This window comes from Chthonomonas sp. (genome assembly GCA_016788425.1).
In the GTDB taxonomy this organism is placed as follows: domain Bacteria; phylum Armatimonadota; class Fimbriimonadia; order Fimbriimonadales; family Fimbriimonadaceae; genus JAEURQ01.
Genome location: JAEURQ010000004.1, coordinates 340649 through 398319, shown reverse-complemented (window position 1 = coordinate 398319; position 57671 = coordinate 340649). Strand labels below are relative to the sequence as shown.

At 60.7% G+C, this 57671-nt stretch carries 51 protein-coding genes (2 of these 51 running past the window's edge); 20 read left to right on the top strand and 31 right to left on the bottom strand.

Features of this window, described 5'->3' with window-relative positions:
* Positions 1 to 2838, bottom strand: the 5' portion of a protein-coding gene (locus tag JNJ45_11745; GenBank protein MBL8049342.1) for an efflux RND transporter permease subunit. It extends 372 nt beyond the left edge of the window; only the first 2838 of its 3210 coding nucleotides appear in the window; the start codon lies at positions 2836 to 2838; its stop codon lies off the left edge, out of view.
* Complete coding sequence (locus JNJ45_11740) at positions 2825 to 4471, bottom strand: efflux RND transporter periplasmic adaptor subunit (GenBank protein MBL8049341.1); 1647 nt, start codon at positions 4469 to 4471, stop codon at positions 2825 to 2827. Before JNJ45_11740 ends, JNJ45_11745 begins: the two co-directional genes overlap by 14 nt.
* A gap of 218 nt (positions 4472 to 4689) precedes the next feature.
* Here JNJ45_11740 and JNJ45_11735 point away from each other — a divergent pair, with 218 nt between their 5' ends.
* Positions 4690 to 5277 carry a hypothetical protein gene (locus JNJ45_11735; protein MBL8049340.1) on the top strand — a complete coding sequence of 196 codons (588 nt, stop codon included), beginning with the start codon at positions 4690 to 4692 and terminating at the stop codon, positions 5275 to 5277.
* Here JNJ45_11735 and JNJ45_11730 read toward each other — a convergent pair.
* The 6 genes from JNJ45_11730 to JNJ45_11705 are packed head-to-tail and all read right to left on the bottom strand — an operon-like array spanning position 5256 to position 11322.
* On the bottom strand, positions 5256 to 6230 hold the full coding sequence (locus tag JNJ45_11730; GenBank protein ID MBL8049339.1) for a tRNA-dihydrouridine synthase family protein: 975 nt from the start codon (positions 6228 to 6230) through the stop codon (positions 5256 to 5258). The two genes, JNJ45_11735 and JNJ45_11730, sit on opposite strands and share 22 nt — an antisense overlap.
* Before the next feature lie 18 nt (positions 6231 to 6248).
* Complete coding sequence (crtI, locus tag JNJ45_11725; GenBank protein ID MBL8049338.1) at positions 6249 to 7685, bottom strand: phytoene desaturase; 1437 nt, start codon at positions 7683 to 7685, stop codon at positions 6249 to 6251.
* Positions 7675 to 8538, bottom strand: a complete 864-nt coding sequence (locus JNJ45_11720; GenBank protein MBL8049337.1) for a phytoene/squalene synthase family protein — start codon at positions 8536 to 8538, stop codon at positions 7675 to 7677. The genes crtI (JNJ45_11725) and JNJ45_11720 overlap by 11 nt, the downstream gene beginning before the upstream one ends.
* Entirely contained in the window at positions 8535 to 9170 is a 636-nt protein-coding gene (locus tag JNJ45_11715; GenBank protein ID MBL8049336.1) for a 1-acyl-sn-glycerol-3-phosphate acyltransferase, read from the bottom strand. Before JNJ45_11715 ends, JNJ45_11720 begins: the two co-directional genes overlap by 4 nt.
* The gene (gene crtI, locus JNJ45_11710) at positions 9170 to 10609 is read right to left on the bottom strand and encodes a phytoene desaturase (protein MBL8049335.1); all 1440 of its coding nucleotides are present in this window, start codon (positions 10607 to 10609) and stop codon (positions 9170 to 9172) included. The genes JNJ45_11715 and crtI (JNJ45_11710) overlap by 1 nt, the downstream gene beginning before the upstream one ends.
* Positions 10606 to 11322 (bottom strand): carotenoid biosynthesis protein, encoded by a 717-nt coding sequence (locus JNJ45_11705; protein ID MBL8049334.1) that lies wholly within the window; start codon positions 11320 to 11322, stop codon positions 10606 to 10608. The genes crtI (JNJ45_11710) and JNJ45_11705 overlap by 4 nt, the downstream gene beginning before the upstream one ends.
* Before the next feature lie 19 nt (positions 11323 to 11341).
* Here JNJ45_11705 and JNJ45_11700 point away from each other — a divergent pair, with 19 nt between their 5' ends.
* Entirely contained in the window at positions 11342 to 12367 is a 1026-nt protein-coding gene (locus tag JNJ45_11700) for a glycosyltransferase (protein MBL8049333.1), read from the top strand.
* On the opposite strand, the gene JNJ45_11695 is transcribed toward JNJ45_11700, so the two are convergent.
* The 5 genes from JNJ45_11695 to JNJ45_11675 form a co-directional block, all read right to left on the bottom strand.
* A complete protein-coding gene (locus JNJ45_11695) occupies positions 12297 to 13685 on the bottom strand; it encodes a deoxyribodipyrimidine photo-lyase (protein MBL8049332.1) in 1389 nt (462 codons plus the stop codon). The two genes, JNJ45_11700 and JNJ45_11695, sit on opposite strands and share 71 nt — an antisense overlap.
* Before the next feature lie 42 nt (positions 13686 to 13727).
* Positions 13728 to 15953 (bottom strand): VWA domain-containing protein, encoded by a 2226-nt coding sequence (locus JNJ45_11690; protein ID MBL8049331.1) that lies wholly within the window; start codon positions 15951 to 15953, stop codon positions 13728 to 13730.
* 196 nt (positions 15954 to 16149) lie between these two features.
* Positions 16150 to 16329 carry a hypothetical protein gene (locus JNJ45_11685; protein MBL8049330.1) on the bottom strand — a complete coding sequence of 60 codons (180 nt, stop codon included), beginning with the start codon at positions 16327 to 16329 and terminating at the stop codon, positions 16150 to 16152.
* Entirely contained in the window at positions 16326 to 17279 is a 954-nt protein-coding gene (locus tag JNJ45_11680) for a prepilin-type N-terminal cleavage/methylation domain-containing protein (GenBank protein MBL8049329.1), read from the bottom strand. Before JNJ45_11680 ends, JNJ45_11685 begins: the two co-directional genes overlap by 4 nt.
* 57 nt (positions 17280 to 17336) lie before the next feature.
* Entirely contained in the window at positions 17337 to 18605 is a 1269-nt protein-coding gene (locus JNJ45_11675) for a glycosyltransferase (protein MBL8049328.1), read from the bottom strand.
* A 61-nt stretch (positions 18606 to 18666) separates the two neighbouring features.
* On the opposite strand from JNJ45_11675, the gene JNJ45_11670 reads away from it, so the two are divergent.
* Both JNJ45_11670 and trpB read left to right on the top strand, forming a co-directional pair.
* The gene (locus tag JNJ45_11670) at positions 18667 to 19662 is read left to right on the top strand and encodes a PEP-CTERM sorting domain-containing protein (GenBank protein MBL8049327.1); all 996 of its coding nucleotides are present in this window, start codon (positions 18667 to 18669) and stop codon (positions 19660 to 19662) included.
* 22 nt (positions 19663 to 19684) lie between these two features.
* The gene (trpB, locus tag JNJ45_11665; GenBank protein MBL8049326.1) at positions 19685 to 20869 is read left to right on the top strand and encodes a tryptophan synthase subunit beta; all 1185 of its coding nucleotides are present in this window, start codon (positions 19685 to 19687) and stop codon (positions 20867 to 20869) included.
* Here the strand turns inward: trpB and JNJ45_11660 are convergent.
* Complete coding sequence (locus JNJ45_11660) at positions 20866 to 21723, bottom strand: helix-turn-helix transcriptional regulator (GenBank protein MBL8049325.1); 858 nt, start codon at positions 21721 to 21723, stop codon at positions 20866 to 20868. The genes trpB and JNJ45_11660 overlap by 4 nt on opposite strands.
* Positions 21724 to 21762: 39 nt before the next feature.
* Here JNJ45_11660 and JNJ45_11655 point away from each other — a divergent pair, with 39 nt between their 5' ends.
* Both JNJ45_11655 and JNJ45_11650 read left to right on the top strand, forming a co-directional pair.
* Complete coding sequence (locus JNJ45_11655) at positions 21763 to 22794, top strand: aspartate-semialdehyde dehydrogenase (GenBank protein ID MBL8049324.1); 1032 nt, start codon at positions 21763 to 21765, stop codon at positions 22792 to 22794.
* A gap of 120 nt (positions 22795 to 22914) precedes the next feature.
* A complete protein-coding gene (locus tag JNJ45_11650; protein MBL8049323.1) occupies positions 22915 to 23454 on the top strand; it encodes a PilZ domain-containing protein in 540 nt (179 codons plus the stop codon).
* Here JNJ45_11650 and JNJ45_11645 read toward each other — a convergent pair.
* A complete protein-coding gene (locus JNJ45_11645) occupies positions 23451 to 24515 on the bottom strand; it encodes a DUF935 family protein (GenBank protein ID MBL8049322.1) in 1065 nt (354 codons plus the stop codon). The two genes, JNJ45_11650 and JNJ45_11645, sit on opposite strands and share 4 nt — an antisense overlap.
* A 34-nt stretch (positions 24516 to 24549) precedes the next feature.
* Positions 24550 to 25836 carry a hypothetical protein gene (locus JNJ45_11640; GenBank protein MBL8049321.1) on the bottom strand — a complete coding sequence of 429 codons (1287 nt, stop codon included), beginning with the start codon at positions 25834 to 25836 and terminating at the stop codon, positions 24550 to 24552.
* 50 nt (positions 25837 to 25886) lie between these two features.
* Between JNJ45_11640 and JNJ45_11635 the strand changes: the two genes are divergently transcribed.
* On the top strand, positions 25887 to 27272 hold the full coding sequence (locus JNJ45_11635; GenBank protein MBL8049320.1) for an MBL fold metallo-hydrolase: 1386 nt from the start codon (positions 25887 to 25889) through the stop codon (positions 27270 to 27272).
* Positions 27273 to 27317: 45 nt separating this feature from the next.
* Here the strand turns inward: JNJ45_11635 and JNJ45_11630 are convergent, their stop codons facing one another.
* The 5 genes from JNJ45_11630 to JNJ45_11610 form a co-directional block, all read right to left on the bottom strand.
* Complete coding sequence (locus JNJ45_11630; GenBank protein MBL8049319.1) at positions 27318 to 27530, bottom strand: hypothetical protein; 213 nt, start codon at positions 27528 to 27530, stop codon at positions 27318 to 27320.
* A complete protein-coding gene (locus tag JNJ45_11625; protein ID MBL8049318.1) occupies positions 27527 to 28402 on the bottom strand; it encodes a prepilin-type N-terminal cleavage/methylation domain-containing protein in 876 nt (291 codons plus the stop codon). Before JNJ45_11625 ends, JNJ45_11630 begins: the two co-directional genes overlap by 4 nt.
* A 58-nt stretch (positions 28403 to 28460) precedes the next feature.
* Positions 28461 to 29477, bottom strand: a complete 1017-nt coding sequence (locus JNJ45_11620; protein ID MBL8049317.1) for a C39 family peptidase — start codon at positions 29475 to 29477, stop codon at positions 28461 to 28463.
* A gap of 3 nt (positions 29478 to 29480) precedes the next feature.
* A complete protein-coding gene (locus JNJ45_11615) occupies positions 29481 to 30698 on the bottom strand; it encodes a 2-oxo acid dehydrogenase subunit E2 (protein ID MBL8049316.1) in 1218 nt (405 codons plus the stop codon).
* A 74-nt stretch (positions 30699 to 30772) separates the two neighbouring features.
* Positions 30773 to 31696 (bottom strand): RluA family pseudouridine synthase, encoded by a 924-nt coding sequence (locus JNJ45_11610; GenBank protein ID MBL8049315.1) that lies wholly within the window; start codon positions 31694 to 31696, stop codon positions 30773 to 30775.
* A gap of 58 nt (positions 31697 to 31754) precedes the next feature.
* Between JNJ45_11610 and rnhA the strand changes: the two genes are divergently transcribed.
* The gene (rnhA, locus tag JNJ45_11605) at positions 31755 to 32210 is read left to right on the top strand and encodes a ribonuclease HI (GenBank protein ID MBL8049314.1); all 456 of its coding nucleotides are present in this window, start codon (positions 31755 to 31757) and stop codon (positions 32208 to 32210) included.
* 32 nt (positions 32211 to 32242) lie between these two features.
* Positions 32243 to 33496: a hypothetical protein gene (locus JNJ45_11600; protein ID MBL8049313.1), complete on the top strand. Its 1254-nt coding sequence runs from the start codon at positions 32243 to 32245 to the stop codon at positions 33494 to 33496.
* On the opposite strand, the gene JNJ45_11595 is transcribed toward JNJ45_11600, so the two are convergent.
* From JNJ45_11595 to JNJ45_11585, 3 genes are all read right to left on the bottom strand, one after another.
* Positions 33480 to 34481, bottom strand: coding sequence for a deoxyguanosinetriphosphate triphosphohydrolase (locus JNJ45_11595; protein MBL8049312.1), 1002 nt, complete (start codon positions 34479 to 34481; stop codon positions 33480 to 33482). The genes JNJ45_11600 and JNJ45_11595 overlap by 17 nt on opposite strands.
* Positions 34482 to 34577: 96 nt before the next feature.
* Positions 34578 to 35852 carry a hypothetical protein gene (locus tag JNJ45_11590; protein ID MBL8049311.1) on the bottom strand — a complete coding sequence of 425 codons (1275 nt, stop codon included), beginning with the start codon at positions 35850 to 35852 and terminating at the stop codon, positions 34578 to 34580.
* 158 nt (positions 35853 to 36010) lie between these two features.
* A complete protein-coding gene (locus JNJ45_11585) occupies positions 36011 to 37150 on the bottom strand; it encodes a hypothetical protein (protein MBL8049310.1) in 1140 nt (379 codons plus the stop codon).
* Positions 37151 to 37460: 310 nt separating this feature from the next.
* On the opposite strand from JNJ45_11585, the gene JNJ45_11580 reads away from it, so the two are divergent.
* Positions 37461 to 39503 carry an elongation factor G gene (locus JNJ45_11580; protein MBL8049309.1) on the top strand — a complete coding sequence of 681 codons (2043 nt, stop codon included), beginning with the start codon at positions 37461 to 37463 and terminating at the stop codon, positions 39501 to 39503.
* A 55-nt stretch (positions 39504 to 39558) separates the two neighbouring features.
* Here the strand turns inward: JNJ45_11580 and JNJ45_11575 are convergent, their stop codons facing one another.
* Together JNJ45_11575 and JNJ45_11570 are read right to left on the bottom strand one after the other, a co-directional pair.
* Positions 39559 to 40515: a hypothetical protein gene (locus tag JNJ45_11575; GenBank protein ID MBL8049308.1), complete on the bottom strand. Its 957-nt coding sequence runs from the start codon at positions 40513 to 40515 to the stop codon at positions 39559 to 39561.
* Between the two features lie 50 nt (positions 40516 to 40565).
* Positions 40566 to 41000 carry a copper resistance protein NlpE N-terminal domain-containing protein gene (locus JNJ45_11570; GenBank protein ID MBL8049307.1) on the bottom strand — a complete coding sequence of 145 codons (435 nt, stop codon included), beginning with the start codon at positions 40998 to 41000 and terminating at the stop codon, positions 40566 to 40568.
* 41 nt (positions 41001 to 41041) lie between these two features.
* Between JNJ45_11570 and gcvT the strand changes: the two genes are divergently transcribed.
* The 3 genes from gcvT (at position 41042) to JNJ45_11555 (ending at position 44913) form a co-directional block, all read left to right on the top strand.
* Positions 41042 to 42127 (top strand): glycine cleavage system aminomethyltransferase GcvT, encoded by a 1086-nt coding sequence (gene gcvT, locus JNJ45_11565; GenBank protein ID MBL8049306.1) that lies wholly within the window; start codon positions 41042 to 41044, stop codon positions 42125 to 42127.
* A 48-nt stretch (positions 42128 to 42175) separates the two neighbouring features.
* Positions 42176 to 42484, top strand: coding sequence for a hypothetical protein (locus JNJ45_11560; GenBank protein MBL8049305.1), 309 nt, complete (start codon positions 42176 to 42178; stop codon positions 42482 to 42484).
* A 62-nt stretch (positions 42485 to 42546) separates the two neighbouring features.
* A complete protein-coding gene (locus JNJ45_11555; GenBank protein MBL8049304.1) occupies positions 42547 to 44913 on the top strand; it encodes a methyl-accepting chemotaxis protein in 2367 nt (788 codons plus the stop codon).
* Positions 44914 to 44952: 39 nt separating this feature from the next.
* Here the strand turns inward: JNJ45_11555 and JNJ45_11550 are convergent, their stop codons facing one another.
* From JNJ45_11550 to JNJ45_11540, 3 genes are read right to left on the bottom strand one after another with little or no spacing between them, the layout of a single operon-like run.
* Positions 44953 to 46182: an ABC transporter permease gene (locus JNJ45_11550; GenBank protein MBL8049303.1), complete on the bottom strand. Its 1230-nt coding sequence runs from the start codon at positions 46180 to 46182 to the stop codon at positions 44953 to 44955.
* 3 nt (positions 46183 to 46185) lie between these two features.
* The gene (locus JNJ45_11545) at positions 46186 to 47805 is read right to left on the bottom strand and encodes an efflux RND transporter periplasmic adaptor subunit (protein MBL8049302.1); all 1620 of its coding nucleotides are present in this window, start codon (positions 47803 to 47805) and stop codon (positions 46186 to 46188) included.
* Between the two features lie 46 nt (positions 47806 to 47851).
* The gene (locus JNJ45_11540; protein MBL8049301.1) at positions 47852 to 48694 is read right to left on the bottom strand and encodes an NAD(P)-dependent oxidoreductase; all 843 of its coding nucleotides are present in this window, start codon (positions 48692 to 48694) and stop codon (positions 47852 to 47854) included.
* 115 nt (positions 48695 to 48809) lie between these two features.
* Between JNJ45_11540 and JNJ45_11535 the strand changes: the two genes are divergently transcribed.
* Positions 48810 to 49760, top strand: coding sequence for a prepilin-type N-terminal cleavage/methylation domain-containing protein (locus JNJ45_11535; protein MBL8049300.1), 951 nt, complete (start codon positions 48810 to 48812; stop codon positions 49758 to 49760).
* Positions 49761 to 49934, top strand: coding sequence for a hypothetical protein (locus JNJ45_11530; protein MBL8049299.1), 174 nt, complete (start codon positions 49761 to 49763; stop codon positions 49932 to 49934).
* 34 nt (positions 49935 to 49968) lie between these two features.
* On the opposite strand, the gene JNJ45_11525 is transcribed toward JNJ45_11530, so the two are convergent.
* Complete coding sequence (locus JNJ45_11525) at positions 49969 to 51480, bottom strand: glutamate--tRNA ligase (GenBank protein ID MBL8049298.1); 1512 nt, start codon at positions 51478 to 51480, stop codon at positions 49969 to 49971.
* 127 nt (positions 51481 to 51607) lie between these two features.
* Between JNJ45_11525 and JNJ45_11520 the strand changes: the two genes are divergently transcribed.
* The gene (locus JNJ45_11520) at positions 51608 to 53407 is read left to right on the top strand and encodes a GGDEF domain-containing protein (GenBank protein ID MBL8049297.1); all 1800 of its coding nucleotides are present in this window, start codon (positions 51608 to 51610) and stop codon (positions 53405 to 53407) included.
* 64 nt (positions 53408 to 53471) lie between these two features.
* Entirely contained in the window at positions 53472 to 53876 is a 405-nt protein-coding gene (locus JNJ45_11515) for a DUF4332 domain-containing protein (protein ID MBL8049296.1), read from the top strand.
* Between the two features lie 71 nt (positions 53877 to 53947).
* Here JNJ45_11515 and tig read toward each other — a convergent pair whose 3' ends face one another.
* Positions 53948 to 55393, bottom strand: a complete 1446-nt coding sequence (gene tig / locus JNJ45_11510; protein ID MBL8049295.1) for a trigger factor — start codon at positions 55391 to 55393, stop codon at positions 53948 to 53950.
* 263 nt (positions 55394 to 55656) lie between these two features.
* Here tig and JNJ45_11505 point away from each other — a divergent pair, with 263 nt between their 5' ends.
* The 3 genes from JNJ45_11505 to JNJ45_11495 all read left to right on the top strand — a co-directional run.
* Positions 55657 to 56571, top strand: a complete 915-nt coding sequence (locus JNJ45_11505) for a prepilin-type N-terminal cleavage/methylation domain-containing protein (GenBank protein ID MBL8049294.1) — start codon at positions 55657 to 55659, stop codon at positions 56569 to 56571.
* Positions 56571 to 56741 (top strand): hypothetical protein, encoded by a 171-nt coding sequence (locus JNJ45_11500; GenBank protein ID MBL8049293.1) that lies wholly within the window; start codon positions 56571 to 56573, stop codon positions 56739 to 56741. Before JNJ45_11505 ends, JNJ45_11500 begins: the two co-directional genes overlap by 1 nt.
* A 73-nt stretch (positions 56742 to 56814) precedes the next feature.
* Positions 56815 to 57671, top strand: the 5' portion of a protein-coding gene (locus JNJ45_11495; GenBank protein ID MBL8049292.1) for a glycine--tRNA ligase subunit alpha. It continues 121 nt past the right edge of the window; 857 of the gene's 978 nt are visible here — the first part of the coding sequence; the start codon lies at positions 56815 to 56817; its stop codon lies beyond the right edge, outside the window.

Here is a 57671-nt window from a genome sequence, read left to right as displayed (position 1 = left end):
GAGCAGGATGCCGTTTTTCACGACGATGCCCACCAACATGAGCAGGCCGATAAACGCAGTGAGGCCAAACGCGCGGTCGCTGAGGAACAGCGCGAGGATTACCCCGACCACGCAAAGCGGCACCGTTGTCAGCACGACCAGCGGCATAATGAAGCTCTCAAATTGCGACGCCAGCAGCATGTAGATGAGGGTGATGGCGAGCAGAACCGCCAGCCCCAACCCGCTGAATTCCTCGGCTTTGCGGCGTTGGCGTTCGCCAAACTGCCAATAGTTGCCGGACGGCAATTCGACCTTGGCGAGCGCCTTCTCAATGTCGGCTTGCACATCGCTTTCGGACCTCTCAGCAAGGCGTCCGCCCACCGTGACATAGCGCTGACGGTTGAGGCGATTGATGGCGTTGGGTCCGCCGGTGATGACGGGTTCGGCAACCTGCCCCAGCAGAATCGTGGTTCCGCGCTCGGTCTTCTTCACCGGGATCTGCACGAGATCATCCACCGCGCGGCGCTTGTTTACCGGGAGCTGCACATAGATCGGATACTGGAATCCATCTTGCTGGAAGTAGGTGCTGAGCGTGCCGTTGGTGCTCGCCCCGATGGCCGAGGCAATATCTTGGTAGCTGATGCCGAGCGCCTGCGCCTTCTGACGATCCACGCGCCACTGCAATTCGGGCGTCGCGTCCTCCACGCTCACATCCACCCCTTGCAGACCCGGCACGTCGGCAATCGCCTCCTTCACCTGTTCGGCGGCGAGGCTAAGCTGGGTGATATCAGTGCCGAACACGTCAATCTGCATGCCCTGGTTGTTCCCGCCAATGATGTTGGCGACGAGGTCAAACGGGTTCGCGGTGGCGCGAATGCCACTGATCTTCTGCAGCTGTTTCTCCAGTCGCTTCACGACTTCTTCGGTGGTCGAGGTTCGATTTTCCTTAAGGTGAATGTTGGCCGCCCCGGAGTTGCCACTCGCTCCCCCGACGCTCCCCCGGAACGAGATTCCCGCCCCCACCGACATGAAGAACACGTCAATATCCTTCTCGGCGAGCAGGACTTTTTCGACCTCGTCCATCTTGGCTTGGGTCGTGGTGAGCGCGGTTCCGACCGGAAGACGGACGCGCAGGTTGATGTCGCCGGAGTCGGTCTGCGGCAACGATTCCGAACCGACCAAGGGCCACAGCGGCAACACGGCGAGGGTCACTGCGCCTGCGGCGAGCAACACCATCCAGGGCCGACGCAGCGACTTTTGCAGCGTGGCGCGGTACCCCTTTTCGAAGTTGAGAAACTTGGTGCCGACCCAACCAGCCATGCGCTTGCCGAGGCTGCGGCTGCCAAGTTGCTCCTCGGGATGCTCCAGGTCCACCACTTCTTTTTCTTTGATGACCCGCGACGCGAGCATGGGCACAACGGTTGCCGCGTCGAGCAGAGAAACCGCCAGCGAGAAGATGACGACCAGCGCGAGTTGGGTGAAAATCTGGCCAGATTGCCCCTGGATGAGGAAGAGCGGCACGAACACGACCATGACCGTGAGCGTCGAGGCGACCACCGCCTGCATGATCTCCGTCGTTCCGCTGATGCTGGCGTCCACCGCCGACCGCTTGTCGCGCTCAATGTGCCGGAAAATATTCTCCAGCACGACGATCGCGTCATCCACAATCAAACCGGTCGCGAGCGCCAACGCGCTGAGCGAAATGGTGTTGAGCGTGAACCCGCAGAAGTACATCAGCGCGAACGTGCTGGTGATGGAAATGGGGATCGAAAGCGCCACGACCAGCGTCGAGCGCAGATTGCGCAGGAAGAACAAAATCGCCAGGATGGCGAGCGTTCCGCCGATGATGGCGTGTTCTTGCAGCAGCGTGATGGACTCTTTAACGAACCCGGACTGATCGTAAACCGTGGAGAATTTGAGCTGCGGATAGCGCTGCTCGACCTCGCGCAGTTTGGCTTGCACGTTGGTCACCGTGTTGATCGTGTTGGCGTCGCCCTGCTTGGTGATGGTCATGCCGACCGCAGGCTGACCCTGCACGCGAGTCCACACGCGTTGCTCGCGGGCATCGTCGCGCACGTCGGCCACGTCGCGAAGCAGTACTTGCCGTCCGCCGTCGCTCCGAATCGGCGTATTCTTGGCATCCTCGATCGTGCTGAAATAGCCCGTCGAGCGGATGACATATTCCTTTTCGCCAACCTGCGCGAGGCCCGCCGGAACGCTGATGTTTTCGGCCCGGATGCGCGCGACAACCTCGGTGAGGCTGACGTTGAACGCCTGCAGCTTATCGGGATCGACGTCGACGATGATGGCGCGCTCGCGACCGCCGCTGATGCTGACTTGGGCAACGCCGCCGGCCGCCTCGATGAACGGCGCGACCTCGTTTTGCAGCAACGTGCGGAGCTTGATCGGGTCGTTTTCGCCGGCCACCGCGATGATTTGAATCGGGAACGTGTTCGGGTCGAGCTTGAACACGACCGGCGGTGTGAGCTCGGGATTCGTCGGGAACGAGCGGTACGCCCGTTGCACATATTGCAGCACGTCCACCGCCGCCTGGTTGATGTCCACCCCGTAGTTCAGGGTGACCCGCACCGAGCTTTGCCCGAGTTCGCTGGTGCTCGAGACGCTATACAGGCCGGGCACGGTGGAAACCGCTTGCTCAATGGGCCGCGTAATCTGCGTTTCCATCTCCTGCGGCGGCGTGTTCGGCCAGTTGGTGTTGATCGAAATGATGGGCAGATCAACCCGCGGAAGCAGGTCGACGGGCAGTCGCAGGAAGCACACCGCGCCGAGCAGCACGAGCGCCGCGATGCGCATGGTGACCGCGACCGGACGAGTAACAGAGAACTTAGCGACCGACACCGGGGCGACCTCCGGGAGCCTTTTTGGGCGCCTCAATCGGGCGGCGCGTGCCATCGCTCAGGCGCTCGGCGGTGATGTTGACCTTGCCGCCATCGCGAACCTGGCTGAAGCTAAGCACCACCACCTTTTCGCCGACATTGAGGCCGCTGAGAATCTCAACGTCGTTGCGGTTGGTGCGTCCGACTTTGACTTCGCGTTGAGTTGCCTTGCCCTCCGCGTCCACCACCATGACCTTGCCGTTCGTCACCGCGTCGTTAGGCACCACGACCTTCGCCTCGATTCGATCCACCTCGATGTTGACTCGCGCGAACATGCCGGGCCGAATGACGCGATCCGGGTTTTCGATCCGGATTTTCACTAAAAATTGTCGGTCGGTGGCGTCGGCGCTGGGGACCACCTGGTCCACCTGCCCGCTGAAAATTTGGTCCTTCAGCCCGTCGAGCGTGATTTCAACCGGCAAGCCCTTTACGATCTTGCCGGATTCGCTGAGCGGCAGGGTGGCGTTGATGAACAGCCAATTGAGAAACTCGACCTTGAGCACCGGCGTGGAGGGCGAGGCGAGGCTGCCGGGGTCGCCGCTACGGGCGGTGACCGATCCCGCGATCGGGGAGCGTAGTTCGGTATCGTTTTGCCCGACCCGGGCGACCTTGAGCTGGGCCTCGGCGGCATCCACGCCCGACCTAAGGGCATTGATGTTCTCTTGGTAGGCCGGGGTTTGGGCGCGATTCGCCTCGGCTTGGGTAAGCGACGCCCGCGCTTGGTCGATGCGAGCTTGGGCAACTTTTAGCTCGGCGCGGCCCGACGCGGTGATCGTGTTGACCCGGGTGTTCTCGGCGTTGAGTTCGGCCTGACTGCGGGAAACTGCCGCGCGTGCGGACTCGACCGAACCGAGCCGCACTTCGACGTCGGCCCGGGCCGAAGCCACGGCGGTTTTGGCGTCATCCACCTCTTGAGCGGCGACGTAGCCGAGTTCGAGCAGGCTTTGCAACCGCTTGAGATTAGTTTGCTGATTCGTTAGTTGCGCCCGCGCCGCGACAAGTTGGGCGTCGGCGTTTTTGAGCAGAGCGTTGCTGGCCGTGAGGTCGGCACGGGCCGCCGCGACCGTCGCCCGCGCATCGGAAAGCGCTCCCTCGTTGGCGGTTTTGGTCTGCGTGTAGGCGGCTTGGGCGCTGGCTAGCTCGGCGCGCGCCTGGCGAATGTTCTGCTCAATTTGAATCTGATTGGACTGCACGGTGGCCTGGGCTTGGGCCAGGCGGCTGCGCGCTTCGCTGACGCTCGCCTGATTTTCGTAGACCTTCGCGTTGGCTTCGCTGGGATCGATGCGAGCTAGCACCTGCCCCGCCTTCACGGGGTCACCTTCGCGCACCTCCAAAAATGTGATGCGCCCCGCGACGCGCGGACTCAGCCCCACCGAATATGGCGAGACCACCGAGCCCACTGCCTGAACGGAATTGATGAGGGGGCGGGCTTGGGCGATGGCGATTTCGACCGCGGCGGCGCCGCCTCGGCGCCCGGCTTGCTCTTTTTTCTCGGTGGCTTCGTCGGCCTTTTTCGCCTGCACGCGCTGGTAGACCAACCCTCCCAAAACCGCAGTCGGGATCAAAACATAGGCCCATCGGCGCAACGCACTCACGTAAAGAGGATACGCCTTTCGCGTCACTTTGTTCTCCGCTGCTGGACAGAGTTAGGCGAGATTTCCTGACCACTTGGCTAATATTCTTCGTTCTACGGTCATTTCTATAAAGAATATTTGAAGTATATTCGCCAAAAGTATTGACTTTTTGATCATTGTTCTGGTATAGTTCCGATCGTAATGTCACTCCTGACATGCGTGTCCCGAACTCTCAAACTATGCAGAATCCTGAATCGCGCTCTTCTTACTCAACTCTTGTCCAGAAACTGATGCTGGCTGATCCCCAGAGTTCATTTTCCAAGTCCCATAACAACCCGGCGCTGCTTGACTTGCTCTCCCTTATTGGCAAGCATGCTCCTACTTTCCTCCCACGCAGAACCCAAATCCCTGGTGAGTTACTTTGGCAGAAGCGAAACTCTCCATGGATGGTCAAGGTCAACACTTTCTCCGACTCGATAAGAGTGATTGTGAACGTTACTGGCCCGCGGCTTGATGTCTCCACGCTGCTCATGGGCGATGGCCTACCAAACGTAGTTTGGATCATTCCCTTTGTAATTACTGCGCTATCAAACCAACAGAACTTGCGGCTGATACCACTGTTGGTAAGGCCCGAAGACTTCGAAAAAGTCCTTGCGGAAGCAGCCCGACAAGTGAACATGCTTGAAACGATCATCGAAGGGAACAATCTAGCAAATGATGATAGTTGGGCTCACCTTCAGCGTTACATCACACCTCACAAGCATCTGATCTCCACCGTGTCCTCAGCAGCTGAGGATGTTGGTGTTCATTTGCGGCCAACATCGTGACGGTCAAGTGCGGCCAAGAGCTCCTCTTGGGAGTTGGCGGTTTTGATCGCATCGAAGCACGGAAACTCGCCGAACTTGTGCGCGATGTTCGCCCACTGCTTTAACCTCAGCAGGGCTTTGCGCGGATTGCTCATAGGAACTTGCGCCTCGCACGCGAGGAACGCACAGAACTCCTCGTGCCAGTTAATCTCGCCCGGTTTATCCTTGCGGAGGCCGAGTTCATGGGCAATGACTCCGGCCAAGTTGGGGCGGGCCAGAGCGCCGCGACCGATCATGAAGTGCTCGCAACCGGTCTCGTCGCGACAACGGCGAAAGTCGTCCAGGGTCCAAATGTCGCCGTTTGCGATGACCGGGACGCTCACCGCGCGCAGGACGTCGCCGACCTTCGGCCAAAAGACGGGCGGTTGGTAGCCCTGCATGCGGGTCCGCGCGTGCAGGGTCAGCCAGTTCGCGCCGCCCGCCACCGCCCGCGCCGCGTTTTCGTGCACGTCGTCAATATCCTCCCAGCCAAGACGCAGCTTTGCGCTGACCGGAATGCTTAGCGGAACCGCCTGGCGCACCGCGCGGACAATTTGTTCGATTCGATCCGGGCAACGAAGCAGCGATGCGCCACCATCGTTGCGGTTGACGGTTGGCGCAGGGCATCCGAAATTGAGGTCGATGCTTTGCGCTCCCGCCCGTACGGCGGCCATCGCGCTGAGCGCCATTCGTTCGGGATCGCCGCCTAAAAGTTGTACTTGCACGGGTAACCCTTGCCGCGTTTTCGCTCCATTCGCGAGTTCGGGCACCTCGCGCGTGAATACTTTTGCGGGCAGCGGCACCTGGCTGACGCGCAGAAACTCGGTGACCGAGTAGGAGAATGCCCGCCAGGAGCCGACGTGCTCGCGCATGGCCGCGTCGGTGACCCCATCCATGGGGGCGAACACCAACGCGGGGCGGCCGAACTCAATCACGCTTTCGGTGTACCAGAATCAGCGGAGTGATTCCGCCGCGAACTTTCCGCTGAGCGTTACCATGGGCATGCCCGCGCCGGGCTGCACCGATCCTCCGCAGTGTCTCAGGTTAGAATATTCTGGGTCAATATTTGTCTCGGGGAACATTTTCCATAAGCGATAACGCTCGGCCAAACCATAGAGTGATCCCATGTAGCTGCCATCCCTTTGCGCAAACGTGGTCGGGGTTTGGATGCGGCAGAAATCGAGTTCGTCATCCGTCCACTGTAATCCTCTCTTCGCCAACACATTGCGAACTCGCTGCGCATACTCATCAGAGCGATGTTGATAGTCCAGGGCCGCGACGTCGGCCGGAACCGTGACAACCATGAACAAGTTTTCGCAGCCAGGAGGAGCCGCATCTGGGTCCATTTTTCGGGTCGCGTTCACATAAACGATCGGCTCGGCGGGAAACTCGTTGCGCTCATAGAGATCGGCGAATCCTTGCTCAAATGACTGCGGAACAAACAGGTTGTGATGTTCAAGCCAATCCACTTGACGGCGCAGACCCACGTGCATGGTGAAGTAGCTAAAGTTGGGCTCGGCGGGCACGGTTCGCCCCAGCATCTGAGCCAGCGAGAATCGGTCCATGTTCGAGATCACCGCTTCGCAAGCGACCTCTTCGGAACCCAATTCCACTCCCGTCACGCGAGATCCAGTTGTCTGCAGCCCAGTGACGCGCGTGCCCAGTCGGAAGTCCACACCCAGCTTTTCGGCCAAGCCACGGAACGCGAGCGGAATCGCGCGAACCCCGCCTCGTACCGCATAAACGCCGCGGCAAAGCATGTAGTACGGAATGAAAAACGCGCCGGGCGCGATGCTGTCGTACGACTGTCCGCCGTAGCTGGGAAATCCATAAAAGAAGCTGCGCACAAGCGGATGCTCAAACATCTCATCCACCATTTGTCGATACGGCTTAACGGCATTGAACTTCATCCCGAACTTGAGCAAGTTCGGATTCATCAAATGCCATGGTTTGGTGAAGGGTTTGGCGTAGATCGTTGAATGCAGTAGCGGCTCCACTTGCTCAACACGGGTCAGCAATCGATCCAGAGATTCGGCATCGTTACTGGATAAGCCTCGCAGCACTTCCAATGCTCCCGCACGATTCGCGGGAATGTCCAGCGTCACATCCTCGCCGAAGAACACCCGCGACACGGTTTCGAGCGGCATAAACTCTAACCAATTCGCCATATCCTCACCCGCCGCCCGAAACACCGCCTCATAAATCTCGGGCATGATGATGATGCTCGGACCAGGATCGAGCGCGTAACCCGCCTGCTCAATGCCCTGCGCCTTGCCGCCGACCACCGCCTGCTGCTCAATCACCAGCACCTCGAACCTGCGAAGCCGGGCATGAATTGCCGCGCTGAGGCCGCCCAACCCGGCCCCGATGACCACAACCTTATCGGCCAAGAAGCACTCCGGCGAGCGTGCGGACCCGCTGCCATTGGGTCAGGCGCGCGCGCCCGGTGAACACGTTGTAGTCGCGCCGCTCGATCTCGCCGAGGATGCCCGAATACAGCCGCCGAGCTAGCAACACCGGCCTTCGCGCGGCTCGCGGCAAGCCCATTATCTGCTCGTCCGCCTCCTCATAAAGCAGCCGCGTTCGCGCGATTTCGAACCGCATGAGGGCGGCAAACTCGGGGCTCATCGCGCCCACGCCAAGCGTGTTCGGCGACACGCCGAAACGCTCCAGGTCCTCGAGCGGCAGGTACACCCGCCCGCGCTCCCAATCTTCGGCGACGTCGCGCAGAAAGTTGGTCAGCTGCATCGCGTTTCCGAGCGCGCAGGCGCCGGCCACGCGGCTCGGCGTGAGCTCGACATCCATCGCGGCGCACATCATGAGGCCCACCGCGCTCGCGCTACCGCGCATGTAGCCCTCCAAATCGGCGAAGGTGGCGTAGCGCGTCACGCTCAAATCTTGCTCCATCGCGTCGAGAAACAGGTTGACTTCAGCCGGGCTTATGGCCGCCTCGTTCACCGTATCAATAAATGCCCGCATCACCGGATGGTCGGGACGCTGGCCGGCTTGGGCGCGCAGCCATTCCGCTCGCCACTCGGCAAGTTCGCTGGCGATGGCGAACGCGGGCTTCGATCCGGGGTTGTCCACAATCTCATCGGCCACCCGCACGAAGCCATAAATGGCGTGGGTGCGACGCCGAATGCGGGCGGGAAAACTTCGCGTCGCAAAATAGTAGCTTGTGCCGTGCAACCTGTGCAAAGCCTCGCATTCGGCGTAATCGGATTCGCTGGCGAAGCGGGTCATTTTCGGCTCCCAAACCGCTCGTTTACATCCTTCGTGCCCTCAATGAGCACCTGAAACTGACGTTCTTGCCGAGTCAGGTCAGCAAGAGCTTGCTGCGCGTGATCGAGGTCGCACCAAGGTTCCGGCTCGCCCACCGTTAGCCACGCTTCGGGCCGTTCGTGGATCGACATTTCGTACCGAATCGCGACCGGCACCAGCTGCACGTCCGGCACCTTTCGCGCGACCAAACTGAGCGCCTCGCCAAAGGTTCGCAGCGGCCCGGGCCGCTGCAATTCCATTTCGGGAAAGATGACCAGGCTCTTGCCGCCCGCCTGCATCAGGCGGATGGTTCGCTTGATCGTCGCGGCCCGCGCCGCCGTATCGCCCAGGGGATATCGCATGCCACCGATCTTCGCAAACAGCGGAAAGCTATCGAATTCCTGGATCCAATCCACGCATTCCAGGTTCAATTTCTGGATCAAATAGAACATCAGGTAGCCGTCCATCCAGCCGTGATGGTTGGCGTAGAGAATCGCGGGATGGCGCGGCGCGGTCGTAGGTGGCGACCAATAAACCGTGTGAAAACGGGCGCGAACCGACCGCCGGACCATGCCGCCGACGAGACGCCCGACCAGCCCTTGCTCCTGCGCCATCAGTCAATCACCCCGTTTTGCCGCATCGCCGCCTCGGCTAGTTCCGCCGAAATCAGCACCATCGGGAGGCCGTTGCCGGGCACGGTACTCGCGCCAACAAAGTAGTGATCGGGGTTCTGAGGCGACCAATTTTGGGGCCGCATAAAGGCGCTCTGACGCAGATCGTGGCTGATGCCGAACGCCGCGCCGCGCTCCAGGTTGAGCTCCGATTGCCACATGGCGGGCGTCTTTCGCTCAATGCCGCGAATTCGCGATCGGTCCAAGTTTAGCCGCTCAAAAGCATAGTTTTCTATTCGCTCGGTGGCCGCGGCGTCGAGCGGGTAGTCCAGGTTCGGACAAGGAATCAGCACCATAAGGTTGCTCATGCCAACGGGAGCGGCGGAAGCATCGGTTTTGCTGGAGACGCACGCGTAAAAAGCGGGTTCGCGAGGCTCGTCGAGCCTCGTGAAAATGCTCTCTAAGTTGCCGCGATAGTCCGGGCCGAAGAACACATTGTGGTGCTCGAGGCCGGGCAGATCGCCCTCAACGGCGCAGTACATCATGTGCGCCGAGCACGAGTAGCGCAGCTTGCGGCGAGGCGGCTGACCCTGCAATTGCCGCTGTGCGTAAGGCATATCGGCGTTAAAGACAACCGTATCAAACTTATATGTTTCTCCGCCCTTGAGGGCGACTTCCCGCCCGGCAACACCCGCGACCTCGGCCCCTAAACGCAGGTCCATTCCCCGCTGACACGCAAGGTCCGCGATGGTTTCGGCGAGCCGCGCCATGCCCCCTTCGGGATAGAAAATGCCCTCGCCGTACTCCATGTAAGCGAGCGTGGAATACACCCACGGCGCTTGAAAAGGCGACAGCCCCAGGTACATGGTCTGGAACGAAAACAGCATGCGGATTCGCGGATCGGTGAACAGGCGATCCACCCGACGCGCGAGGTTGCCGAGCATCCCATGTCGCACCACGGTTTGAAGCTGAGCCGGGCGCGAAAAGTCGCCGAGCCCACGATAGTTTTTGCGGACAAACTGGGGAATCGCAACGTCGTACAGCGCCTTCAGGTCGCGCAGAAACCCCGGGTAGGCGACGGCATCTTTTTCCCCCGCCAGGGCACGGATCCGCTCGGTCATCAGCGGCAGATTCGTCGTGCCGTCAATCGTGGTTCCATCGGCATAAAACACGCGGTAACTCGGGTCGCAAAGTTTGTGCGGAACCCGCGTCGCGAAGTCCTCGCCGACATCCGCAAAGAGCTTGCGGAAGGGGTCGAGCATCATCAGCAGGGTCGGGCCCGAATCGAAGCGACAACCGGCTACGGTCTGGGGGCGATTTCGGCCGCCGATCTCGGCGTTCTTCTCGAAAACGGTCACGCGGTGGCCGGCATGCGTAAGGCGCAGGGCAAGCGCCAAGCCGCCCATTCCCGCGCCCACAATTGCAATCTGCCGACCGCTCATTCCAACTCGGTTCTACGCAAGCGCGCCGCCCATGATGCAAGAAAAACGGTGTAAACGGCTAACACCAACCAAGCCCAATCGGGTTGTGCGAGAATCCCGGCGAGTGCCATGAGCAGGCAAAAGCCGCCTAAAACCCATGCCGGCGTGGGTTTGGGTTCGGCTCCCTTTGTCGCGAGCAGGGCCAGCCAGCCCACCGCCCACCAGCCGAAAAAATTAAGGACCGGAGCGCCGAAGAGCGGGCCGGGCGGCGTCCACTTCCAATAGCCAAACACCTCGGTCATGGCGTGTTCCATCGGCAGGTCAATCAGAGCGGCGATGAGCCCGCCGAGCCACGCTCGTCCGCCCGCGAGCGACCCGGCCGCACCGACGATCATGGCCCAAGCAAACGGCAGAATCAGAGGAAACCGGTGGCTCTCGCCGAGCGGAATCGTCGGCCACCATTGATCGGTATAAGTATAAGTTCCGAACGGATATCCGGTATACAAACCCACCAACTCGCTAAGTCCACCGATGACCAAAATCGGCCAGAGATAGCGCGCACGTCCGTACGCGCGGCCCACCGCCAGCACGCCAAACACGATGACCAGGAGGCTGCTGAGGGGCGCGATCGGGCCGGGGTCGAGTCCGGTGACGCGGCTCAAGATGAGCCCGCCGATGGAGAACGCGATGAGCCCCAGGTACCATTTTAGGGTTCGGTTCGACCGGTCAACCACGCCTCCCAATTTACCTTTCATGGTCGCCTCGCTCCTCATTCTCTACGGCTTTTTGCTGGTCGTGCGCGTGGGGAATGCGCTCCTGATGCCGCGACTGAACAGAGGTGGAGCGGGCGCGAAGTTGGTGTTTTGCGTGCCTTGCCGCAACGAGGCGCACAACCTTCCGGAATGCCTTGCGCACCTCGGTCCGCACGTTTTGGTGTTCGACGACGAAAGCACCGACGGCACTGCCGACGTTGCCCGGGCATTGGGTGTCCAAGTGATTTCGCCCCACGAGGCACTTCCCCAGGGTTGGACCGGCAAGAACCGTGCATGCCACGAGCTTGCTCTGGCCGCGCTAGAAACCGATGCCGAGTGGGTGGTGTTTTTGGACGCCGACACGGTGGCCGGCCCCGACTTCGCCGAACGCTTGTCGGCCACCCTTGGAGCAGCGAAGGAAACCGTCGCGACCGGGTTCTTACGCATGCGTCCGGGGGCGGGGTGGGAGCCGGTGTACCTGGCGTGGGTGTTTTGGATCGTGCTGGCCAGCAACCCATTCTTTCTCGTCCACCTCACCCGGCGCGGCCACAACGGATTCCTCAATGGCCAATTTGTGGCGTGGCGACGCGAGATGCTGACCGAACACCGACCCTACGAGCAGGTGCGCGGCGAGATTCTGGAGGACGTGATTCTCGGGCGGTGGCTCGCCCGGCAGCGCATCCCGGTGCTGTGCCTCAATGTCGCATCAAGTTTATCGGTGCAAATGTATACAAATCTCAGCGATGCCGTTCCGGGCATGCTCAAGAACAGTCACGCCATCGCGGGGCGCGGGAGCCTGTTGCTTGCCCTGTTCATGCTGTTTGTCGCGTGGGCGTGGGTCGTCGATTGGCGTGTCGCGCTGGTCGCGTTCGCCGCATTAATCGGCTGGCCGAGCCGCGATCAAGGCCCCGTCGCGGCGCGCTTGCTCATGCCGCTCAGCCTCACCGCGGGGGCCATTACGATCCTACTTTCGCGCCGCCTAAAGCGACAGGGACGTTTAACTTGGAAGGGTCGAACTTACTCTTAGCCGCCTCAAACTTGGCCAAAGTGATCGCCTTTTCGTGGGCGTGGTCCAACATGGGCGCGGGGTAGCCAAAGAGCATCTGCGAGCGCTCGGGGTTGTGAATGTCGGCGGTCGCTACGTGCTCCAATTCGGGAATCCAGCGCCGAATGTAGACGGCGTCGGGATCGAACTTCACCTGCTGGAGCCACGGGTTGAAAATGCGGAAGTAGGGTTGCGCGTCGCAGCCGGTGGAGGCCGCCCACTGCCAGCTGCCGTTGTTCACACACGGGTCGTAATCCGTGAGCAGGGTCGCGAAATGCCGCTCGCCTTCGCGCCAATGGATATGGCAATCTTTCGTTAGAAAACTTGCAACAATCATGCGCGTGCGATTGTGCATAAAGCCGGTGGCGGCCAGTTCGCGCATGCCCGCGTCCACAATGGGAAATCCGGTGCGACCCTCGCGCCAAAACTCGAACCACTCGGGATTATCGTCCCATTCCACGCCATCGAACATCGGGTTGAAGTTCCCCTCGAACACGTGCGGAAAGTGGAACCCGATGCAGGTCATAAAGTCGCGCCAGTAGAACTCGGTGATTAGGCGATTGCTCGGCGGCAGTTGTTCGCGCGCCGCCCAATAGCTCTCGCGAATCGAGACCGTCCCAAACTTGTGATGCGGACTCAGGCGGCTGGTGCCCTCAATCGCGGGCACGTCGCGGGTTTCGTTGTATTCGGTGAGCCGACCCAAGCCAGCCAAAATTTCAAGGCCGGCGCGTCGCCCCGGCTTGTCGAGCGGCGTCACGCCCGGCGTGGCCATGAGTTCCACCACCTTCTCAATCCCAAAGGCGCCTTCGACCGAGAAGAGGTTTTGGTTCACCAGCGGATGCGGCCGAGGCGGCTCCGAGAGCGAATTCTTCTTGTAGAACGGGGTGAACACGGTGTACGGCAAGCCATCCGGCTTCACCGAAGTCTCCGGCACGGTCAGCAGCGCGTCGTCCACCACGTCAAATTCGGCGTCGCGAGCCCGCGCAAACGGCGTGTAATCACGGTTCACCACCACCCGCTCTGCCCCCACCAACTGGGCAAGCCGCGGAATCTCCGCTTCGCCGACCCCGACTAAAACGTGCAACTTAGAGCCAACTTTCTTTAACGATTCATCCAGCTCAACCAGTGATTCCCGCAGGAACGCAAGCCCGAAGACGCTTCGGTAAGCGTGCGGCTCTACCTGTCGCGGATCGATGCAGAACACGGGGATCACCCGGTCATGCTCGGTCAGGGCGTGGTTCAGCCCCGTATTGTCCTCCAAGCGGAGGTCGCGCCGAAACACAAAAAGGGCCGTGGACATACACCCCTACTACGAGGGACGACCCGTCCACGGCCCAACTTTTTAGCGCTTACGAATCTTCGTAATTTCGATCATCAGGTCGAGTTTGGCCAGCAGGCTTGCATCGGCTTCGCACTCAATCGCCTTGTCGGCGGCGATCACCTTCAGGTTCTTCACGCCGAGATCGCGCAGTCGCTTTTGGAAGCCTTCGCTCAGGTCAGTCACCGTCAATCGTAGCTTCACTAGGCCGGTCGCTTTCTCCAGCTTGTCATCCATTTTTCGCTCGGGAGCGGCCTCGGCGGCCACGGTTCCTGGCGTCCCCACGGCCTTGGTCGCCGGCATCGCGCCGCCGAGGCCACCTCCTCCATATCCACCTACAGCGGATCCGCGCGGGAGACCAGCCTTCTGGAGTAACGGGCCCGAGCTCTGGTCCTTAAGCATATCCATGCCCGCCGGTGCGTTCACCGGCACGGGCACCGTAATCATGCGCCCATCGGCTTGGCAAACCTTATCCACGGCCACAAAGCTGGTGTACTCGGTCATGATGCGGTAGCTCAAACCCAGGTTCGTGATTGATTCTTCAATCGCTTTGGTGTTGATTTCCTTGCTCATCACCTGCGCCATATACTGCTTGCGCGTGAGGTCATCCACCGCGCTGCGCGCCCACAGGGTCGGCACGGCGGCATCGCCATTCCCTTGCGAAAGCTCGAACATGTAGTCCTGCGCCCACGGTTTGCCGGCAACATCGCCGGTCACGCGAACCTGCACCGGACCCGCCTTTTTGTACTTGCCAAAAATGATGATCGGACGCTGGCCAAAGAGGTCGGGCAGCAGCGCGGGTGAGGTCGAATTGATCTCCACATCGCCCGAGAACGAGGCACCCACGTTCACCAGCGTCGGAGTTTCCGTGCGGCTGACAAAGCGCGCCACCGCCTGGTCCACGTTGCTTTGCGAGTTGACATACTCCACGTCGCCACGACCTTCCACGGTCATCGCTTCCAGCAGCGCGCGATTCACGGAGTTGCCGATGCCGAAGTTGAACATCCGCGCGGTCTTGCGGTTTTCGACAATCGCGGCGAGCACGTCTTGCTCATTACCCACCAATCCATCGGTATTGAACAAAACCACTTTCAGACGGTTGCCAATCGGCGCGTCGTGCAGCGCGGCGACCACGCCTTCGCGGACAAAGGTACCGCCGTTGGCGTTCATGTTTCGGACAAAGGCGCGCGCCGCGGCCAAATTCTCCTCGGTGGGCGGCACTGATATCGGGAACAACCGCTTGATTTCGGTATTGAATCCGAACACGTTGAAGGTGTCCCCCGGGCGGAGGCGATCCAGCATCTTGAGGGTGAGCTCCTTCGATTTTTCGATGGCAAAGCCCGATTGACTGCCGCTCTGATCCATCACAAACATCATGTCGCGCGGGCTAATTTGGTTCGCCTTTGGTGCCTTCGGCGGCAAGAGCATAAAGCAGAAGTGGCCGCCGCGCTGGGCATCCCAGCTGGTCACCATGGCCGGCTTAATCGCCTCGCCAGCGACCGTGTAGCGCACGACCAAGTCGCGATTCGGAATCTCCTTGGGATTCTTCAGTTGGAAGTAGCCGGACTCGCCGCGCACGTTGGTCGAGAGCTGGTGCGTCTCGCTGCTCAGCTTGCTGATCGGCGTGCCGGCGTTGATATTGAACGCGATATCGAGGCTGGTGTCGAGCGGAATTAGGCTGTAGCTCGGGTTTTGCACCGGCGCATGGTCGGCCCGATTGAAGCGCGGAGCGACCACCAGCGGGAAGTTGATTTCGAACTGACCATCCTCAAAGCGCAGCATGTTCACATAGCTGATTTCGACTTTCACGGTCGCGCCCGCCGGAATGTTGGCGACGCTTTGAACAAACAGATTCGGGCGATTTTGGTCGAGCAGGGCCGCGGCTTGATTATTGGCCCTGGCGTTTTCGTAAATCTTGCGGGCGTCCTCGCGGCGCTTGATCTCGCCCTCGATCACGCGGTCGCCGATGCGAAAGACCATGCGATCCACGGCGGCGTTTTCGGGCAACGGGAACGTGTAAATCGCCTCCATTTTGCTGGCGGTCGTGTTGACAAAGGTTTGTTCCAGGGCGACTCGGGCAGCCGGGCCGTACACTGTGCCCCGCACTTTCGTGGCCTTGAGCGGGCAAAGCACACCGGGTTTGCCGGCGACTTCGAGCGAGCCCCCGATTTGCGCCTGCGGCATGGCCGCGGCTTGAGAGGCAATGACAAGACTTGTTAACGAAGCAAGCATGTCTTGGGGACGCGCCACGCCGCCAAGGGTTACAGTTAAGGATTTCTCATCTGAACCTACTTGAACCTAGAAAAAAGTTAGTTGCTGATAGCGACTTGCTTACTCGCGATCATCTCTTCGCGAATAATGTTCGAGCCAAAGGGGTTCCACAAAGAGCAACGCAAAAAAGCCTCCCGATTGCTCGGGAGGCTCGCAGTGCCGCGATTGAGGCGAACTACTTTCCGCCGTCGCCGGAGTCGCCACCGGGACGCATATCGCCCGGCGCGCTTTGAATCTCCGTGGATTGCACGGTTCCCTTGAGGTCCTTCTCTTTTTCTTCCCCGCCGCCGCCGGAACAGCCGGTGAGGAGCGAGAAGGCGAGAGCAAGAACAGCGAGCGAGAGAAGTTTCTTCATGGGGTGCAAACGTTCGGGGTCGTGTCGGCGGATCCGGCCAAGTATGTGGCGTTTTCTGCGGTGTTGAAGTCGTAGTCCGGTCGGAACATGTACGGATAGCATCCGTTGGCATCGAACCAGCGGCTACACGGAATGAGGTTCACGCCGTAGTTGGGGAACGGATCGCGACGCGGATCGGCGCGCTGCGCCGTGTTCACCCGACCGTTACCCGAGACCTTGCGGAACTTCGCGCTCGTGTCGGCCATCGCCATCAGGACGCCTTGGCCGAACGAGTTCATGCCCTTGCGCGATGTGTTGGTGGTGTAAGCACCCGAACCCGCCGTGCAGCCCGTGCTCGTGCCCGCGTAAACGCAAGGCTGAGTCGTGTCGTTGCAGGCCAGCCAGGGCGAAGCATAACCGTAGCCGTAAAGCGAGCGCTTGCCGTGACCATGCCAGTACACGGGCAGATCGCTGGGCGCGGCCACCGAAGTGCCGTTATAGCCGTTGAGCAAGCCATTGTAGGTGTAGGTGATGCTGGGCAATCCGGTGGGTTGAGCCGTGGCCGGACCAAACGATGCCGTCGTCGCGAGGCTTGAACCATCAGGACATTGGAGCATCGAAATGTTCTTCATGTAGCCCTGGATGCTGTTGAACACAAAAATTTCGGCAGCGGCCTTCTTCCAGGCCGGTTCAGCCGCGCTCAGTTGGGAAGCGGGCACCGGGATGAAGCGGTTCCAGTTGTACCCACCAGCGGGGTCGTAGCTGTAGAAAGCCAGCGGGTAGCTGTCATCGTTGTCATTCACATAAATTTGGGTCGCGGTGCCAATTTGCTTGATATTGCTCAGCGACTGGGTCTTTTTGGCCGCGACCTTTGCCTGGGTGAATACCGGGAAAAGGATGGCGGCGAGAATGGCGATGATGGCAATAACGACCAGCAACTCGATGAGAGTAAATGCGCGGCGAATATTCATGTTCCTTGCCTCAAATGAACCGAGGTTAAACCCCGGTTAAAAAACTATACATGAAAACTACCGATTTGGGTGGTGCGTGGCGGCCAACTTTTCCAAATGGTCAACAATGGCGGGGTAGATCGTGCTCGCCCGAAAGCTCTGATTAAACGTCTCGCCCGAGCTCACTTTCATCTGAGCGAGGGCACCCGGGTTCTGAAGCATGCGATCGATGGCGGCGGCCAACGCGTCCGGGTCGGAGGCGGGATAGACGACTCCTGAGCCGGTTCGCGTGAGAATCTCGCCGATTTCGCCATCCACTCCGCTGAGCACGGCGAGGCGTCCGGCCAAATACTCGGGGATCTTGTTGGGGATGTTATGCAGGAAGTTTTCGGTCGGCCGATACGGCGCAATCCCCAAGTGACAGCGCTCCATGAGGACGGCGATTTCAGCCGCGTTGCGCCATCCGGCAAAGACGATGCGCGGGTCCCCTGCCGCGAGAGCCTGTAGCTCGGGCCGCGATTCGCCTTCGCCGCACACCACGAGTTTGCCGCTGAGCTTGGACTGCTGGACGCCGCGGATCATGGCCGTGAGATCGAAGGGGCGGTTGCTAACGGTGCCCACGAAGCAGGCGTTCATCCGTCCGGGCAGCACGTCGAGTTTGTCCCAGTAGGCGTTCGCTTCAAGGCGAGTAGACAGCGAAATCTCGGGCTGTGGATAGCCGAAATAGAACGGGCGATCCCACTGATTGCGGGCTCGGTTCGCGTAGCCGAGGCCCCACTTGACAAAGCCTTCGGAGTTGCCGCTCACCGCTGTAGCTCCGGCAAACGCCTCGCGGGTGTCGCGCCATTGCTTGGCCAGCAACAGCCTCACCGCCGGAGAAAACGCCGGCGGCAGCACCGTGAGAAAATGGTCCGGCCACCGGTCCATCGCATCGAGCACAATCGGCACGCCCCACTCCCGAGCCAGTTGGACGGCGGGAAGCGCAAGCTCGACGATGGGCACGGCGCACCAAATCACGTCGGGACGGGCGCGCTGCGGGGCGAACTGTCGGAACTTCTGCCCCAAAATCTTGTGATCGCGATACCGCCGCAGGCTCACGTTTTTGGCGTAGCCGCATCCGCGGAGGCACTCGATTTCGTAGCCGGGGCGAAACTCGATCACCTCGTCCGTGGCGTAGCGAAAGCATTTGCGGTAGTGGTCGAATCCGGAGGTCCACCAGCGCACGTTGTGGCCGCGCTCGTTGGCGTGTTGAGCGAGGAGTCCGCATCGAAAGAGTCGCACGTCCACGTCGTCCATGGGCAGCGGCTCCCCGATTTGGAGGATCCAGATGTTTAGAGGGCTATTCAATACTCGATCCACCACGCCGAGAAATGAGACGCTTCTGGCAATTACGGGTTATAACATACTTATGCGATGCTTCATTGCTGGCGTATTGATCGCTAGTCTGCCAACCCTTCTGTACGCACAAACCATTCAAGAATTCTCCCTACCAACTGGTCAATATGCGTTTGGCAGCTCCGCGGATCACAGCCGCTGGCTAATCAAGGGTCGTTCGCCGGGCGGTGCTATCATCGACTCCTCCGGTTATCACGAGCTCAATATGCCCGACGGCGCCGGTGCGTTTGAACCCTTTGCCTTGGCGGCCAGCGGTGACTTTATCGTCGGCTCAGGCGCCTTCGATGTGGATTCTTACCAAGTTGATCGTCCGATTCGGTGGACTTCATCCGGCGTCGCGCAAACTTTGTCAACGGACTTTGCGCTGGCGCGGGCAATCGGCGTCAGCGACGACGGCCAAACCGTGTTGATCGGCTCGCCCGATAACTCAGGTAGCACGCTCGTTCGGAACGGCGTCGCAGTCGGGTTGCTTGGGAACGGTATCAGCCTCAGCCGCGATGGATTGACCTATTCGTCTCGCCGCGACACCGGTACAGTCGAAGAATTCGGCCTGACCACAGGCTCGGTGTATGAGCAGTTTGCCCATTTGCGGCCCCTTGGCGGAGCCGTCTCAGGCGACGGTCTTTCGGCCTTTGCTCAGCGTGCCGACGGCACGACCGTGCGCTTGCGCCGAACTTCGGGCTCCACAACATGGGTCGAAACTCCGCTCGGCGTTCCGCTCGGAGAGGCCGCCGCAAGTCCGGCAATGGTGAATCTCGATGGCGGCTTGATCGCGAGCCAGAACGGAATCTGGCGTGACTCGACTGGCTGGCAATCCGTCGCCTCGCTGGTTGGCTCGCCGTACACTGGTGCCCAAATCACCAGCGTACATGGCGACGGCGGCGGGTTCTTCTTTGAAGCCAATGGAGAGCGCGACTACGAATATCGGTTCGCCGCGGTGCCTGAGCCTAGTTCGCTGGCCGCGGTGGGACTGCTGTTCGCGCTCAGTCGGCTGCGCCGACGTCGGTAGTGCGGCGGGTATCTTGAATCTGATGCCCCCCGCAACTTCGACGCCCGGATGGTTTGGAAATTACGGCGGCCAATACGTGCCCGAGACGCTCGTACCCGCGCTCGATGAACTCGCGGAACTCTTTCATCGAAGCTGGGCGGAACCGGCATTTCGCGCCGAGTTTCACGAGATCCTCCGCTCGTTTGTCGGGCGACCGACACCGATTACCAAACTCAGCCGACTTGGCGAAGTAATCGGCGCGGAAGTCTGGGCGAAGCGCGAGGACCTGAATCACACTGGCGCGCACAAGATTAACAACGCCATCGGCCAGGTGTTGCTGGCTCGCCGCATGGGCAAGACGCGCATCATCGCCGAGACCGGGGCCGGCCAACACGGGGTCGCCACCGCGACGGTTTGCGCGCTCTACGGCATGCCGTGCGTGGTTTATATGGGTCGCGAGGACACCGAGCGCCAGGCACTGAATGTCTTTAGAATGCGGCTTCTCGGGGCGGAGGTGCGGCCCGTGGACAGCGGCACCAAGACGCTCAAGGACGCGCTGAACGAGGCCATGCGCGACTGGGTCACCAACATCGCCGACACGCATTACATCATCGGCACTGCCGCCGGGCCCTACCCGTATCCCGAAATGGTGCGCGAGTTTCAGCGCGTCATCGGCGACGAAGCCCGCGAGCAGATGCTGGCAGAAGCCGGTGCCTTGCCTGACCGCATCGTTGCCTGCGTCGGCGGCGGATCAAACGCGATCGGCTTTTTCCATGCGTTTTTAGACGACCCGGTGGAGATTGTGGGTGTGGAAGCCGGTGGCCTCGGCCTCAGCGGAACCCAACACGCCGCACCGCTTACTTGCGGGTCGCCGGGCGTGCTGCATGGCAGCCGCAGCTACATGATGCAAGATGCCGATGGGCAAGTGATGCCCACGCATTCGGTGTCGGCGGGGCTGGACTACCCCGGCGTGGGCGCCGAGCACGCGATGCTGAAAGACACCGGTCGGGTGCGATATCTGGCCGCCACTGATGACGAAGCGTTGCACGCCTTCCGCGAGCTTTCGCGGTTGGAGGGGCTGATTCCGGCCTTCGAAAGCGCACACGCCTTCGCGCCGCTCTTCGACAAGAGTTTTGTGCGGCCCGGCGAGCGCCTGCTGATTAACCTCAGCGGACGCGGCGACAAGGATATGGCGCGCGCGGTGGAACTCTTCCCCGAACTCGGCTAGCCGACTCGCACTTCGCTCGGCAAAAAGCCAATGTAGTCGCGGAACGAGTCGCGCATGGCCTGCGTGGAGCCAAATCCGGACGACAGCGCGACCTGGTCGATCTGCTCGTCTTGGTCGGCGAGAATCTTTTTCAGCGCCATTTCGGTGCGACACCGATCCACGAAGTCCGGGAAGCCGTAACCCGCCAATTGCCGGAACGTACGGCTGAGGTGGAACGGCGAATAGCTCACAAGCTTCGAGGCTTCCTTGAGGCTCCAGGCTTGGTTAGGCTCGGCCCGAACCGAATCGGTGAGGCGTTGGAGCGGGGCCGGCAGGGGCACCCGAATACGCGACAGTGCGATGCTGGCCACTCGCTGCGGCGAGTTCACCAGCGCCAGCGCCCAGCCAAACGACCGATACGGCGAGATCGCCGGCTCCAGGAGTTCGGCGAGAATGACTTCGTCGAGCATGTTGGTCGGGTCGAAGTAAATGGACGCCGACTTGATTTCGTGGCGCGAGCAGTTGAGTTGGCTCGTCAGTTCGGGATCAAGCGCCAGCAACGAGAGCTGAATCGGGCCGCGCGAGAACGTCACGCGAAACTGGGTATCTCCCGCCACCTTAATCACGGAACCCGGCGCGAGCAATAGTCGCTTGTGCGGAATCAGCACGTGGCCCTGATGAACCACGGCAAAGTGGCACCGATCCTCGGCCGTATGGAACGTCACGTCGAGCGGTTTTTTCCGCTCGCCTTCATAACGGAAGGTGCCGATCGGACCCTCGGCCGGACCCGCCATCAGAGCAAGTTCGCCGTCGCCATTGTGCCGCTCGGAATGCAGGGTCAACCCGGTTCCAATGCGGAGCTCCACGGATTTCATGACCTGTCTCCGGTGTAAGGAACGCACAATCCCAGCGGAATGGGGTACCTAAGGGTGGTGGATAGAAGCTTCAATGTAGCCATAGTCGGTGCAACAGGCGCCGTCGGTCGAGAGCTGGTTCGACTATTAGAGGACCGGAACTTCCCGGTCGCCAATCTGACGTTACTTGCGAGTGCACGCTCTGTGGGCGAGCCGATTCCTTTCCGCGGAGAAGACCTCCGCGTACAACTTACCGAAGCTTCCGCATTCCGCAACCAAGATTTTGTGTTCTTTAGTGCAGGTGCGAGCCGAAGCCGTGAGTTCATTCCCCACGCCATCCAAGAGCAAGCATATGTAATCGACAATTCCAGTGCGTTTCGCATGCAGTCTGACGTCCCCCTAGTCGTGCCTGAAGTGAATGGTCACCTCCTCACAACGTCCACGCATTTGATCGCGAACCCTAACTGTACCGCCGCCCTTCTGCTCATGACCCTTGCGCCATTGCGCAAACTGGGGCAACTTTCCCGGGTTATTGTGAGCACTTACCAAAGCGCCAGCGGCGCCGGTGCGCAAGCAATGGAAGAACTTCGCTCGCAAACCCGCTGTTTCTTAGACGGCGAGCCCGTTGTGCCGAATATTCTTCCGCATCCTTACGCCTTTAACTTATTTAGCCACAATACGCCGATCGGCGATGACGGCGCGAACGAAGAAGAAGCGAAGGTTGTGGAAGAAACGCGCAAAATCTTGGACGATTCTAGGCTGCCCATGAACGTCACCTGCGTGCGGGTGCCGGTGCTCCGCGCGCACAGCGAATCCGTGACGGTAGAGTTCGCCGGCGAGCGGCCTTCACTAGAAGCCGTCCGCGAGGCGTGGGCGGCGATGCCCGGCGTGCAGATTGTGGATGACCGCGCGGCCAACCTCTTCCCGATGCCGATTTCGGCGAGCGGCGGCGATGACGTCTTGGTCGGGCGGTTACGCAACGACCCGAGCCACGAGAATGCGATCAGCTACTTCCTGGCCGGCGACCAGCTCCTCAAGGGCGCGGCGCTCAACGCCGTGCAGATTGCGGAATCGCTCGCGGCATTGCGATAAAGGTCGCAACTTTTGCCCGGTGAAGCCTCAAGAATCTCCGCCTAGCTGACAATAATTTGCCTGGGGATTCCTTTGGCAACATCCGTTAGTTACGCAAAATTTCGAGGGCTACGCGCGCGAGTGACCGTGGTCGAGACTCTGGTTAACTACACCGGCTGGGTGACGGACCTGACGTCGGCGAATATTTTGCTGGCCCTTGACATTCTGCCCGAGCCACCAGTGGGCACCAAGGTGCTCATCGAGATCGCCGCGAGCGGCTCGCACCTGCTCATCCAAGGGTCGGTCGCCGGCACCTTGCCGGGCGCTCTGGTGTGCGACGTCGTGACCTTGCGCTCCATGGATTCCGACGAAGCGCCGCGCCTTAAGGTGGATCACATGACCTATGAGCTTGTCGATGGCGACACGATTCTGCACGGGATGGTCAACGATATCTCGGAATCTGGCCTCGGCATCATCGCTTCCAGCAAGTTGGAGCGAGACAAATCCTACGAAATCCGGGTGGCGACGCCGCTCGGCGAAACCGTCGGCCAGTTCACCGTGCGGCATTTGGGCAGCAGCGTGAGCCACTACGAATCGCGCATCGGCGGTCGATTCGTCGTGGAAGACCGCGTGGACCAAGCGCGCTGGCGCACGCTCATCCAGCAAAAGCTTGCCGCCTAACCCAGATTTCCGCTGGCAAACGCCTCCAGGCGGATATTGTCGAATTGAAACCGTGGGATTTCGCCGGGGCCGAAGTTCATTTCGATCAGCGGGCGAATCACCTGCTCCGTCATCACCTCGTCGGCCAGCGTCTCGCGCACGGCATTGACCTGCAACAGCAGCACCTGAAGGTGAACCTTGCCCAAGGCGAGCGAGCCCACTCGCCGACCCTCGTCGGTGGTGAGCGTCTGCCCCAAAATGGCGCGCGCCATCTCGCGGTTGTGAAAGTCAATCGCCTCCATAAAGCCGCGACTCGCCTCCGGTGCGGCGGCCACCGATTCCACCTCGACCTCGCGCGGAAATACGATCGCGGTGGCATCGGCAAGCTGGTTCAGCGCGCCCAGCAGCTTGCTTTGCTCCTCCGGCGGAAGACCGCGCTCGAACTTGCCGAGCATCGTCGGCGAAGCGTACCGCTCAAGGTGGATTCGCCACGCTTGCAACAGCGTGTTCTTCGCCTGGAAGTGGCGGTAAGCCGCGTCCAGGTCGCTGCGCCCTTTCAAGCGCGACGTTCCCGCGTGGTGGCGATAGACGATGAACTTGCGCGGGTCGAGGTGGTGCTCCGGTTCGCCCGGGCGCTGCATGGTCAACGCCTCCACCCGGCCAAACTCGTCGGGTCTCAGGCCAAGGTTAGCGACATCCTTGGCTCGGGTGGCGGCGAGCCAAACCTGGCCGCCTTCGGCCCGATACACCTGCTCCTGCACCGACCAACCGCGCCCAAAGGCGTCCATGGCTTGGGTGAGGATGGTGCGCGGCGAGCCCTCCATCTGCGCAAACACGCGCTCGATAAACGCCACGCGCCGCGCGTCTTGGCCGGTGATCCGCCAATCCGAGGCGAGTACGGCCAGGCGCTTGATGGCCAGCGCGGAGTGCACCATGCCGTCGCTCATCATGGCGGTGTACGTGTGGTCGGGCAAGCTCCCGGCGACCGGGCCGGGGACCTGCCATTGCCGCTGCTCGGCGGCAGTGAGGCTCGGCGCGACCTCGCGAGTCGGGCGCGAACGACGATTAAACAACTTGAACATAGGCAAGATCAATCGCCCGCTTGCGCGACCAGCGTCAACTGGCCCGCGAAAAATGCTGCCGGATTCGACGCGAGAATCGTCGTACATCGCCGACCAAAACCTGCAATCCGCTGGCCTTGGGCGCGACGTGCAGGGTCAAAGCGAGCGCCATCACGAGGTCATCGTGAAAGCCGTCCGTGCCCTCCATACGGCCCTGTCGCCACGAGAAATGTTGCAGTTCGCGCAGCAAATCCTGACTCGGGAGCAGCTTGAGAGTCTGCCGTTCGAACGCTACCCGCAGGTCGTTGATCAGAGCGAGCTTGCTAGCGGCGGTAAATACCACCGGGCGGACCATCACCTCGGGGAGCGCCTCGCGAAGTTGCTCGGTCACCGCGTCGCCGACGCCGGTCGAGTCGCAGCCGACAAGCCGCGCATCGGTGCGGCGCGCGAGGTCGGCGACTTTCGCCACTTGCACTGCCCACGGCTCGCGGAACAGCCGCTCCTCGTGCACAATTTCGAGGCAGCCGCCCACCGACTGGCCGACGACAATCGCGGTGTAGTCGCGGTACCGAGCCCAATCCACGCCGAGCACCACCTGCCCGCGCCCCCACGCGAGGTCGCCTTGCACGCACGGCTCAACGATGTCGCTCGGGAACACGGCTCCCGCGCAGTCCAAGAACTCCGCTTCAAACTCCACTCGGTAGGCGGCCTCGGGCATGAGCAATCGTTGCGCGGCGAGAAAGCTGGCCGAGACCAACGGGTTCTCGGCGCTCGGCGCCCGCCGCGACCAGGTTCCGCCTTCGCCGCGTTGGCCCCGCTCGAACTCCCGCCAAAAGTGATTTTGCCCGTTCGGGCTGGAAATCAAAGCCAGTTCGCCGTCGGTGGTCGCGAGCATCGGCGTGAGGATTTCGGGCACCAGATTCGAGGGCACAAACGCCGCCTCGTCCACGACAATGCGGGTGGCTTCGCGGCCCCGCAAGCGATGGATGTGGTGGCAACTGCGGGCCGCCAGCTCATGCCCGTTGAACGTCAACTGCGGATATGGCGTGCGCTTGACTACAAGCTTCCCTTCCACCCGTCCGGACTCCAGCAAGCGATCCAGCAGAGTCTCCACGCGATCAAAGACCAAGCGCGCCTGATCGAGCGTCGGCGCGACGGTGAGTAGCTTTTGCGGGCGGCCCGGCTGCACGAGTCCGGCCAGTAGCCACACCGCGGCGGCATCGGTTTTGCCCCAACGCCGGCCGCAAGCCAGCACATGGCGCGGACTGGCCGCCGCCAAAAACTCGCGCTGACCAGGATGCGGCGACCAGGTGCCCTCCAACAAATCCAGAACAAATTGCATGCAGAATCGGGGCCCGCATCCGCCGCCCGGTAAACCGACATAATGGCCTTATGAGCAATCGCATTTCGTTCCATGGCGCGGCCCGCACGGTGACCGGCTCCAAGCATCTGATCGAATCGAATGGGCGCAAAGTGCTGGTGGATTGCGGGCTTTTCCAGGGCTCGCGCGAACTCTCCGATCGCAACTGGGACCCGTGGCCGTTCAATCCGCATGAGATTGACGCGCTGGTGCTCACGCACGCGCACGGCGACCACCTCGCGATGATTCCGCGCCTGGTGCGCGACGGCTTCACCGGTCCGATCTACGCCACCGCCGCCACCATCGGCATCGCCAAGTTCTCGCTGCCCGACTCGGCGCGAATTCAGGAAGAAGACGCGCGCTACCACGCGAAGCACGGCACCTCGCGCCACGCCGACCCGCGCCCGCTCTACACCGAGGAAGATGCCAAAGCCGCCTTGCGTTTGTTCCGCCCGATTCCTTACGGTGAAACCACGAGCCTGCCCGGCAAGATGAGTTTTGAGTTCCGTGTGGCTGGCCACATCTTCGGTTCGGCGTTCGCTCACATCACCTTTAGCGATGGCACCACCTTGCTCATGGGCGGCGACCTCGGCCCCTACGATGCGCCCCTGATTCGCGACCCGGACACGATCGAAGAGACCGACTACCTGGTGCTCGAAAGTACTTACGGCGACCGCGTCCATCCCGAGGAAGATACCGAAGCGGTGCTTGAGGAAATCTTCCAAAACGCCTACTCGAACAGCCAAACCGTCATCATTCCGAGTTTCGCGATTGGCCGCACGCAGGAGCTTTTGTACTACATCTCGCGCTTGCAAGTGAAGGGCACGATGCCGCGCATTCCGATCTTTTTGGACAGCCCGATGGCGGTCACCGCGACGCAACTTTACGACCGCAGCGTCGAAGAATACGACGACGAGATGAAGGCGATGGTGGAGGCCGGCGATCATCCGCTCGAACCGGACTACCTGACCTTTGTGCGCGACGCAAACCAGAGCAAGGAGCTCAATTCGCGGCGCGGCCCCATGATCATCATCGCCGGTAGCGGCATGGCCAACGGCGGCCGTGTGGTGCACCACCTGAAGCACCGCCTCCCTCATCAGGACACGCTGGTGCTGTTCGTCGGTTACCAAGGCTCGGGCACGCTCGGGCGACAGATTCTCGACGGCGCCACCGAGGTGGAGATTCACCGCGTGCCGGTGGAGGTGCGCGCCGAAATCAAGCGCATTACTTCCCTTTCGGCGCACGCCGACCAGGACGACATCATGCGCTGGCTGGGTGGGTTCACCAAGCCGCCCAAGCACACGTTTATCGTTCACGGCGAGCCGCAAGCGCAGGATGTCTTGGCGGCGAAGCTGAGGGCCGAACTTGGCTGGGAAGTCTCGATTCCCGAACAAGGCGACTCGGCGACGCTCAACTAAGCAAAAAATCCCCCGCGCCAATTGGCCGGGGGATTTTCAAAAGGATTACCGAGTCTCGGGAGGTCCGTTGCCGGGATCACCGGCAGGGGCCCCGCCTTCGGCGTTGCGCCCGCCGCCTGCACCCATATCCAGGGTTCCGACGACTTGCTCCTTGTCGGCGGAGGCGGTTTTCGCCGCGTAGCCGATGGCAAAAGCAATCGCCACCACGATGACCGCGATGAGCGCACCGAGCTTCAGCTTGTCCTTTTGCTCGTTCACTGTTGCATTTCTCCCGAGTAGTGGAAGAGGTTAAGGCGCTTATCTGTGTAAGCCTGGTTCGGGTTTGCCGTTGCGCTGAAGCAACCACTGGTCGCCACGGTGCTCGAAGCGCGGCACCACATTTTATCCATGGTGCGCGAGCGGGGCATGGACTTGACGTGACCGTCGGCGAATCCCCACACGGTTTGCTCACCGTACTGACCGATCGACATGCGACCAGCAAGCGGCGCCGACGAACACCACGTGAACTGCAGTGTCTGCGGGAAGGCCGGCAGGCTCAGCACGTTTTCGGTGTAGTAGCGGTAGTACGAATAGCCATTTTCGTAGCTGGCCGTCGTCCACAGCGGATAGAGGTTGATCGTTCCGGCGGGAGCCGACATTTCCGACTCATTGGTCGAGTTGCCCACCAACACGTTGGTCGCGTTGAGGAACCCGTGAACACCAAAAGTTTCGGTCGTTTCGAAGAGGTCCGATCGGCCGCGCATCGTCCAGCTAAAGCTGGTCTTGTTGCCGGTCGGGTTACCGCAGTCGTCGCGCGAAAAGCCGTCTTTCGGGTCGGCAAACACGCCGAAGTTCTTGACGAACGGTTGCAGCGCATCTTCGGCACCATAAGCCCAGTTGCCGGTCAACGGCGCGGGCTTGGTGTAGCTGCGGATCATGTGGAAGTTACCGTCGTTTTGATCGAGGTACATCTGCGCACCGAGCTGCAACTGCTTCATGTTGCTGATCGCTTGCGTCTTCTTTGCCGCTTCCTTTGCTTGGGTGAAAACCGGGAACAGGATCGCCGCCAAAATCGCGATGATCGCAATAACCACGAGAAGCTCAATCAAAGTGAAACCACGGCTCAGCCTGGATTTCTGAATATTGCTCATTGGAGTATTAGGCATCGTTGCCCAACTTGTAGTCTACACCAAGTAGGCGAAAAGTTCGCTAGAAGCGGGGGCTGGGCCGCCACGGACCTTCGTTTGTTAGTCGCCAGTTGCGGGGATACACCAGATAGACCGTGCGTCCGGACGATTCCCACGCCCGGCGGAACGCCTCGCGGGCGTAGGTCATGCGCACGATGTTACGGCCCGGATCGTTGAAAATCGGATCGCCCGTGGCCGTGAATCCGACCAGCACCACCAAATGGCCGTCGCTGGCGCCCTTCTTGTCCTTGCCCTTGAGCAGGTCGTAGCTCACGCTGGTGGCCACCGGCACGCCGCGCATGATCCAGGTTTCCAGGTCGCGCAAGTTGCGGAGTCGGCTGACGTAGCCCACCATGCCCGGCTGGGAACCGGCCAAGCTCATGTTGAACGACCAGTTTCCCGCACCGTCATACTTTTTGTCCCAGAGTTGCGGCAGCAGGTCGGGGGTCCGTTGATCCAGGCAGGGCTGCTGCAGCTGGCCCGCCCAGTAGCCGAGCAACATCGAAGTCGAGGTCGGACTGCACAGCACACCGCCATTGGGATAGACGCTTTGCGCGTGCTTCGGCGGCTCGAGCGTGGTTCCCCACGCGGCGGAGGGGTCGGCGCTGTCGAGGTCGGCGGAGAGCTTCGGCGCGAAGCTCAAGTAGAACTCGTCGAGTTGCGTTTCGCCCGCGATGCGCACTCTCACCTGAGCGGCGGCGCCATTGAGACTCAGCGTATCGGTAAACACCTTGCCAGCTTGCTGCTCTTGCCGAGCAAAACTGGTGTTGGCCGAACCCGCGGAAGCCCAGCGCGCCATGTCGAAACGAAACCACTGCTGCTCTTGTTGAACTTCCAGCGCGATGGTCACCGGTCTCGCCCACGGTGTGAATAATCGCCAGCTGGGCACGATTTCTTGGGTGCCAGCGGGCACGGGCATGGGGCGAGAAACCCAGTCTTGCCCCTCGCGGGTGAAATCTTGAGCCGTCAATACCGCGAATTCCTGCGCGGCGGCGAGGTTCGCCAAGCCGAGCAGGAATCCGAGGGTCGTCGCCTTCATGCGCTAGTCGATGAGGCGGGTGGGATTTTCCAGGTAGTCGCGAAGCACGTTCATGAACTTTGCGCCAACCGCGCCATCCAGCACGCGGTGATCGAACGAGCCGGTGATGTTCATGCGTTGCCGCACTTCGATCTCGTCGTCTTCGTTCACCACGCACACCTTCTTGGCCGAGCTAATCGCGATGATCGCGCAGTTCGGCTCGTTGATGATCGCGCCAAAATTGTCCACGTTGAGCATGCCCATGTTGCTAATGCTAAACGTCGAGCCGCTCATTTCGTCGGGGTGCAGTTTGCCATCGCGAGCCTTCACCACGAGTTCCTTGGCGCGCACGCTGAGTTGGCGAATCGTCATGCCTTGCGCATCCTTAATCACCGGCACGAGCAGGCCATCATCCACCGCGGCAGCCACACCAATGTGGACTGCGCCGTAGCGCAGCACATGGTCGCCTTGGTAGGTCGCATTCACCTCGGGCATTTCTTGCAGCGCCTTGACGCTGGCCTTCACCACAAAATCGTTGATGCTGACCTTGCCGCTTTCTTCCTCGGCGAACATGTCGCGCAGGGCAGAAATCTTTTCGAGGTCCACTTCGACCGTCACGTAGAAGTGCGGCACGGTTGACTTGCTGTGCGCCGTGCGCTCGGCGATAATTTGGCGCAGGCGGTTGAGCGGCACCTTTTGGTCGCTCGCGGCGGCGGCGACCGTAGCCACGCTGGCCGCCGGTTTCGCCGGGCTCGTCTTGGCACCGTCGAGGTCCTTGGCCGTAATGCGGCCATTCGGGCCCGAGCCAGCCACGCCAGCGAGATCAATGTTCTTGTCGGCGGCAATCTTGCGAGCGAGCGGTGATGCTTTCACGCGGCTACCCGATTCGGTTTGCGTGGCCACCGGTGCGGCGGCTGCTTCGGCGACTGGCGCTGCTTCCGAAGATTCGGCGGCTGGTGCCGGAGCGGCGGCCTCGCCCGATCCCCAGGTCGTCGGTTTGCTTTCGCCGTCCTTGAGAAGCAGCGCAATCGGCACGCCCACCGGAACCGTGTCGCCTCCCTTAATCAAAAATCCGGTAATGAAACCCGAGCCCGGCGCTTCGAGTTCGAGCGTCGCCTTGTCGGTTTGAATGTTGCCAATGACCTGACCGCTCTTCACCTTGTCGCCGTCTTTGACGAGCCAGTCCACGAGGGTGCCTTCTTCCATCCCGTCGCCCATCTTGGGCATGATCACTTCTGTCATGGGTTCAAAATCTCCGTGTCCGCTGTGCGACCCCGTTGTCTCAACCTCGGCAATACAATGGTGATGGTACCCGCTTAGAGGTTCCCGTCAAAGTGCTCGGGCCGAATCAATTCGTGGGCCAGAAAGTCGGCGGGCGGCGGACTGTAGATGGCCATGGCCTCGCCCGAAACGGGGTGCGTAAAGCTGAGCGAGGCGGCGTGCAGTTGCATCGGCCCTTCGCTCCAGTCGCCCTTGGCGTACTGTTCATCGCCGCGAACCGGGTGGCCCACCGCCTGCAAATGAACCCGAATCTGGTGCGTACGACCGGTTTCGAGTTGGCAAATCAGCAGCGATCCGCCGTGACTTTCCGAAACGCGCGAAAACTTCGTGGCGGCGAAGCGTCCGCTCGGGTGGCAACACATCCGCAGTCGCGAGCGCGGGTCGCGGGCGATCGGGGCTTCCACCCGGAAGCGTTGCTGCTCGGTGGTGCCGTACGCCAACGCGCAATACTTGCGGCCCGCCGCGCGCGTGGAAATCTGCTCGGCCAATTTGGCGTGGGCAAAATCGGTTTTCGCCACGACCAGCAGGCCGGTTGTGTCTTTGTCGAGCCGGTGGACGATGCCTGGGCGATAGTGCGCCGAGCCCGTGCTCAGTTGCGAGTGCGCCAAAAGCCCGTGCACCAGCGTAGCCCCGGTGTACGAACTCGCCGGGTGGGTCGGCAGGCCACGCGGCTTTTCCACGACCAAAAGATGCTCGTCTTCAAACCGGATCACGAGGTCCATGGGGACGGGTTCGAGGTTAAACGGCTCGGGATCGGGCAGGTCGGCGATGCTGATGCTCATGCCCGGACGCACTTGGTAGCGTGGCGGTCGCGGCTCGCCGTTGACCAAGACATGGCCATCTTCGCAAAGAGCCGCCAGCTTGGTGCGCGAAAAATCAGGAAGCGCCCGACTCAGCACCTTGTCGAGACGATCGGCTTCGTCGGCTTCAATCAGGAGAATCTCGCCGTCGTCGCGCATACCCCTATTGTGGCCGGAATCGCGTCACAATAGGATCGTTTTGGCGGACCTCAAGCAAGTGACGGCGTGGACGGATGGTGCCTGCAGCGGCAACCCTGGCCCCGGCGGCTACGGCGTGATCCTAGAATACGGCGATAAGCGCCGCGAACTCAGCGAGGGATACCGCCGCACGACGAACAATCGCATGGAGATGCGCGGCGTGATTGCCGCGCTGGCGGCGCTGCGCTACCCGTGCGAAGTCACCATCGTGACCGACAGCAAGTACGTGGTGGATTCGGTGACAAAGCGCTGGGTGCACGGCTGGCGCTCCCGGGGCTGGAAGAAAAGCGACGGCAACCCCGCGCTGAACGCCGATCTCTGGCAAGAAATGCTGGACCTGCTGGAGACCCATAAGGTGAAGTTTCAATGGGTGCGCGGCCATGCCGGGCACGCCGAAAACGAGCGATGCGACGAGCTTGCGGTGGCCGCCGCCAAGAGCTCGGCCTTGCTCGAAGATTCGGGCTTTAAGGGTTGACTTAGCACCAGGCATCGCCCGAAGTCGGGTGTATGACTTGGCTTGAGAGCTTTCCGTTTTCTGTTTCCGCCTTCGAGCGATTTGGGTTTGTGCCTGATCGCCTGAATCGCTTCTACTCGCGCCTTCCATGGTTCGGCAATGGCGGGGTGGACGTTGTGTTTCTGGGCGATTCGCTGTTCCGGGGCCAAGGCGCAACTCTGCCCGACGCGGCGGGCATGGCCAACCAGATGACGCGGCTGCTTCAACGCGTGTGGAACCCGACCGATGTTCCCGGCGGAGCCGGATTTCTGCCCGCGCAGTGGACGTGGTCCTCGCCACCCACGCAGCCGACCACCATTACCAACGGCGATCTGACGGGCACTTCCAGCCGGGTGATGAGCGGGTCCGGGCACTGCGTGGCTCGCCTAAACGCGGGCGGAAGCGCCGGCACCATCGCCTTGGCTGGCACCGATTGCACGCACGTCGAGGTCTCGCACCTCATCAAAACCGGATCGGCCAACACCGCCGGCTGGGCGTTTTCGGGCGGACTCAGCGGCACCGGTTCGCTGACCATTGGCGGTGCGGGCACCGCCGAATATGGCGCGCGAACGCTGGTGGCGAGCGGGGATTCCGCCGCCGCCACGTGGACTCTCACGGTGAGCGAGCCGCCCACCGACGACCTGCGGCTGAGCGGTTTTGTGCGCTACAACGGCGACTACGGCACCGGAATTCGAGGCCACAACTTGGCATGCAGTGGAATCCAGCTGTACGATCCGAGCAACAGCAACGGGCTGCTCCGCGCGGACGAGCCCACCGGCGGGGTGAACACGAGCGCGATTCAGCAGGCGAACATCGACCAGTGGTCCAGCGCGACGCCCGGCGTAGGCGGCGCGGTGGGGGCGCGGCGCGCGGGATTGTTCGTCATCAACCTGCTGACCAACGATCAAGGCAGCTACGGCAACACCGCCGAAACCGCGACCTCGGGCGCGGCGACCTACCAAGCCAAGCTCCAAACCCTGGTGAGCGCCATTCTTGCGCGGCCCAGCGCGCCCGCGATTCTGCTCGTGGCGCCGCCCGCGCCGAGCGGTCGCGAGACGTACTACCGGGTGTTCAAAGCGGCGATGCGAGCCGTGGCCATGGCCACCAATCACGTGACAATGCTCGATTTGGACGCCGCCATGGGCGAGATCGCGTATAGTTCCCTGCCCGCGAGTTGGCGACAGGCGGACGGCATCCACTACACCAGCGAGGCGTACGGCGCGATGGCCGGGCTCATCGCGAGCGCCGTGATTACGGGCCGAAGCTGAGTTCGGGAAACTCCGACGGCACGCGCAGCGACTGGAAGCACGCGATCGCGTACCGGTCGGTCATGCCGGCGACATAGTCAATCGCGCCCTCAACGCCTTCGTAGCCCGCGGGCGCGTTGCCCGGCTTGACGTAGTGCCGAAAAAGCTCGCGGACCAATGCCTGCGCCTTCAGCGTGTCGGGGTAGACGATCGGGTAGCGCAGATAGACGTTCTGGAACAGCCAATCTTTGAGCTCGTTGAGCAGGCCGAGCATGTCCGGCGACAATCGAATCTGCGGCACGTCGAGGCTGTGCTGAATCACGTCTTGCACCATCGACGTAACGCGCTTGCCGTGGCTCGCCCCCAGCGACTGAAACTGCGCCGGGACCGCCGAAATCATTCCCGAGCGCATCGCGTCGTCGAGGTCGGCGTTCAGATAAGCGATACGGTCGCTGATGCGAACGACGCTCGCTTCGAGGCTGCTGGTCGGCGACCCGTCGGCCTCGGTCAAGTCGCGATCGCCTTTGCTGTGGCCAGCAATTCCGGCCAAGACTTCGTGCGTCAGGTTCAAAGGTTCGCGGATCACGAGCAGGCGATAGCTCTGTTCGTGATGCCGGAATTGGCGGGCGGGATCAACTTCGCGCACCGCCTCGTCGAGCGCGGCCTCGCCCGCGTGGCCGAATGGCGTGTGGCCGACATCGTGGCCGAGGGCGATGGCCTCGATCAGGTCTTCGTTGAGCCTCAGTGCGCGGCCGATCGTGCGCGCCACCTGCGCGACTTCCAAGCTATGCGTCAAGCGTGTGCGGTAGTGGTCGCCGAGCGGCGCAATGAACACCTGGGTTTTGTGTTTGAGGCGGCGAAACGCCTTGCTGTGGAGGATCCGGTCGCGATCGCGTTGATAGCAGGTTCGCACCGGGTCAGCGGGCTCGGCCTCGCCCCGCCCCTGGGAGCGCTCGCTGAGCGCGGCGAACGGCGAGAGCGTCTCGCGCTCTCGTTGCTCCACCATCTCGCGAATTCCCGTCAGCACCACATCACTATGGACGAACCGGCGAAAGAAAAGGAGCCGCCCGAGGGCGGCTCCAATATGTTCTACGGGTTCGGTTTAGCTACCGACGCCGTCGAAGTTCGCTGCGAGCAGCGAGTAGTCAGCAATGTCGATGAGGCCATCGCAATTGCAGTCGGCATTGTAGTTCCAGTTTGCCGACGACATGCCCGAGCCATCGTCAAGAACCCCGTCAAAGGCAGCCGCGAGGATCGAGAAGTCAGCGACGTCGACGAGGTTGTTTTCATCGCAATCGCCGGCGCGCAGAGTAACCGTGCCCACTGCGGCGCCACCGGCGTTCACAGCGACACTGGCAACACCCGTGCTCAGCCACTTGTACGACTTGAACGACACATTGTAGGTGCCGTCGGCTAGCGTGGACGAGAAGTCAAATGCACCGCTCGAATTGCAGGTCGTCGTGCCTTCTTCCAGAACGTTGCCGCTGCCGTCCATGATCGTGACGATCACGTCTTGCACTTGCGATTCACCAGCCGGGTTGCCAACGAATCCTTCGAGAGCAATGGTGCCCGAAATCGGCTTCGGAGTCTTGGTTTCAACCGAGTAGTCGTCGAAGAACGGCGAGTGGTCGGTTGCGGTTGCATCTGCTGCGAAACCTGCACCCGAATCCTTGTAGCGAAGGGGTTGAACGGACATGAAGCCATGGTCCATCTTCGGGTAAACGCCAATCGGGTTGCTGGCCGTGTTCCATTGGTAGGAAATACCAATGTCGCGACCGTTTACCTTCGCCGAGTAGAAGCCCGTGCGATAGTCGCAAACGAACTCAATCTTGTTCCACTGACCCATCGGAGCAAATGTTTGTCGGTAGGTCGGCGAGAAGTGCTGATAACCGGTGCCGGTGGTAGGAATACCAAGCCAGCAGCGACCGCGAGTGGCGTCATCGCCATCTACGTCTTGCCACGAAAATTGGGCCATGGCACCAATAAACGAGTTGGGAGTCGTCGTAAACGGATCCGAGTCGAAGCTGTAGCAGCGCATCGACGTCTGGAGCAATTGGTTGGTCGAGAGCGAGCCCACGTTTTGGTTGATCTTGATCCATGCGGTTTGCACGACCACTTCGCCGCCCGAAGCGAAGTTCAGAACCTTCCAAATGTCGCCACCGGTGCCGGTGGTGGTGAGCGAGTAGTCGCGAGTCGCCGAAACGCTACCGGAGTGGGCCATCGAAGTCGTGGCCTTCACGTTCGCGTTAGCTTGCCAAGCATTGTAGCTAGCTAGCGGTGTGCCGTCCGCCAAGGTTTCAAAACCTTCGCCGTAGATCACCGTCGCCTGGACTGCCGCACCCACGGCAAGGAGAGCAAAGAGCGTTAAATTTCTCATAAAAGTCATCCTCGGAGCAAGCTCCGGAATAACGAGTATAAGAAAATTTTCCCAAAAACCCGTAAATCTTGGGTGCGTTTAGGGCCGGATGGTCAAAATCAAGTAAAAATGCGGGCTGCCGAAAGGGCAACCCGCATTGATTTCAGCGAGTGACGGAGTTAGTTACCCGTACCGTCGAAGTTGGACGCCAGCGGCGTGTAGTCGCCGATGTCCACGATGCCGTCCTTGTTCAGGTCGGCGCCCAGCAGCCAGTTCGGCGAGGATTGGTTACCCGCGGTTACCGGATCCGTGTCGAGCACGGCGTCGAACGCGGCGGCCAGAGCCGAGTAGTCAGCAATGTCCACCAGGTTGTCGTTGTTCACGTCGCCGTTGCGGAGACTGAAGTCCGAGGTGGCGTCACCAAGGGTGGTGTCGACGAGCACGCTTTCCGAGAGCCACGTCACACCCTTAATTCGGACGCGGTACGTACCGGCAGCGAGGGTGTCGGGGATCACGGCTTCGTAGGCGCCGCCCGTTCCGCACTCAACCCAACCACGGTGGACCTGGAGGTCACTGTTGTTCGGATCGGTGATTTCAACCCACACGTCTTGCGTTTCCGGGCCAATCGAGAGGTCGCCGAAGGTAACGAAGCCAGTCAGTTTCGTGCCTCGCGGGAAGATGCGAAGGCCAATGCCCGAGTAGTTGGCCGGAGCGCCAAAGTTGCGCTTTTCCGTACCGAAGTAAATCCCGTCCAGAGCGGCGCTCGAACCATCGCGGAAATACGACTGAGCCGAGTGCGGGCTCGGAGCACCCGTGCCGTAGAAGAAGCTCGGAGTGATCTGGGTTGTATACGCCGTGAATGTGTTGTCCGTGAAGTACTCAATGCTAAAGCCCTTAGTCGCGGCCGGCGAAATGTTAATCGGTGTGCCCGTACCAAGAGTCACGGTCCAGAACAGAGCCGTGTTGGCATTGTGAGCCAGAGCTCCAGTCGTGATCGTGCTGGTTACGGAACCACCGAACACGTCCACGCCGGTCGTGATCGTGTCGTCGTACGTGCCGTAGAATCTTAACCGCTGGTTGGCCGACGCTGCGCTGACCGTGTCGGTGTTGCGAGAAATAAAGCTGTACTTGTCGATGTTGACCGAAGCGAGGCCCGGAGCCAGCACCATTGTCATGTCATCCGCAAAGCTCGAACGCGGCGTGGAACCAGACGAGGTCCACAGACCACCCGTAGAAAAGTCGTAGTTGTCATAAACTGGCTGTGCGGATGCTACTGCAACGGCGGCCAGAGCAAGTGTGCTCAGAGAAAGCTTCGTCATATCGATAACCTCGGCAGTTGAGACAAACTCCCAACTGTCCCTTTTCTATATCCCAAATTTTTAGGATTCGTTTACACAAAGTGGAGGGAAGTTCAAATTCCAGCATTTGTACAAGTCGCTTTCCTCGCACCGCCGCCAACGCATTTTTCAAAAATGCGTGTATTGTAGAAATCAGGAGAACGCAGATGCGTACACGACTCCCCATTGAACGAGCGGGCTCGCCCTGGACCAACTGTCCGGGCGGGCCCGCTTGAGTTTACGAAGAGGTAAACACGACATGAAAAAATACACTCCGGACAAGATACGAAACGTGGCCATTGTTGGCCACGGCGGCGCAGGCAAGACCATGCTGATCGAGCACTTGCTCTACACCGCCGGAATGACCGACCGCCTGGGCACCGTCGAGGGCGGCAACACCCAGTCCGACTTCGACCCGCTGGAGGTCCGCCGGAAAATCTCCGTCAGCGCCACAATCGTGCCGCTGGAATGGCACGAGCACAAGATCAATCTGATTGACGTGCCCGGCTACCCCGACTTCATCGGCGAACTCCACGCCGTGGCGCGTGTCGTCGAATCCATGATCCTCGTGTGCGAAGCCAAGCGCGACCTCGACGTCGGCTTTGAGCTCGCCTGGGAAGTGGCCGAGCAACACGGTCTCGCGCGCTGCATTTTTGTCAACAAACTCGAGCGCGACAACAGCGACTACGAAGGCCTGCTGGAAACTCTGCACAACCGCTACGGTCGCAAAGTCGTCAGCGTGCAAATTCCCATCGGGCACCAGGCCGCCTTCGCCGGGGTCCTCGACCTGCTGAGCATGAAGGTGTATAAGGGCAAAGATCGCGGCGTCGAGATTGAAGAAATCCCCGCCGGATACTCCGATGCCGCCGCCGAGCGCCGCGAAAAAATGATGGACGCCGCCGCCGAGGGCGATGACGATCTGGCAATGAAGTACCTCGAAGGCGAGGAACTGTCCGAAGCCGAGGTCGAGCACGGCCTATTGGTCGGGACCGAAACCGGACGCGTGGTGCCCATGCTTTTGGGCAGCGCGGCGAGCGGAATCGGTGTCGCTACGTTGCTCGATCGCATCATCGGCGAGTTGCCGAGCCCGGTCGAAGTGCCGCGCATGCACAAGGAGGTCGAGCTTGATCCCGATCCCAGCGGCCCGCTGTCGGCGTTCTGCTTCAAGACCACCGCCGACCCCTACGTGGGGCGCATCAACTATCTGCGCATCTTCAGCGGCACCCTCAAGCAGGATCAAATGGGTTACAACGCGCGGTCCGAAAAGGAAGAAAAGCTGCACAACCTCTTCTTCCCGCACGGCAAAACCCAAGAGAACGTGCAGGAGATTACGGCGGGCGATATCTGCGCCGTGGCCAAATTGCAGCACACGCTCACGGGCGACACGCTAAGCACCGCCAAGGACAAAATCGCGATGGAACCGGTTCACTTCCCCGAGCCGATCTACCGCGTGGCGATCCGCCCGGTCAGCAAAACCGACGAAGACAAGCTCGGGCCCGCGATTAGTCGCCTGCTCGAAGAAGACCCGACCCTGCGCTACGAGCGTGATGCCGCGCTTCACCAAGAGGTGCTCATGGGCATGGGCGACATCCATCTGGAAGTCGCGATCGAGAAGCTCAAGACGCGCTTCGGCGTGAGCGTCACAACCCACGACGCCAAGGTTCCGTACCTCGAAACCATTCGTGGTAAAGCGAAAGCTCAAGGGCGGCACAAACGCCAAACGGGCGGCAAGGGTCAATTCGGCGACTGCTGGCTGGAACTCGAACCGCTCGCCCGTGGCCAAGGATTCACCTTCGAAAACAAGGTGGTCGGCGGATCCATCCCCAAGAACTTCATCCCCGCGGTGGAGAAGGGCGTGCACGAGACGATGGTCAAGGGATTCCTGGCCGGCTATCCCGTCGTGGATATCAAGGCGACCGTGTACGACGGTAGCTACCACGACGTGGATTCGAGCGAAATGGCGTTCAAAATCGCCGCCGCGATGGCCTTTAAGAGTGCGGCCGCCAATGCCCAGCCGGTCATCATGGAGCCAATTCTCGATGTGAAAATCGAAGTCGGCGAAGATGCGGTGGGCGACGTCATCGGCGATCTCAACACGCGGCGCGGTCACATGCTCGGCATGGAGACCAACGAAAGTGGACGCACCGTGGTGCATGCGCACGTGCCCATGGCGACGATGATGCGCTATGCGCTCGACCTGCGCTCCATCACCAAGGGTCGTGGACGCTTCTCGCAAGCGGTGACGCACTACGAAGAGCTGCCCGCCAACGAGGCCCAGGCGCTCATTCAGGCGTACGAGAAGGAGCACCATCACCACGAGGAGGACCACCACTAGGTCCGGCACAAAAAAAACTCCCCTTCGCCAAGAAGCGAAGGGGAGTTTTTTGGCGTTAGCGCTTCGCGCGGCGGCGCAACAGCAGAGCCGCGGCGCCCAGAGCGAGCAACGAGTTTGGTTCAGGAGCGACGATGTTGGTCGCCGACCATGCACCCGCGGACGGGACCGAGAAGGCGGACGTCACCACATTCGTCACGTTGCTAATGCCAGTCGAGCCAGAAAGGACGTAGCCCTGGATCCTGGTGGCGGCGGCCACCCCGCCATCGGCACCGACCATCCACACCGTGCCGCCGTGACCGCCGAGGACGGCCACCTGCGCCGTGGTGCTGAACGCAGTAGCAGTTCCGAGGGTCACGATAGAAGTGATCCCCGTGCCCGAAAAATTGGCACGCAATAACCGGTAGCTTGTGGTCGCGCGATAACCGAAGACCACAGATGTTGAATTGGATTGGCTTACGACGGCAGCCGAGCCAATGTCGGGTCCCCCGGGGTCAAGGCTCGCGGCCGAGATCAAGGTAGTGTTGCTCAGCAGGGTGCCCGCCACGTTGTAAACCAAGCAAGCCAAATCCCCGCCGCCATTGATCCCGATAACAACTGCCTCACCCGTCGGTAAAGCCGCTAGAGAGAGGGGCGCAAATGCAGTGGTGATTAGCGTGCTCGATCGCGTGCTTACCGTAAATTGGCGGATGTTGCTGCCGAAGACGCCATAAAACTTATCGCCAGTTGTGTGCGAATAATGGCCGGAAGTCGTGGTGGCGAAGTTGTTGAGTGCTCCGCCCGTAACAGAGTCGTAGATCGTCGTGTTGCCCAGATCACCAATTAGGAACGGCGAATCGACGTGCCCACCCACATGTCTGGTGTTCACAATCAGGTTCAGACCGCCCAAATGCACCTGGTTCACCGGATCGTAGCGATTCACTCGCCCAAGCCCGTCCGGCAGATACATTAAGTCGAACGAGGCAAACCCCGCCGAGGCAGTCGCCACAACCAAACCAACCAAAGCAATCTTCATGGTGCGAAAACTATAACCGAATCCGCACCAACTTGCACGAAATTTTGGAATTAGCGCAGAAAGAGAACGCCCATGCCCGGCTGCTCTTCAAAAAATCGCACCATCTGCTTGCCAGATTTGTCCACCTTCATCACCTGGTTCTTCTGCTCCTTCGTGGGGATCGCCTTGCCTTCGCGCTGTGTCGTCCGCGTGATCACCTCGTCGCCCTTAAGGCTCCAGGTGCCGCTGCTGACCTGCTTGGTTTTGTCCGGAAAGTTGACAATCGCGGTGAAGGTCTTGTTCTTGTTCAAAGTCAGCGACACGGTGACCTTCGAGCCGTCTTCCAGCACCTTCTTAACGGCCGCCTTTTGCTCCTTCGTCTTCGCCGACGTCTCCAGGCGCTTGTCGAAAATCATGCGGCCCTTCCATGCGCCGGTCACGTTCAATTCGGCGCTAGCCACGGCAACCGCGGCGAGGGCGAGGACAGCAAATGCAAACTTCTTCATGCCCTCAATGATACCGGGCGGGATTCGTTATACTGGAACCCATGGCCGCACCGTTGCGCACCCCTTTGTTTGAGTCTCACGTCAAAGCTGGCGGAAAAATTGTCGAGTTCGCCGGATACGAAATGCCCGTGCAGTACTCGAGCATCATCGCCGAGACGCAAGCCGTCCGCCAAGGCGCCGGCATGTTCGACGTCAGCCACATGGCCAGGTTCTCGTTCGTCGGCGAGCGAGTCAGCGAGTTTATCGAGTGGATTACGACCAACGGCGTGAGCAAACTCGCCGATGGTCAGGGCCAATATTCGCTGCTCCCCAACGACCAGGGCGGGTGCGTGGACGACATCATCGTCTACCGCGTCAACCCCACCGAGATTCGCCTGGTGGTGAACGCCGCGAACCACCAGAAGGATTGGGCGTGGATTGTCAGCCAAAACAAATTTGGCGTCGAGATGACCGACCACACCGGCGATACCGCGATGATCGCCGTGCAGGGCCCCAAGGCCGCCGACCTCATCGCGATTCTCTGCGACACGCCTAGCGTTGTCCACGGGTGCGAGTTTTTCAGTTTCATCCAGGTCACGGTCGCCGGAGTTCCCTGCTTCGCCGCGCGCAGCGGCTACACCGGCGAGGATGGCTTCGAGCTCATCTGCCCTGCCGCCCAAGCCGCCACGCTGTGGACGGCGCTGGAAGAAGCCGGCGTGATTCCTTGCGGGCTCGGCTCGCGCGATATTCTGCGCGTCGAGGCCGGGTTGCCGCTTTACGGTCACGAGCTCAACGACACGCTCAGCCCCATCGCCGCCGGACTCGGCTGGGTGATTAGCAAGACCAAAAGCTTTATCGGCAGCGAACCGATCAACGCGGCCCGCGCCGCCGGAACACCTACCAAGTTGCAAGGCGTTAAGCTCGGCAGCAAGCGGTTCCCCGCCATCGGCGCGGAGGTTCGCGTGGACGGCGTCAAGGTCGGCGAGGTCAGTAGCGGCGTCTATTCGCCAACGCTCGGGTGCGGTCTGGCGTTTGCATTTATTCAAGCCGGGGTGGAACTCAATACGCCCTGCGAAGTCGAACTGCGAGGAGGGTTCGAACCGGCCACAATCGTCAGCAAAAGATTCTTAGCGAAGCCCAAAACCTAAAGGAACTTGCGAAGGAGTCCGACATCTCATACAGGAGATTCAATTAGGATGATCGAAACGGATGTCGCCCCCATTCTCGGCCTCGGAAACGACTGGCCCGACACACTGTATATCGTGCAAGACCCGCGTAGCGGCAAGTACGGTTGTTACCGTTACCAGGACATACACGGCCTGGCCGCGTTTTCGAGCGAGGCTCTGAGCGCCCAGTTTGCTCGCGATTTCGATCTCCCCGGCATGACTACCCACGAAGTTTCGTTTGACGAAGCTCGCGAGGTCGCCAAGTCGCGCCCCATGCCCGTGGTCGCGCTGATGCTTTGCGACGTGCCGCACGAGCCCCTCATCCACTTCATCCGCTAACCGCGGTTAGAAAATCCAAAGGAATCTGCCGACAATTCTCCTGAAGACTTAGGAGCAACTCGGTGACACTCAAAAATCTCAAGCTCGGCCACAAACTTACGCTGGCCTTCCTCGGCTTTGGCCTCATTCCGGCCCTGCTCATTGCTTGGCAAATCAAGTCGGTGGGGGCAGAAATTGGCAAGTCCTCCGGCCAAAAGCTAGAAGCTCAATCGCGAACGGTGATGAGCCGGATCGAGCGCAACCTCTTTGAGCGCTATGGTGACGTGCAGGCATTCGGTCTCAATACCGAGGTTTACGAACGCAAGAATTGGTACAAGCCGAATGGGCCCATCAGCGAGCTCTTCAATAAGTACCTTTCGGTCTACACCCCCATTTATTACGCCACGGTGTTCGTGGACCTCAACGGCAAGGCGATTGCCGTCAGCACCAAAACCGACACCGGCGAAGCCGCCAACACGCAGCCGTTCCTCAGCCGAGCTTACGGTCAAGAAACTTGGTTCAAGAATCTGAAGGCGGGCACATACCGCACCGGCGAAGGGATTGATGGCACGTGGGTGGATGATATCGAAACCGACGCGACCATCAAGGAAGTTTTCGGCGGCTCGGGCGCAACCATGCGCTTCTCCGCTCCGGTCAAGGACCGTGAAGGTCGTCACATCGGCTACATGCTGAACTTCGCCAAGCTGGACCTGATTGAAGCAATCTTCCAAGAAGCCTACAGCGAGATGAAGGATGCTGGGTTCAGCACCAGCAGCTTTGCCTTGATCAAGTCGGACGGCACCCTGATTACTGCTTACAACCCCGCCAAGAACGGCAAGGACTACAAGCGCGACGACACATTCCTGACCCAAAATCTCACCCAGCAGATTCCTGTGCTAAGCAAAGTCGCGGCCGGAAAAGCCGGCCTGAGCGTGAACGGCGAAAACGGCGAAACGATTGTCGGCGCCCAAAAGTCGCAGGGTGCCCTCGGCTACCTCGGCGTCGGTTGGACGGCTAGCGTCTCGGCCAACAAGTCGGAGGCCTACGCGGCAATGGTCTCCGCAACGCGCACGACCCTGTTCTTACTTCTGGGCGCGGCCGCGCTCATCATTCTGCTGGCACGAGCCTACGCAAAGCGCATCACGAAGCCCCTCGTCGAAATGTGCGGCGCGATTGACCACTTTAAGTCCGGCGATCTCAACGCCCAGGTCAACCACAAGGGCGAAGACGAAATCGGCAGCCTCGCCGACGGGTTCCGCACGCTCTTTGGACGCCTTCAAGAATCGGTCGCCTGGACCGATCGGATTGCGCAGGGCGATCTGAAGCAGGCTCCGACCGAAGGTCTCGACGCCCTCGGCAGCGCCTTCAATTCGATGCTCGCCCGCATGAACACGACCATTCTGGCCATGCAGCAAGCCAGCCAAAGCGTCAGCACGTTCAGCCAGGAGGTTGCGCAGTCAACCAACGAGATCGCGACCTCGGGTCACGAAGTCGCCCGCGACAGCGAAGCGATCGCTCACACCGCCGCCGAAGCCTCGCGAGCCAGCGAATCGGTGGCCAACGGCAGCCTCGACCAAACCGCCGCGCTCAACACGATTCTCGAAGAAATGACAGAGATCAAGTCGGCAATGGGCATCGTCGGTGAACATATTCACAGCCTCGCCGAACAGACCACCGAGGCGATCGCCTTGGCGGCCGATGGCGGCGAAGCCGTCAAGGGCAGCATCGCCGATATGCACCTCATCGAATCGAACACCAGCGAGGCGAATGATCGCCTGACCGAGCTCGAAACGAAGTCGCAGTCCATTGACGAGATCGTGCAGATGATTGACGACATCGCCGGCCAAACCAACCTGCTCGCCCTCAACGCGGCCATCGAAGCCGCCCGGGCCGGAGAGCAAGGGCGCGGCTTTGCCGTGGTCGCCGACGAAGTGCGCAAGCTCGCCGAACGCAGCAGCCAAAGCACGGGCGAGATCACGGCGCTCATCGGCGAGATTCGCTCGCTGCTGGGCACGACCGGCCAAAGCATGCGCCAAGCCCACCAAACCGCCGTGCAAGGCACTGAGCGCAGCGCCGACGTGGCTGAGAAGATCGGCTTCGTCATCGCGAAAATCCAGGCCCTGGAAGCGCCGGTGCAAGCCGTCAACTCCGAAGCGACCCGCGTGCTGGAGCTCACCAACGAGGCCGAAAGCGCCTTGGACAACGCCAGCATGATCACCGAGCAAAACTCGGCGAGCGCGCAGCAAATGTCGGCCAGCAGCATCGAGGTCAGCGCCGCGCTCGAACGCATCGCGGCGGCAAACGAAGAGCAGTGCGCCATGACCGACGTGCTCGCCTCGCAGGCGTCGCAACTGAGTTCGGTCTCGGCTCAGATGAGCGAAGTCGCCAGCCAATTCGAGCTGGATCCGGCGTTCACCGCGCCACCCGAAGCGGCCAAGCGGGCCGCCTAAGCAAAGAAGGGCCCGGGTGAAAACCCGGGCTCTTCTTTTCTATTCGGTTCGCAGCGCGACGATCGGGTCGAGTTGCGAGGCGCGCAGCGCCGGATAGTAGCCGAACGCCATGCCAATCACGGCGCTGAAACCGGCCGCGCCGAGCGCCGCGGTCAGCGGAAACACCACCGGAATCCCGCCCTTGGCCGGAAACCCATTGGCCGCCGTGATGGCCGAAACCGCCATGCCGAGGCCATAGGCGATGCCCATACCGATGAGCCCGCCGACCAGCGACAGCACCGCGCTCTCCACCAGAAACTGGGTGAGAATTGCGCCCCGCTTGGCGCCGAGCGCCTTACGTAGCCCAATCTCTCGGGTGCGCTCGGTCACGCTCACGAGCATGATGTTCATGATTCCGATGCCCCCGACCAACAGAGAAAGCGCGGCCACGGCGGCCAAAATCCCGCCCGCGCCGCCAATCACGCCCTGAAACACCTTCAGCACGTTCTCGCTGGATTCCACTTCGTACACCCGGGCGTTGTTCGATTTAAGCATCAGGGCTTGCCAAATCTTCTCCATCGTCGGACCCACCTTGAGGCCCGGCTTGGGACGCAGCGTGATGAGGTCCACGCGGTCGCCTCCGATCCACCTTTTGATCGCCGTATTCAGCGGCACAAAGAGGAGTTCCTCGCTTCGCTCGCCCATGAGCTCCAGCTTGTCGCAGACGCCCACGACCTCCAATGGCAGGCCATCGCAAAGAATCTGCTGACCCAGCGGATCCTGCCCGCCAAAGAGCTTGGTGGCCGCGACCTGGCTGATCACCGCAACGCTCGCGAAGGTGTTCGCTTCCTCGGCGGTGAAGAGCCGCCCGGCGAACATGGTGATGCGGTTAAGTTCGAAGAACTCGGCGTCCACGGCTCGGGTCTTCACGTCCTTCACGCGCACCGACCCTGCTTGCACTTCGCGATTCCCTGCCTCGCGGTACCCGCTCGCGACTTCGACATCCGGAACGCGCTCCATGATGTAGTCCTTGTCCTCAAGTTTCAGCTCAAAGATGCCGCCGTTGGTGTCGCCGGCTTTGAACCCGCGCGTGCTGTACGAAAGGTAAATCGTGTCGCTGCCGATCTTGCTAAACTGGTCGGCGAGGTACGCCTTAAACCCGTTCGAAAGCATGACGATGATGGTCACGCTCATGACGCCGATAATGACGCCGAGCATGGTGAGCAGCGCCCGCAGCTTGTGCAGGCGCAGCATATTAAGGGCAAGCTGAAAGCTCTGGAAAAAGCCCATGGCTTAGTCTCCCGGCCCAAAGCTGGCGCCCTTGCGCGCGGGGCCGGAGAATCCAGGCTTCACCAGCACGTCGCCTTCGCGAAGGCCGGTGACCACTTCCACGTTGGCGCCGGTCTCAATGCCCAGCGTGACCTCGGTCTTCTTGGCCGTTTTGGCGTCCGCGCCGAGCATCACAAACCGCTTGCTACCCTCGCGCACTACGTAGTTCGGCGGGACCACAAAGGCGCTCGGAACCTGCTTGGAAAGGATGGTGCACTTGGCCGTCATGCCGCTTCGCACCGCCGCCGTCGCATCGTCCATGCGCACCTCGACTTGATACTTCACCACCGCGCGGTCGCTCCCTTGGGCGGTTTTCTCCAGTTGGGCCGCGGCGGAAGTCACGCTGGCCGGAGCCACCTTACTGACCTGGCCCTTAAACTCCTTGCCCGGAAGCGCGTCGATCGTGATGGTGGCCGACATGCCCAGGTCAATCTTGGCGACGTCCACCTCGTTGATTTGAATCTTCACGAGCATGCTCGTTCGGTCCTCAATCGAAACAATGGCGGTGCCGCTGCTAAAGCTATTGAGCGCGCTCACGGTCTCGCCGACCTTAATTTTCTTGCTGGTGACGATGCCCGCGATCGGGGCGCGGATTTCGGTTTCGCTCAGCAGACGGCGACTCTCGTTGAGCGCGCTGGCGCTGAGGTCAACCGAAGCCATGCTCTGCGCGTAGCTCGCTTGGAGTGCCTGCACGTCGCGCAGACCCGCTTCGGCGGTGCGCACGTCGGCCATCGCCTGCTCTAGCTCCTTGCGCTTCAGCGGCGTTTGGTTGCGGTTCACCATGGCTCGGTTCAGGGTCGCCCGCGCCTGTTCCACCTGCTGGTCGGCGCTACGCCGCGCCGAAGTTTGTTGCGCGTTGAGAGCGGCCACCCGGTCTTTGGCGTTTTGCAGTCGCACTTTGGCTTGGCTCACGCGGTCGGCCGCCGCTTCCTGCTCGCGCTTGGACGTGTATCCCACGCGTAGAAGCTCGGTCTCGCGGCGAAGGTCGGCTTCGGCCACGCTCAGGCTGGTATCGGCCTCGCGCACGGCGTTTTCGGCCTCGGCCCGTTCAGTCGGCTGCGTTGCGCCAGCCAAGGCTTGTCGAGCCGCGATCGCCGAATTGAGCGCGGCTTGCGCTTCGCTGACGCCCGCCGAGACCAGCGTTGGCTGGGCTTCAAGTTCGATCTGCAATTGCGTAAACCGCGAACGAGCCCGCATCAGTGCAGCCGCCGCGGTCACCCGGCGTTGCTGAATCTCGACCGACGTGCGCTGCGCGCCTGCCTGCGCGCTCCGAAGATTGGCGGCGTCTTGGTCCACCTTGTTCTTGGTCTCGCGCGGATCGATGAGCGCGATCAGAGCGCCCTTGGCGACCACATCGCCTTCGTCCACAAACAGCTTGGCCACGCGACCCCCAGCTTGGCTCTTGACTTCCACCACTTCGGTCGAATCAACGGTGCCCGCCTCAATCACGCGCTGGCTAATCTCGGCCCGCTTCACGGTGAAGGTTTCGTCCTTCACTTTTTCGGGCGGTTTCCCACCACAACTCTTGAAGGCCACAAAGCCGACAACAACAAGCCCCACAATCCACGGCCACTTCTTTCGCATCCTGCCAGAGGATACGCAGTTTCAACCTGGATTTGGGCCCAAGGACTTAGGCATCGCGAAGTTTTTCGTACAAACTCGCGGTCGCCTCTTCGCCCCGCCCTTCGGCCAGCATCTCGCGAAGCAGATTTGCCGTGAGTTCCGTCATCGGCAAGGGCTGTCCGTCCGCCGCCGCGAGCGTGTAGTCGAGGTCTTTCAGCTGGTTCTTATTGCTGAATCCGGGCGACCAATCACCGGCGAGAATCTTGGGGCCGTAATTGTCGAACGCCCAGCTTCCCGCGGCGCCTCCACTGAGCAGCCGATGTGTGGTGGCGATATCCAGCCCCGCGCGCTGAGCGAAGGCGAGCGATTCGCACAGCCCCATGAGCGCTCCGGCCACGCCAATCTGGTTGGCGAGCTTCATCATTTGGCCTTGGCCGCTCGCGCCGACATGCTCGACGGTCTTGCCGTACGCCTGCAGGTAGGGTTCGGCGCGCTGAAACGCAGCCTCGGTTCCGCCGCAGAAAATCGTGAGGGTGCCGCGCTGCGCGCCCATGGAACCGCCGGTAATCGGCGCGTCAAGAAACTCATGGCCCGCGGCTTGAAGTTGAGCGGCAATGTCGCGCGCGACGCTCGGCTCGATGGTGGAGTGATCCACGATGAGCGAGCCCGGCGCAAGGTGCGGCATCAGGCCGGCTACCACCGCGCGGACATCCTCTGAGCGATTGACGCAGAGGCAAATGATTCGGCAGTTCGCGGCAAGAGCGGCGAGATCGGGCGCCTCATGGGCGGCGAGGTCACCGGCTTTGCCGGGGGTGCGATTCCACACGGCGACGGCGTGTCCGTGGGCTAAAAGGTGCCCGGCCATTGGGAGGCCCATCGTTCCGAGCCCGGCAAATCCAATGCGTTCCATACCTCTGCATTATGGAGGAGAGGGTTTTTTAGAATTTATTCACAGTCACCGCGCACGATTTTGTCAACCTTGGGTTAAGATACAAATACTTGGGGCGAAAGTCCCAGGAGGCAATATTATGTCTAAGAGGGCATTTACACTAATCGAGCTCCTTGTGGTCATCGCCATCATCGCGATCCTGGCCGCAATCCTGTTCCCCGTCTTCACCCAAGCTAAGGCTGCGGCGCGCAAGACCGAGGACATTTCCAACTTCAAGCAACATGGCCTGGCCATGGCGATGTACACCAACGACAACGATGGTGCCTTCATGCTTTCGAACTCGGGTGGGACAACCATTCCCGGTTGGGGTTACGGCCCGCCTGACTCGGTACCGTACCAGCAGATGCAGGCGTACATGAAGAACGAGCAGATCACCAAGTGTCCGAATGATCCGTTCTCGATTCAGCAGCGTCTAGCCGACCAATGTCCGTACATGGGTTGCACGGCAGCCAACGCTACTCCGACCCAGCGCGGGTACGCGATCGGGGTCCGTTCGAACATGGGCTACAACTACGAGTTCTACTCGCCCTGGCGCTATATCTCTAGCCCCCGCTACGTGGGCAGCGCAACGGTGACCGAATCCATGGTGGCCCAAACGTCGAACTCGATCACGTTTATCAACTCGATCTGGGATCGCAAAGCAGGTTCGGGCCAAATTACGGGCGGTGGGAACTGGGTTGTTGAAACTCCTTGTTGGCGCGACGCAAATGGCAACTGGCTCCAGCCGATGGCGCAATATGCACCTGGCGTAGGTGACGGTACTTTGTACTCGTACATCTCGGGAGGTACTCAAACGAGTTGGTTCGGAGCCAACGACTGGCTCGTCTACGGCGGTGCCTGGCCTATGCATAACCAAAAACCGATTGCTGGCTTCGCCGGTCTAATGGATGGTCACTGCGTCGTAATGATGGCGGACACGAGCGTTAAGTCGCGAACGATTACCAGCTTGCTTAAGGGTTGCAACCCAACGGGCAACAACTCGTCGCGAATCACAAACACGGACGACTTCATGTGGGACTTGGAGTAGATGCGCAAGCTACTTGTGCTCGCTATCCTGGTCACGGGCTCTGCTCTGCTGAGTTCGTGTGGCAAGGCGGAGGAGTCTAACGACGACCCCAAAGTGATGCAGTCTGGCCTCAATGGGATGAACCCTGAGGCCAAGGCAAAAGAAGGCGGTCCAACGACCGCCACCGACAAGTAGGAACCCAAGAGTTCCCGGCAAACGCCGGGAACTCTTACTTTATGGCCCGTGAAAACCGAGCCAGCATGCGCGCCGGACCGAGGGCGGACATCAGTTCGTACAGCCCCGGACCGGCGAGCTTGCCGGTGAGCGCCACCCGAATCGGCTGCACCACGGGCCCAATTTTCTCGATCCCATGCTCCTTGGCCCAGCCCGTCACAAAGTCGTGACACGCCTCCGCGCTGACCAACTCCTTGCCCGCCAAGAACTCGCCGAGCGCCGCGAACAGCGCGCCGACGTGCTCATGCGCGAACGCCTTCGCCTTCGCGGCTTCGTCAAACTCCACTTCGTCGCGGACAAAAAACTCGCACGCCGGGCCGAAGTCGGCCAACGTGTTGACCCGCTCCTGCTCAAGCTGAATCGCCTGCGCAACCAGCGGCTCGTCGGCGCATGCCACTAGCGCGTCTAGCGAACGGCCCACGCCGCCTTCCAGGTTCGCATCGCGCGACCAATATTCCTGCGTCGTCGGAGCGGCGGCAAAGTCGCGCACCTTGGTCACCAGTTCGGTGGGCTCGACGGCCCGAATGTAGTTGGCGTTCATCCAGTTGAGCTTGCTCATGTCGAATACGCCCGGCGCGGGTTGCAAACCGCCGAGATCAAACGCCTCGGCCAGCTCATCCATGGACATGAGCTCGCGATTGTCGCCCGGCGCCCACCCTATGAGTGCGATGAAGTTGGCCAGCGCGGCCGGCAGGTAGCCCGCCGACCGAAAATCGAGGCACTTGGTGTCGCCATGCCGCTTGCTCAGCTTCTTCCCGTCGGGGCCGTTGATGACCGGACAGTGGACGAAAATCGGGCGTTCCCAGCCAAAGCTATCGAACAGCGCGGCATGCTTCGGCGCGGAACTAATCCATTCCTCGCCGCGCATGATGTGCGTAATCTCCATCAGGTGGTCGTCCACCATGGCCGCAAAGTGGTAAGTCGGCATGCCGTCGCCCTTAATCAGCACGGGATCGTCCACGGTGTTGGAGTCAAACTCCACGCGCCCACGAATCGCGTCTTCGATGACGATAGTGGTGTTGCGCGGAATCCGCTGCCGAATGACCTTTGGCTTCCCCGCCGCCTCGGCCGCCTCGACCTGAGCCGGGGTGGCGTCGCGCCACTGCCCGCCAAAGTAGCCAATGGGCTGCTTGTTGATCTGCTGAAACTCGCGCATCTCGGTCAGCTCCTCCGGCGAATCAAAGGCCGGGTAGGCGTGACCAAGCTCAATCAGGCGCTGAATCTCGCGTTCGTAAATGCCGAGTTCCTTGCGCTCGCTTTGGCGATAGGGAACAAAATCGCCCCCGGCGTAAAGTCCTTCCTGCCATTCGATGCCCATCCAGCGCAGACTTTCGACGATCTCATCTTCCACGCCCGGCACAAAGCGGGTGCGGTCGGTGTCTTCGATGCGCAAAACATGCGTGCCCTTGTGATGCTTGGCAAACAGGTGCTTAAACAGGGCGTCGCGGATATTCCCGACGTGCGGACTTCCGGTGGGACTAGGGGCGTATCGAACTCGAACCGACATCGTGAAGGGTTAAGGGTACCCCGGGGTTCAAAATTCAAGGTTTTGTGCCGATAACATACCCGTGAGTGGAGACGCCGGACGCACACCGGACAATAAATTACCCTCGAGGTTGGGAGCCTATCTAACGGTGTCCAGCCTTGTCGTCGCCATTTTCCTCTCGATTTCGCAAATCTGGGTCAGCAGCATTTATCGCCGCATTGACAGCCTGGAGGCCACGAGCAACCTCGTGACTCGCGTCGGCGCGATCTCGACCGACCTCTCGCTGGCCTCGCAGCATCGGCTCTTGGCTGAGCAAGGAAAGCCGGTGATGCTCTCCAGCCTCGACCGGAAGCTGTGGGACCAGCGCATGGCCACGCTCGACGCCCGCACCAAGGCGCTGGAAAAAGGCAGCGAGGCGCTGGGTGTGCCCGCCTTCAGCGGCTCCGCCTCCTTGGACAAGCAATTGCGACAGTTGGCGGCCCTCTTCCGCAAGTCGCTGGCTATGTGCGACGCCGAGTTCCGCGGGACCATCGGAATCGAATCCCTTGAGCCATTCAAAACGACTCAGGGCGCGATCAACCAAAACGTGCTGGCCGTGTACGAAGAACTCAACCGCGAACGCCTCGGCGAGCAACAAAAGATTTACGTCATCACCATTGGCAGCTTCGTCACGGCTTTGCTCTGTATCCTCACCGTTACGGCGTTAATCGTGCGGCCGATGGTGCGCCGGTTCGGCAGTGCCTACGTGCACATTGCGACGCAAAACGAAGACCTGGAATCCATGAACCAGCGCATGACCGAGCAGCAAAACGTGCTCGTTCAGCGTAACGCCGAACTGGTGGAGTTGCAGGAGCTTCAGGCGCTGCAGGCGAACGAACTCCGCGAGAACGCCGACAAACTTTCCCGCGCCTTGGAGCATAGCCAACAGGCCAGCCAGGTGGCGCGCTTCTCGGCGAGCCGCTTCCAAGAGCTGTTCCAAGGCATCCCCGTGCCCGCGTTTACCTTCGACCCGATCGGCACCATCTACGAGTGGAATCAGGCCGTCAGCCGGCTGTTTGGCGTGCAAGGCTTTGAAGTCTTCCAGCAGAGCATTTTTGGCATCGTGTTTAAGGAAGAAGAGCGCGAGGAGATTCAGGACATCGTGCGCCGCGTGTTCAACGGCGAGAACATCCAGAACTTCGAGCGTGAAGATGTGCACCACGGCATCCGCCGCTTCCTTCTGCTCAACTTCTTCCCGCTGCGCAACTCGCTCAACGAGGTCGTGGGTGGCGTGTGCGCCACGGTGGACATTACCGAGCGCAAGCTGGCCGAGGAGCAACTACTGAACTACCAGGCCCAGGTCAAGGAGCAAATGGGCTTCATCACCGAGCAAAACGTTTTGTTACAGATGAAGCAGCAAGAGTTGGAAGAAGCGAATCAACGTTTGGAAGATTTGGCCAACAAAGATGGACTTACGGGTCTGCTCAATCACCGGTCATTCCAAGACGAATTGGAGCAGGTGTTCCAGGCCGCCAAACAGGGCTACGGCGCGGTTTCCTTGATCCTTATGGACGTTGATAAGTTTAAGTCCTTGAACGATACCTATGGACACCCAGCCGGCGACAAGGTGCTGGTGCAAGTGGCGCGCGTTCTTCGCGAGAATGCCCTCGCCAATGAAGTTGTGTGCAGGTATGGCGGCGAAGAGTTTGCCATTGTCTGCGACGGCTCGACACTGGCCGAAGCGATTGAGATTGCCGAGCGCTACCGCCATGCAATCGAGACTTCGGAGTGGGAGCATCGGCTGGTCACCGCCAGTTTTGGCGTGAGTCAGGCCGAACTCGCCGACCCCAGTCGCGCGGAAATGATCGCTCGCGCTGACCAGTCGCTTTATGCGGCTAAATCCGCCGGACGCAACTGCGTCAAGGCGATCACCGAAGACGATCCTCCCCAACTTCGCATCGCCTCTTAAAAAGATTTTCTCAGAATCTTCTAGAATAGGGCTATCTTGTCCTCAATAGGACAAAGGAGTCACTATGGCAAACATTGAAGATATTGAAGGCGTTGGACCGGCGATTGCCGAAAAGATGAAGGCAGCGGGCGTCGGTTCGGTGGAGAAACTGCTGGAAATGGGCGGCACCAAGAAGGGCCGCGAGTCGCTGGCCGAAGCCGCCGAAGTCTCGGAAAAGCTCGTTCTGAAGTTTGTGAATCACGCCGACCTCATGCGCATTAATGGCGTGGGTCCGCAGTTCGCTGAAATGCTCGAAGCCGCGGGCGTGGACTCGGTGGTTGAACTCGCCGGTCGCCGCTCGGACAACCTCGCGACGAAGCTCGCCGAAGTGAACGAAGCCAAGAACCTGGCCAACCGCACGCCGAGCGAATCGGAAGTCGCCAAGTGGGTGGAAGAAGCCAAGAGCCTCGACCGCGCCGTTCACCACTAAGCTCTCTCAATCAACAAAAAAAGGGTGGCGGACCGTCGGTCCACCACCCCTTTTTCTTTTGTGCGCCGGGCTTACTTCTTCTTGGGCGCGGGCTTCTTTTCGGCCGTCGCCTTTTCGGCTTTCGGCTTTTCGGCCTTGGGCTTTTCTTCGGTGGCGGCGGCTTCCTTTGGTTCAGCCTTCTTCTTGGCGGGCTTCGCGGTGCCGGCTTCCACCATGCTCGCGTTGTTCGTCAGGAAGTCGAGAACCTTCTTGAACACGGCGCGGATTTCCAGTTCGCGGAAGTTGTTCGCCTTTTGCATGGCCTTGACCAGCTCAGCCGGAGCGACTTGATACTCGTAGCTCATCGCGATGAGCATCTCGTTCATGTCCTGGTTGGTGAGGCGAAGCTTTTCCTTGGCGAAGATCTCGCGAGCGGCCACGGCGCGCATCACTTGAGTCTTGGCTTCGGCTTGCCAGTTGGCCAGCATTTCCTCCACGGTCATGCCGTTGGCTTTGGCGTACTCTTCAATCGTGGTGCCTTGCTGTCGGGCTTGTTGGGCAAGCTCGTTCATGCGTTGGTTGGCCACGCTTTCCCACATGGTGTCCGGCACTTCGATCTTGCTTCCGGCCACCAGCTTTTCTTGAATCTGTTCGTGCACCATTTCTTGCGCCATCTGACCCTTTTGCGCTTCGACTTGCAAGCGAAGGCGATCCTTCAGCGCCTTGAGATCGGCAGACTTCAGGGCGGCGAGGTCGCCACCGAGGTTTTGGGCAAACTCGTCGCTCAGCTGAGGCAGCACCACCGCGTTGAGACTCTTCACGGTCAGCTTCCACTTGCCCTTCTTGCCGGCGAGCGCCTTGTTCGAAAAGTCAGCCGGGAAGTCGAGGCTCGCGACCTTCATTTCTTCGGCGTTAAGGCCAGCGATTGCCTTGTCGAGGGCGGCAAAGTTCTTACCGAGGACCAACAGTAGCGTCGTGCCGTCGCCGTCTTCCTTTTCGCCGCGGACATTCACCAAAGCAACGTCGCCATCTTGCGCGCCGCGATCGGTCACGCTTTCGCGCTTGCCCATGCGCTTGCGCAGCTCTTCCAGATATTCGTCCACGTCCTTGTCGCTGACATCCACGGCCGGCTTTTCGACCTCGATGCCCTTGTACTCGCCGAGTTCGACGATGGGAGCCAGCGGGAGCTTGGCGGTGAATTCACATTCGCCCTTGTCGAAGTCGAACTTCGTCAGGTTCACGGCGGGCGAATCGTGGAGGGCGATCTTCTCGTCGGTGACGAGCTTGCGGATCACGGTGTCCACCACGATTTCGGCCACGCGCTGGGCGAGGTCTTGTTGCGGAATCATCGGGGCGATGACGTTCTTAGGGGCGTGTCCCGGGCGGAAGCCAGGCACGCGCATGTTCTTTGCAAAGTCCTTGTAGGCGCGATCGGTGCCCGAACTCACTTGGTCGGGTGTGCACGTCACGTCAAATTGAATGGTGCACTTGTTCAGGTCAGTGCGCTTAACGGTCATCTTGGGGGTCGCGGTTGCCATAACGATGGTCCTAAAGTTGGAACTTGGAAGTGTACCCGATGGCTTGAACCCAGACCGCCGCCGAACAGCGTTCGGCAGTTTTCCACGCAGACATACCAGAACCGGTCCAAATGGCCCATTTCTTTACCAATTCTTATTGATTCTCCACGATGCGGCGGGTAAAATCTTTATCATTCACGCGAGCCTCGCAGGAAACTGCTCGGACCTCGGTGGGCTCCAGTTGGCTCGTCGTCAGTTGGCTATCGAGAGGAATACTCTAACCCATGAAAAAGGCATTTACACTCATCGAGTTGCTGGTGGTCATCGCGATCATCGCCATTCTCGCCGCTATCCTGTTCCCGGTCTTTACGCAAGCCAAGGTTGCTGCCAAGAAGACAGCCGCCATCTCGAACCAGAAGCAAATCAGCCTCGGGTTCATGATGTACACCGACCAAAACGACAGCCAATATCCGCGCCGCTCCGGTTGCGAAGGCGGTACGTCGCTCAACCCGGCCCTCAACACCGGCACCACCCTGCGCTGCGCCGCACCCAGCTTTGCTCACTCGATGACCTGGCAATCGTGGCAAAAGTACGTTCTTCCCTACGTCAAGTCGGTCCCGCTTTTCGAGCACCCGATGCGCACGAAGAACGCCGCTGACTGGCAAAACAACGGTCAACTGCTGAACGCATTTGCCATCAACCTCGGCATCACCGGTGCTGCCGTCACCGCATTCACCAGCACCCCGTGGACGGGTGGCACGCAAGAAGGCATCCCGACCCCGTCGGAAACGATGCTCCTTCTGGAACTGCCGCACACCTACGCCGCTCCGTTCGTTGTCCAATCGGGCGGCCCCAGCGAGCAAACGGTCTATCCGATCGCCATCCGCGAATACTGGCGCGCCATGTTCTTTAAGAGCACGGGCGGCAACAACTGCACCACCACCAACGAAATCGACAAGGTCGGCGCTCCCGCCGATGGCATCGTAGTTGGTCACGCCGATGGTTCGGCCAAGTTCTACAACGTGAACCGCGTCCTCGCGCTTACGCCCACGAACGCCGAATACCTGCCGGGTGTTAGCTTCCCGCAAAGCGCGTTCAGCTCCAACTGCCGCCGCGCAACCTCGGCTTACACCTACTCGGGTGGAAACGCAACGCCGAGCATCAACATCAACTATCCGTTCTGGGGCCTCACTCCCTAATGAAGAAGTTCGGCAAGTGGCTGATCCCCTTCATGGTTCTGGGCATGCTGGCTGGCTGCTCGGGTGGCGACGTGAACGAAGCCGACGTGAAGCAATGGCAACAAAGCGAAGACGACAAGAAGATGGAAGCAGAAGGTAAGGTCCCCGAAGGCGGCCAACCCGACCGCTAAGTCAGACGACCAACTGGAAGGCGCGCCCTCCCCATTCGGGTGAGGGCGCGCTTTTTTGGTATCCTAACCTATCGTGAGCAAGCCCGTCGTCACCCTTCAGAACCTAATCCAGATTCTCAACGAATATTGGGGGGCGCAAGGGTGCGCGATCCTGCAACCCTACGACACCGAGGTCGGCGCCGGGACCAAGCACCCCGCCACCGCGCTGCGATCGCTGGGGCCGGAGCCGTGGAACGTGGCTTACGTGCAGCCCAGCCGACGCCCCGCCGACGGCCGCTATACGCGAAACCCGCAGCGCAGTCAGCGCTACTACCAATATCAGGTGGTGATGAAGCCCAGCCCCGATAACATCGTGGACCTTTACATGGGCAGCCTCGACGCGTTGGGATTTGACACCAGCAAGCACGACGTGCGCTTGGTGGAGGACGACTGGGAGGATCAAGCCGCCGGCGCGAGCGGCATCGGCTGGGAAGTCTGGCTCGATGGCACCGAGATCACGCAGTTCACGTTCTTTCAACAAATGGGCGGCGTGGAATGCAACCCGGTGTGCGCCGAAATTACCTACGGCCCCGAGCGCCTTTGCCTGATGCTGAACGGCCAAAACAGCTTTTGGCAAGACCTCAAATGGAACGACACGCTGATGTACCGCGACGTGGATTTCCAATTGGAGATGCAGCACAACGTCTACAACTTCGAGGTCGCAAGCACGGAAATGCTCTTTCAGCTCTTTGACCTGTACGAGGCCGAGTCGAAGCGCGTCGTGGAGACGCCCGTCTTCTTCAACGGCGATCTGGGCATCCTCACCACCGACGACGCCTATGCCGGCGAGCTTTCTCCTGAGCAAAAGCAAGCCGCTCGCGAAAAGGTGGGCGCGATTGGCCTCGCCTATCCGGCGCTAGATTTGGCGTTGAAGTGCAGCCACATTTTCAA

Bases quoted from the DNA above. Each gene is read 5' to 3' on its own strand.
- JNJ45_11735 (MBL8049340.1), top strand. From the start codon at position 4,690: ATGCAGAATCCTGAATCGCGCTCTTCTTACTCAACTCTTGTCCAGAAA.
- JNJ45_11720 (MBL8049337.1), bottom strand. From the start codon at position 8,538: ATGACCCGCTTCGCCAGCGAATCCGATTACGCCGAATGCGAGGCTTTG.
- JNJ45_11715 (MBL8049336.1), bottom strand. From the start codon at position 9,170: ATGGCGCAGGAGCAAGGGCTGGTCGGGCGTCTCGTCGGCGGCATGGTC.
- crtI (MBL8049335.1), bottom strand. From the start codon at position 10,609: ATGAGCGGTCGGCAGATTGCAATTGTGGGCGCGGGAATGGGCGGCTTG.
- JNJ45_11700 (MBL8049333.1), top strand. From the start codon at position 11,342: ATGGTCGCCTCGCTCCTCATTCTCTACGGCTTTTTGCTGGTCGTGCGC.
- JNJ45_11695 (MBL8049332.1), bottom strand. From the start codon at position 13,685: ATGTCCACGGCCCTTTTTGTGTTTCGGCGCGACCTCCGCTTGGAGGAC.
- JNJ45_11685 (MBL8049330.1), bottom strand. From the start codon at position 16,329: ATGAAGAAACTTCTCTCGCTCGCTGTTCTTGCTCTCGCCTTCTCGCTC.
- JNJ45_11680 (MBL8049329.1), bottom strand. From the start codon at position 17,279: ATGAATATTCGCCGCGCATTTACTCTCATCGAGTTGCTGGTCGTTATT.
- JNJ45_11670 (MBL8049327.1), top strand. From the start codon at position 18,667: ATGCGATGCTTCATTGCTGGCGTATTGATCGCTAGTCTGCCAACCCTT.
- trpB (MBL8049326.1), top strand. From the start codon at position 19,685: ATGCCCCCCGCAACTTCGACGCCCGGATGGTTTGGAAATTACGGCGGC.
- JNJ45_11660 (MBL8049325.1), bottom strand. From the start codon at position 21,723: ATGAAATCCGTGGAGCTCCGCATTGGAACCGGGTTGACCCTGCATTCC.
- JNJ45_11655 (MBL8049324.1), top strand. From the start codon at position 21,763: ATGGGGTACCTAAGGGTGGTGGATAGAAGCTTCAATGTAGCCATAGTC.
- JNJ45_11645 (MBL8049322.1), bottom strand. From the start codon at position 24,515: ATGTTCAAGTTGTTTAATCGTCGTTCGCGCCCGACTCGCGAGGTCGCG.
- JNJ45_11640 (MBL8049321.1), bottom strand. From the start codon at position 25,836: ATGCAATTTGTTCTGGATTTGTTGGAGGGCACCTGGTCGCCGCATCCT.
- JNJ45_11635 (MBL8049320.1), top strand. From the start codon at position 25,887: ATGAGCAATCGCATTTCGTTCCATGGCGCGGCCCGCACGGTGACCGGC.
- JNJ45_11625 (MBL8049318.1), bottom strand. From the start codon at position 28,402: ATGAGCAATATTCAGAAATCCAGGCTGAGCCGTGGTTTCACTTTGATT.
- JNJ45_11620 (MBL8049317.1), bottom strand. From the start codon at position 29,477: ATGAAGGCGACGACCCTCGGATTCCTGCTCGGCTTGGCGAACCTCGCC.
- JNJ45_11615 (MBL8049316.1), bottom strand. From the start codon at position 30,698: ATGACAGAAGTGATCATGCCCAAGATGGGCGACGGGATGGAAGAAGGC.
- JNJ45_11610 (MBL8049315.1), bottom strand. From the start codon at position 31,696: ATGCGCGACGACGGCGAGATTCTCCTGATTGAAGCCGACGAAGCCGAT.
- JNJ45_11600 (MBL8049313.1), top strand. From the start codon at position 32,243: ATGACTTGGCTTGAGAGCTTTCCGTTTTCTGTTTCCGCCTTCGAGCGA.
- JNJ45_11595 (MBL8049312.1), bottom strand. From the start codon at position 34,481: ATGGTGGAGCAACGAGAGCGCGAGACGCTCTCGCCGTTCGCCGCGCTC.
- JNJ45_11590 (MBL8049311.1), bottom strand. From the start codon at position 35,852: ATGAGAAATTTAACGCTCTTTGCTCTCCTTGCCGTGGGTGCGGCAGTC.
- JNJ45_11585 (MBL8049310.1), bottom strand. From the start codon at position 37,150: ATGACGAAGCTTTCTCTGAGCACACTTGCTCTGGCCGCCGTTGCAGTA.
- JNJ45_11575 (MBL8049308.1), bottom strand. From the start codon at position 40,515: ATGAAGATTGCTTTGGTTGGTTTGGTTGTGGCGACTGCCTCGGCGGGG.
- JNJ45_11570 (MBL8049307.1), bottom strand. From the start codon at position 41,000: ATGAAGAAGTTTGCATTTGCTGTCCTCGCCCTCGCCGCGGTTGCCGTG.
- gcvT (MBL8049306.1), top strand. From the start codon at position 41,042: ATGGCCGCACCGTTGCGCACCCCTTTGTTTGAGTCTCACGTCAAAGCT.
- JNJ45_11560 (MBL8049305.1), top strand. From the start codon at position 42,176: ATGATCGAAACGGATGTCGCCCCCATTCTCGGCCTCGGAAACGACTGG.
- JNJ45_11550 (MBL8049303.1), bottom strand. From the start codon at position 46,182: ATGGGCTTTTTCCAGAGCTTTCAGCTTGCCCTTAATATGCTGCGCCTG.
- JNJ45_11545 (MBL8049302.1), bottom strand. From the start codon at position 47,805: ATGCGAAAGAAGTGGCCGTGGATTGTGGGGCTTGTTGTTGTCGGCTTT.
- JNJ45_11540 (MBL8049301.1), bottom strand. From the start codon at position 48,694: ATGGAACGCATTGGATTTGCCGGGCTCGGAACGATGGGCCTCCCAATG.
- JNJ45_11530 (MBL8049299.1), top strand. From the start codon at position 49,761: ATGCGCAAGCTACTTGTGCTCGCTATCCTGGTCACGGGCTCTGCTCTG.
- JNJ45_11525 (MBL8049298.1), bottom strand. From the start codon at position 51,480: ATGTCGGTTCGAGTTCGATACGCCCCTAGTCCCACCGGAAGTCCGCAC.
- JNJ45_11515 (MBL8049296.1), top strand. From the start codon at position 53,472: ATGGCAAACATTGAAGATATTGAAGGCGTTGGACCGGCGATTGCCGAA.
- tig (MBL8049295.1), bottom strand. From the start codon at position 55,393: ATGGCAACCGCGACCCCCAAGATGACCGTTAAGCGCACTGACCTGAAC.
- JNJ45_11505 (MBL8049294.1), top strand. From the start codon at position 55,657: ATGAAAAAGGCATTTACACTCATCGAGTTGCTGGTGGTCATCGCGATC.
- JNJ45_11500 (MBL8049293.1), top strand. From the start codon at position 56,571: ATGAAGAAGTTCGGCAAGTGGCTGATCCCCTTCATGGTTCTGGGCATG.